The 56294-nt window shown below is 58.9% G+C and carries 56 protein-coding genes and 1 tRNA gene (2 of these 57 only partly in view); 32 read left to right on the top strand and 25 right to left on the bottom strand.

Going from position 1 to position 56294, the window contains the following annotated elements; genetic code table 11:
- From HNQ99_RS05400 to HNQ99_RS05360, 9 genes are all read left to right on the top strand, one after another.
- Positions 1-353, top strand: partial view of a Maf family protein gene (locus tag HNQ99_RS05400; protein WP_184474608.1) — the 3' portion only. Its footprint begins 241 nt before the window's first position; 353 of the gene's 594 nt are visible here — the last part of the coding sequence; its start codon lies off the left edge, out of view; its stop codon occupies positions 351-353.
- Positions 350-1171 (top strand): shikimate dehydrogenase, encoded by an 822-nt coding sequence (gene aroE / locus HNQ99_RS05395; protein ID WP_184474607.1) that lies wholly within the window; start codon positions 350-352, stop codon positions 1169-1171. The genes HNQ99_RS05400 and aroE overlap by 4 nt, the downstream gene beginning before the upstream one ends.
- Positions 1168-1761, top strand: a complete 594-nt coding sequence (gene coaE / locus HNQ99_RS05390) for a dephospho-CoA kinase (RefSeq protein WP_184474606.1) — start codon at positions 1168-1170, stop codon at positions 1759-1761. The genes aroE and coaE overlap by 4 nt, the downstream gene beginning before the upstream one ends.
- A gap of 23 nt (positions 1762-1784) precedes the next feature.
- Entirely contained in the window at positions 1785-2483 is a 699-nt protein-coding gene (dnaQ, locus tag HNQ99_RS05385) for a DNA polymerase III subunit epsilon (RefSeq protein WP_184474605.1), read from the top strand.
- 52 nt (positions 2484-2535) lie between these two features.
- Positions 2536-3114, top strand: a complete 579-nt coding sequence (hpf, locus tag HNQ99_RS05380; RefSeq protein WP_184474604.1) for a ribosome hibernation-promoting factor, HPF/YfiA family — start codon at positions 2536-2538, stop codon at positions 3112-3114.
- A gap of 103 nt (positions 3115-3217) precedes the next feature.
- Positions 3218-3685: a PTS sugar transporter subunit IIA gene (locus tag HNQ99_RS05375; RefSeq protein ID WP_184474603.1), complete on the top strand. Its 468-nt coding sequence runs from the start codon at positions 3218-3220 to the stop codon at positions 3683-3685.
- Positions 3663-4178: a PaaI family thioesterase gene (locus HNQ99_RS05370; RefSeq protein WP_184474602.1), complete on the top strand. Its 516-nt coding sequence runs from the start codon at positions 3663-3665 to the stop codon at positions 4176-4178. The genes HNQ99_RS05375 and HNQ99_RS05370 overlap by 23 nt, the downstream gene beginning before the upstream one ends.
- On the top strand, positions 4171-4506 hold the full coding sequence (locus HNQ99_RS05365) for a DUF1491 family protein (RefSeq protein WP_246414541.1): 336 nt from the start codon (positions 4171-4173) through the stop codon (positions 4504-4506). The genes HNQ99_RS05370 and HNQ99_RS05365 overlap by 8 nt, the downstream gene beginning before the upstream one ends.
- A gap of 182 nt (positions 4507-4688) precedes the next feature.
- Positions 4689-5366: a cell wall hydrolase gene (locus HNQ99_RS05360; RefSeq protein ID WP_184474601.1), complete on the top strand. Its 678-nt coding sequence runs from the start codon at positions 4689-4691 to the stop codon at positions 5364-5366.
- A 68-nt stretch (positions 5367-5434) separates the two neighbouring features.
- On the opposite strand, the gene HNQ99_RS05355 is transcribed toward HNQ99_RS05360, so the two are convergent.
- The 3 genes from HNQ99_RS05355 to HNQ99_RS05345 all read right to left on the bottom strand — a co-directional run bounded on the left by HNQ99_RS05355 (position 5435) and on the right by HNQ99_RS05345 (position 6945).
- Positions 5435-5926, bottom strand: a complete 492-nt coding sequence (locus HNQ99_RS05355; protein WP_184474600.1) for a Dps family protein — start codon at positions 5924-5926, stop codon at positions 5435-5437.
- Positions 5927-6045: 119 nt separating this feature from the next.
- Positions 6046-6612 (bottom strand): TMEM165/GDT1 family protein, encoded by a 567-nt coding sequence (locus HNQ99_RS05350; RefSeq protein WP_184474599.1) that lies wholly within the window; start codon positions 6610-6612, stop codon positions 6046-6048.
- 15 nt (positions 6613-6627) lie between these two features.
- Positions 6628-6945 (bottom strand): hypothetical protein, encoded by a 318-nt coding sequence (locus HNQ99_RS05345; RefSeq protein ID WP_184474598.1) that lies wholly within the window; start codon positions 6943-6945, stop codon positions 6628-6630.
- Between the two features lie 216 nt (positions 6946-7161).
- Here HNQ99_RS05345 and rpmG point away from each other — a divergent pair, with 216 nt between their 5' ends.
- Positions 7162-7329 (top strand): 50S ribosomal protein L33, encoded by a 168-nt coding sequence (gene rpmG, locus HNQ99_RS05340; RefSeq protein ID WP_184474597.1) that lies wholly within the window; start codon positions 7162-7164, stop codon positions 7327-7329.
- A 237-nt stretch (positions 7330-7566) separates the two neighbouring features.
- On the opposite strand, the gene HNQ99_RS05335 is transcribed toward rpmG, so the two are convergent.
- The 10 genes from HNQ99_RS05335 to HNQ99_RS05290 form a co-directional block, all read right to left on the bottom strand.
- A complete protein-coding gene (locus HNQ99_RS05335; RefSeq protein ID WP_184474596.1) occupies positions 7567-9144 on the bottom strand; it encodes a hypothetical protein in 1578 nt (525 codons plus the stop codon).
- A 201-nt stretch (positions 9145-9345) separates the two neighbouring features.
- Positions 9346-11451 carry a transglycosylase domain-containing protein gene (locus HNQ99_RS05330; RefSeq protein ID WP_184474595.1) on the bottom strand — a complete coding sequence of 702 codons (2106 nt, stop codon included), beginning with the start codon at positions 11449-11451 and terminating at the stop codon, positions 9346-9348.
- 85 nt (positions 11452-11536) lie between these two features.
- Entirely contained in the window at positions 11537-11941 is a 405-nt protein-coding gene (msrB, locus tag HNQ99_RS05325; protein ID WP_184474725.1) for a peptide-methionine (R)-S-oxide reductase MsrB, read from the bottom strand.
- A 32-nt stretch (positions 11942-11973) separates the two neighbouring features.
- The gene (locus HNQ99_RS05320) at positions 11974-13086 is read right to left on the bottom strand and encodes an NAD(P)/FAD-dependent oxidoreductase (protein ID WP_184474594.1); all 1113 of its coding nucleotides are present in this window, start codon (positions 13084-13086) and stop codon (positions 11974-11976) included.
- A complete protein-coding gene (locus HNQ99_RS05315) occupies positions 13065-13748 on the bottom strand; it encodes a methyltransferase domain-containing protein (RefSeq protein WP_184474593.1) in 684 nt (227 codons plus the stop codon). Before HNQ99_RS05315 ends, HNQ99_RS05320 begins: the two co-directional genes overlap by 22 nt.
- Positions 13745-14806 (bottom strand): type III polyketide synthase, encoded by a 1062-nt coding sequence (locus HNQ99_RS05310; protein WP_184474724.1) that lies wholly within the window; start codon positions 14804-14806, stop codon positions 13745-13747. The genes HNQ99_RS05315 and HNQ99_RS05310 overlap by 4 nt, the downstream gene beginning before the upstream one ends.
- A gap of 144 nt (positions 14807-14950) precedes the next feature.
- Entirely contained in the window at positions 14951-15976 is a 1026-nt protein-coding gene (gene holA, locus HNQ99_RS05305) for a DNA polymerase III subunit delta (RefSeq protein ID WP_184474592.1), read from the bottom strand.
- Positions 15973-16473: an LPS assembly lipoprotein LptE gene (gene lptE, locus HNQ99_RS05300; RefSeq protein WP_184474591.1), complete on the bottom strand. Its 501-nt coding sequence runs from the start codon at positions 16471-16473 to the stop codon at positions 15973-15975. The genes holA and lptE overlap by 4 nt, the downstream gene beginning before the upstream one ends.
- Positions 16470-19049, bottom strand: coding sequence for a leucine--tRNA ligase (leuS, locus tag HNQ99_RS05295; protein ID WP_184474590.1), 2580 nt, complete (start codon positions 19047-19049; stop codon positions 16470-16472). Before leuS ends, lptE begins: the two co-directional genes overlap by 4 nt.
- 38 nt (positions 19050-19087) lie before the next feature.
- Complete coding sequence (locus HNQ99_RS05290) at positions 19088-19537, bottom strand: DUF3576 domain-containing protein (RefSeq protein ID WP_184474589.1); 450 nt, start codon at positions 19535-19537, stop codon at positions 19088-19090.
- A 216-nt stretch (positions 19538-19753) separates the two neighbouring features.
- Between HNQ99_RS05290 and HNQ99_RS05285 the strand changes: the two genes are divergently transcribed.
- The 3 genes from HNQ99_RS05285 (at position 19754) to ung (ending at position 21807) form a co-directional block, all read left to right on the top strand.
- Positions 19754-20479 (top strand): hypothetical protein, encoded by a 726-nt coding sequence (locus tag HNQ99_RS05285; RefSeq protein WP_184474588.1) that lies wholly within the window; start codon positions 19754-19756, stop codon positions 20477-20479.
- A gap of 135 nt (positions 20480-20614) precedes the next feature.
- Positions 20615-21043 (top strand): DUF1810 domain-containing protein, encoded by a 429-nt coding sequence (locus tag HNQ99_RS05280; protein WP_184474587.1) that lies wholly within the window; start codon positions 20615-20617, stop codon positions 21041-21043.
- Positions 21044-21093: 50 nt separating this feature from the next.
- On the top strand, positions 21094-21807 hold the full coding sequence (ung, locus tag HNQ99_RS05275; protein ID WP_184474586.1) for a uracil-DNA glycosylase: 714 nt from the start codon (positions 21094-21096) through the stop codon (positions 21805-21807).
- On the opposite strand, the gene HNQ99_RS05270 is transcribed toward ung, so the two are convergent.
- Together HNQ99_RS05270 and HNQ99_RS05265 are read right to left on the bottom strand one after the other, a co-directional pair.
- Positions 21796-26445 (bottom strand): NAD-glutamate dehydrogenase, encoded by a 4650-nt coding sequence (locus HNQ99_RS05270; protein WP_184474585.1) that lies wholly within the window; start codon positions 26443-26445, stop codon positions 21796-21798. The genes ung and HNQ99_RS05270 overlap by 12 nt on opposite strands.
- Before the next feature lie 165 nt (positions 26446-26610).
- Positions 26611-27903 (bottom strand): PAS domain-containing protein, encoded by a 1293-nt coding sequence (locus HNQ99_RS05265; RefSeq protein WP_184474584.1) that lies wholly within the window; start codon positions 27901-27903, stop codon positions 26611-26613.
- Positions 27904-28064: 161 nt separating this feature from the next.
- On the opposite strand from HNQ99_RS05265, the gene HNQ99_RS05260 reads away from it, so the two are divergent.
- Both HNQ99_RS05260 and HNQ99_RS05255 read left to right on the top strand, forming a co-directional pair.
- Positions 28065-28140: transfer RNA gene (locus HNQ99_RS05260), tRNA-Thr, on the top strand.
- Positions 28141-28685: 545 nt separating this feature from the next.
- The gene (locus HNQ99_RS05255) at positions 28686-29570 is read left to right on the top strand and encodes an MlaA family lipoprotein (protein WP_184474723.1); all 885 of its coding nucleotides are present in this window, start codon (positions 28686-28688) and stop codon (positions 29568-29570) included.
- Between the two features lie 93 nt (positions 29571-29663).
- Here the strand turns inward: HNQ99_RS05255 and HNQ99_RS05250 are convergent, their stop codons facing one another.
- The 4 genes from HNQ99_RS05250 to pgsA form a co-directional block, all read right to left on the bottom strand.
- Positions 29664-30392: an SIMPL domain-containing protein gene (locus HNQ99_RS05250; protein WP_184474583.1), complete on the bottom strand. Its 729-nt coding sequence runs from the start codon at positions 30390-30392 to the stop codon at positions 29664-29666.
- A 217-nt stretch (positions 30393-30609) separates the two neighbouring features.
- On the bottom strand, positions 30610-31056 hold the full coding sequence (locus HNQ99_RS05245; RefSeq protein ID WP_184474582.1) for a molybdenum cofactor biosynthesis protein MoaE: 447 nt from the start codon (positions 31054-31056) through the stop codon (positions 30610-30612).
- Positions 31053-31313 (bottom strand): MoaD/ThiS family protein, encoded by a 261-nt coding sequence (locus HNQ99_RS05240; protein ID WP_184474581.1) that lies wholly within the window; start codon positions 31311-31313, stop codon positions 31053-31055. Before HNQ99_RS05240 ends, HNQ99_RS05245 begins: the two co-directional genes overlap by 4 nt.
- Before the next feature lie 4 nt (positions 31314-31317).
- Positions 31318-31869, bottom strand: coding sequence for a CDP-diacylglycerol--glycerol-3-phosphate 3-phosphatidyltransferase (gene pgsA, locus HNQ99_RS05235; protein WP_184474580.1), 552 nt, complete (start codon positions 31867-31869; stop codon positions 31318-31320).
- 149 nt (positions 31870-32018) lie between these two features.
- On the opposite strand from pgsA, the gene HNQ99_RS05230 reads away from it, so the two are divergent.
- Positions 32019-33287, top strand: coding sequence for an MFS transporter (locus tag HNQ99_RS05230; RefSeq protein ID WP_184474579.1), 1269 nt, complete (start codon positions 32019-32021; stop codon positions 33285-33287).
- A gap of 27 nt (positions 33288-33314) precedes the next feature.
- Here HNQ99_RS05230 and HNQ99_RS16590 read toward each other — a convergent pair whose 3' ends face one another.
- A complete protein-coding gene (locus HNQ99_RS16590; RefSeq protein WP_246414538.1) occupies positions 33315-33494 on the bottom strand; it encodes a hypothetical protein in 180 nt (59 codons plus the stop codon).
- A 170-nt stretch (positions 33495-33664) separates the two neighbouring features.
- Between HNQ99_RS16590 and HNQ99_RS05225 the strand changes: the two genes are divergently transcribed.
- Both HNQ99_RS05225 and HNQ99_RS05220 read left to right on the top strand, forming a co-directional pair.
- Positions 33665-34816 carry a cobalamin-independent methionine synthase II family protein gene (locus tag HNQ99_RS05225; RefSeq protein ID WP_184474578.1) on the top strand — a complete coding sequence of 384 codons (1152 nt, stop codon included), beginning with the start codon at positions 33665-33667 and terminating at the stop codon, positions 34814-34816.
- The gene (locus tag HNQ99_RS05220) at positions 34803-35552 is read left to right on the top strand and encodes an IclR family transcriptional regulator (protein WP_246414535.1); all 750 of its coding nucleotides are present in this window, start codon (positions 34803-34805) and stop codon (positions 35550-35552) included. Before HNQ99_RS05225 ends, HNQ99_RS05220 begins: the two co-directional genes overlap by 14 nt.
- Before the next feature lie 7 nt (positions 35553-35559).
- Here the strand turns inward: HNQ99_RS05220 and HNQ99_RS05215 are convergent, their stop codons facing one another.
- Both HNQ99_RS05215 and desA read right to left on the bottom strand, forming a co-directional pair.
- Positions 35560-36432 carry a methylenetetrahydrofolate reductase gene (locus HNQ99_RS05215; protein WP_184474577.1) on the bottom strand — a complete coding sequence of 291 codons (873 nt, stop codon included), beginning with the start codon at positions 36430-36432 and terminating at the stop codon, positions 35560-35562.
- Positions 36433-36451: 19 nt separating this feature from the next.
- Positions 36452-37840, bottom strand: coding sequence for a syringate O-demethylase (desA, locus tag HNQ99_RS05210; protein ID WP_322790318.1), 1389 nt, complete (start codon positions 37838-37840; stop codon positions 36452-36454).
- Positions 37841-38029: 189 nt separating this feature from the next.
- Here desA and lgt point away from each other — a divergent pair, with 189 nt between their 5' ends.
- From lgt to HNQ99_RS05185, 5 genes are read left to right on the top strand one after another with little or no spacing between them, the layout of a single operon-like run.
- A complete protein-coding gene (gene lgt, locus HNQ99_RS05205) occupies positions 38030-38896 on the top strand; it encodes a prolipoprotein diacylglyceryl transferase (RefSeq protein ID WP_184474576.1) in 867 nt (288 codons plus the stop codon).
- Positions 38886-39956, top strand: coding sequence for a class I SAM-dependent methyltransferase (locus tag HNQ99_RS05200; protein ID WP_322790317.1), 1071 nt, complete (start codon positions 38886-38888; stop codon positions 39954-39956). Before lgt ends, HNQ99_RS05200 begins: the two co-directional genes overlap by 11 nt.
- A complete protein-coding gene (pgeF, locus tag HNQ99_RS05195; protein ID WP_184474575.1) occupies positions 39953-40717 on the top strand; it encodes a peptidoglycan editing factor PgeF in 765 nt (254 codons plus the stop codon). Before HNQ99_RS05200 ends, pgeF begins: the two co-directional genes overlap by 4 nt.
- The gene (locus tag HNQ99_RS05190) at positions 40714-42117 is read left to right on the top strand and encodes an SLC13 family permease (protein ID WP_184474574.1); all 1404 of its coding nucleotides are present in this window, start codon (positions 40714-40716) and stop codon (positions 42115-42117) included. Before pgeF ends, HNQ99_RS05190 begins: the two co-directional genes overlap by 4 nt.
- A gap of 56 nt (positions 42118-42173) precedes the next feature.
- Positions 42174-43490, top strand: a complete 1317-nt coding sequence (locus HNQ99_RS05185; protein WP_184474573.1) for a cystathionine gamma-synthase family protein — start codon at positions 42174-42176, stop codon at positions 43488-43490.
- A gap of 109 nt (positions 43491-43599) precedes the next feature.
- Here the strand turns inward: HNQ99_RS05185 and HNQ99_RS05180 are convergent, their stop codons facing one another.
- The 3 genes from HNQ99_RS05180 to HNQ99_RS05170 form a co-directional block, all read right to left on the bottom strand.
- Entirely contained in the window at positions 43600-44322 is a 723-nt protein-coding gene (locus HNQ99_RS05180; protein WP_184474572.1) for a helix-turn-helix transcriptional regulator, read from the bottom strand.
- 95 nt (positions 44323-44417) lie between these two features.
- Complete coding sequence (locus tag HNQ99_RS05175) at positions 44418-44837, bottom strand: GNAT family N-acetyltransferase (RefSeq protein WP_184474571.1); 420 nt, start codon at positions 44835-44837, stop codon at positions 44418-44420.
- A gap of 62 nt (positions 44838-44899) precedes the next feature.
- Positions 44900-45340: a carboxymuconolactone decarboxylase family protein gene (locus HNQ99_RS05170; RefSeq protein WP_184474570.1), complete on the bottom strand. Its 441-nt coding sequence runs from the start codon at positions 45338-45340 to the stop codon at positions 44900-44902.
- A gap of 108 nt (positions 45341-45448) precedes the next feature.
- Here HNQ99_RS05170 and pdxR point away from each other — a divergent pair, with 108 nt between their 5' ends.
- From pdxR to HNQ99_RS05125, 9 genes are all read left to right on the top strand, one after another.
- A complete protein-coding gene (gene pdxR, locus HNQ99_RS05165; protein WP_184474569.1) occupies positions 45449-46888 on the top strand; it encodes a MocR-like pyridoxine biosynthesis transcription factor PdxR in 1440 nt (479 codons plus the stop codon).
- Between the two features lie 473 nt (positions 46889-47361).
- The gene (locus HNQ99_RS05160; protein ID WP_184474568.1) at positions 47362-48924 is read left to right on the top strand and encodes an AMP-binding protein; all 1563 of its coding nucleotides are present in this window, start codon (positions 47362-47364) and stop codon (positions 48922-48924) included.
- Positions 48925-48948: 24 nt separating this feature from the next.
- Positions 48949-50487, top strand: coding sequence for an anthranilate synthase component I family protein (locus tag HNQ99_RS05155; protein WP_184474567.1), 1539 nt, complete (start codon positions 48949-48951; stop codon positions 50485-50487).
- On the top strand, positions 50468-51073 hold the full coding sequence (locus tag HNQ99_RS05150) for an anthranilate synthase component II (protein WP_184474566.1): 606 nt from the start codon (positions 50468-50470) through the stop codon (positions 51071-51073). The genes HNQ99_RS05155 and HNQ99_RS05150 overlap by 20 nt, the downstream gene beginning before the upstream one ends.
- A 60-nt stretch (positions 51074-51133) precedes the next feature.
- The gene (locus HNQ99_RS05145; protein ID WP_184474565.1) at positions 51134-52747 is read left to right on the top strand and encodes a class I adenylate-forming enzyme family protein; all 1614 of its coding nucleotides are present in this window, start codon (positions 51134-51136) and stop codon (positions 52745-52747) included.
- 61 nt (positions 52748-52808) lie between these two features.
- On the top strand, positions 52809-53543 hold the full coding sequence (locus HNQ99_RS05140) for an SDR family oxidoreductase (RefSeq protein WP_184474564.1): 735 nt from the start codon (positions 52809-52811) through the stop codon (positions 53541-53543).
- A 62-nt stretch (positions 53544-53605) separates the two neighbouring features.
- Positions 53606-55003: an aldehyde dehydrogenase family protein gene (locus HNQ99_RS05135; protein ID WP_184474563.1), complete on the top strand. Its 1398-nt coding sequence runs from the start codon at positions 53606-53608 to the stop codon at positions 55001-55003.
- Positions 55004-55088: 85 nt separating this feature from the next.
- Entirely contained in the window at positions 55089-56258 is a 1170-nt protein-coding gene (locus tag HNQ99_RS05130; protein ID WP_184474562.1) for an FAD-dependent monooxygenase, read from the top strand.
- 27 nt (positions 56259-56285) lie between these two features.
- A protein-coding gene (locus HNQ99_RS05125) for a MauE/DoxX family redox-associated membrane protein (protein WP_184474561.1) crosses the window boundary here: on the top strand, positions 56286-56294 show its beginning. It continues 450 nt past the right edge of the window; 9 of the gene's 459 nt are visible here — the first part of the coding sequence; it begins with the start codon at positions 56286-56288; its stop codon lies off the right edge, out of view.

Genomic DNA, 56294 nt, shown 5'->3' with positions numbered 1-56294 from the left:
GTGAAATGATCGACAAGGCACAGAACCCGGATGAGGCGGCCGCTATCCTGCGGCAACTGTCCGGCAAAGTGCATTATCTTCATAGCGCAGCGGTGATTTCGCTAGGTGGTGAGCCGATCTGGCGGCAGTTGGAGCGGGTCAAAATGACTGTCCGTCCGCTTTCCGATGCCTTCATCGAGCAATATCTGGCCGCCGAGTGGGACCATGTCTGCTGGTGCGTTGGCTGCTATCGGATCGAGGGGCCGGGCGTGCAGCTGTTTTCGCGGGTCGAGGGCAGTCAATTTGCAATTCAGGGATTGCCGTTGATCCCCCTGCTGGATTATCTTCGCACACGCGGAGTATTGGCGTCATGACGGAAGCGACGCTGCCCTATGCCGAAGTGATCGGCGACCCTATTGCTCACAGCAAATCGCCGTTGATTCATCAATTCTGGCTCAAAAAGCTTGGTATTCACGCCGAATATCGCAGGAGCCGGATATCACCGGAGGATCTGTCGCAATGGCTTCAGCAACGCCGCTCGGATCCCCTTTGGCGGGGCGCGAACCTTACGATACCGCATAAGGAAAAGATATTGCCGCTGGTGGAAGATCCGGAAGGTCTTGCCGCCAGCGTGGGCGCCATGAACATTGTCGTGCCGGGGGTGCAGGGCTCGCCTTGCGGCTTTAACAGCGATGTCGATGGATTTGCCGAACCCCTCGACAATGTCGACCTGAAAGGGAAATGTGCTGCCCTGTATGGCGCGGGCGGGGCTGCGCGCGCAGTGCTTTTTGCCCTGAAGCAAATGGGAATTGCCCACGTCACCATTTTGAATCGCAGCGAGGATCGCGCGCAGGCATTGCTGGACCAGTTCGATATGGCGGGACAGGTTTTGCCCTTGCTGGCTCCGCTGCCCTCGGTCCAACTGGTGGTGAACAGCACTGCGCTGGGCATGACGGGCTATGACAGCCTGCGTCCGGATCTTTCCACCCTGCCGAGCGAAGCGATCATCTACGATATCGTCTATTCACCATTGGAAACCGAACTGCTGTCGGAAGCGAACGGCCGGGGCCTAAGGACACTGGATGGCCTCAATATGCTGATCGGCCAGGCTGCAAAGGCTTTTCAGCTTTTCTTTGGAGCCGACGCGCCGCGAGATCATGATTTTGAACTAAGAGTGTTGCTCGCCGCATGAGTGTCTATGGTTTGACTGGTTCTATCGGCATGGGAAAGTCGGCCGTCGCCGCCATGCTGCGCAAGGAGGGCGTGCCGGTGTTCGACGCGGACGCCGAGGTGCACCGGTTGCAAGGGTCCGGCGGCGCGCTGGTAGCCGCCATTGAGGCGCGCTTCCCCGGCACTACCGACGCACGGGGGGTCGATCGGCAAAAGCTGGGAGCGGCGGTCCTGACCCACCCTGAAGAGTTGCGCGCGCTCGAACACATCGTGCATCCCATGATTGCCAAATCGCGAGAGGCGTTTCTGCGCCGCCACCGTTCGCGACCGATGGTGGTGTTGGATATCCCGCTTCTTTTTGAAAAGGGTCCGCCAAGGACTTTGGCGGGCGTCATTGTGGTCACCGCGCCCGCATGGAAACAACGTAAACGTGTGCTTGCCAGACCCGGAATGACGGTAGCAAAATTCAACAGAATCAAGAAATTGCAGTTGCCGGACACTGCAAAACGCAAGCGGGCGAATTATATTATCGACACCGGCACGACTTTTGAGCGAACAAGGACGGCCGTTCGGCGTCTGACCGCTTGTCTAAGTCGCCGCACGGGCCGATAAGGGACGGGAGAGACTCAGAATCGATGCGCGAAATCATCTTCGACACCGAGACTACGGGATTCGATCCTTTGAGTGGGGACAGGCTCGTCGAAATCGGCTGTATAGAACTCGTCAACCGGGTTCCAACCGGACAAAGCTTTCACGCCTATTATAATCCACAACGATCCATGCCCTCGGCGGCCGAGGCGGTTCACGGACTGTCCGACATATTCCTGTCGGACAAGCCGCTCTTCCCCCATGGCGTGGACGAGTTGCTGGATTTCCTGGGCGACAGTCCATTGGTCGCGCATAATGCAAAGTTCGACTTCGGCTTCCTCAACCATGAATTGACCCTGTGCGGACGCTCGCCCATTTCGATGGAACGAATGATCGATACAGTGGCCATGGCGCGGCAGTTGCATCCCGGTGCAAAGCATAGCCTTGATGCGCTCTGCACTCGCTACGGGATCGACCGTAGCCACCGCATCAAGCACGGAGCGTTGCTCGACGCAGAACTGCTGGCGCAGCTTTACATAGAGATGACCGGCGGACGGCAAATCGGCTTGGTCCTGGGTGTCGAAATCGAAGCGCGGATCGAAGTGCAAAGCATCATTCCACGCCACAGCCGACCCATTCGGCCCGCAAGGCCGCATCGGGCTTCGCCTGAAGAATTGGAGCGGCATGCCGCTTTCATCATGGCCTTGGAAAAACCCCTGTGGCTGGAGATCCGGCATTCGGGTTGATTGATTACGTGGCCATCTTCGCGTGGGATGGCCGGCTGAAGGAGAAGAAACGATGGATATTCGTGTTTCCGGGCATCAGGTCGACACGGGTGAGGCTCTCAGGATCCACGTGATCGATCGATTGCAAACCATGGCCGAGAAATTCTTTTCGCGTACAATATCGGCACAGGTGACGTTCGGATTAGCGCCCCACAAGGGCTTTTGCTGCGACATCATTTGCCACGTGATGCAGGGCCTTGTGCTGAAAGGGGCCGGTGAAGCACAAGATGCACATCTCGCCTTTGAACAGGCGGCGGATCGGATCGAAAAGCAACTGCGGCGCTACATGCGGCGGCTGAAGGACAAGCATGGTAAGGCCGAAGTCGCGCGGGTCAACGGTGAGGTCGTGGACGGAGCAGCCTACACGATCTTCCATGGAGGGCATGAGGATGAGGAAGCGCCCGATGCTCCGCTGATCGTTGCTGAAACGCGCGTGGACATTCCCGAAACCAGTGTATCGGATGCGGTCATGATGCTCGACCTGCGTAATACCAATGCGCTGTTGTTCCTCAACAGCGGAACAAGCAATTACAATATGGTGTACCGTCGTCACGACGGGACCATTGGGTGGGTGGAACCCAGAAACGGTTGACCTTCCACCGCCCAGCCGATAAGTGGCCGGGCCTTGGATTTAAGGCGAAACATTTATCCCAGCTCGGCCGTTTTCGGTTCGCCGGCCGGGTCCAGAGTTCTTTATGTCCCATTTTGATGATATTCTTGAGCCGCAAGCGCTGAACAGTGGCTTGACAGTAAGTAACAAGAAACAGCTTTTTCAGCGTCTGTCGGAAATCGCGGCCGTGGCCTATGATCTTGACGAACAGGCCGTCTATGAACGGCTGATGGAACGCGAACGGTTGGGATCGACGGGTTTCGGCGGCGGTGTCGCCATTCCGCATGCCAAGTTGGACCAGCTCACGCAAATGTGTGGCGTTGTGGTGCTGTTGGAAGAACCGATTGCGTTCGATGCGGTCGATGGGGTGCCGGTAGACGTGATTTTTGCCCTTCTTTCTCCCGTGGACAGCGGGGCCGAGCATTTGAAGGCTTTGGCTCGCGTTTCGCGTTACCTGCGCGATGAACGGCATTTGGCCAGGCTACGGGGTGTTGGATCGGACGAGGCGTTGTTTGCCTTGCTTGGCGGCAATGAGGCGCGTGACGCGGCCTGACCTCAAAACCGCCGCGGGGGCCGCTGCCAGTGTGCCCGACAGCGGCCAGACGGCCCACTTTCGCGCACTTGAGCGCCTGTATTCGTCCGCGCCGATCAATCAGCTTTTTCAGTCGCAACTGACAATTGTCGAATCCGGGGTCAGCCGGATCGATTTCATGCTGGACGAGCAATTCTATCACGCCGCCGGGGCCGTACATGGCACCAGCTATTTCAAGATGCTGGACGATGCGGCCTTTTACGCGGCGAACAGCCTTGTCAGTGACCGTTTCCTGCTTACCACTGCTTTCAACCTATTGTTCACCAAGCCGCTGTTGCGAGGACCGGTCGTGGCGGAGGGTCGGTGGATCAGCGGCAAGAGGCGGGTCTATGTCGCTGATGCGCGGTTGGTTGATTCCGACGGCGAAGAAGTAGCCCGCGGAACCGGAACCTTCATGCGGTCCCACATTCCGCTTTCCTCCCTACCGGGCTATATCCAGCCGCCGCATGCGTGAACGGCTGACCAGCCGGATGCTCGCCAGCGCGCTTGTCCGCCGCGCCGGGCAGGACGGAGGTTTCGCTACAATCATGCGCAAAGGCGACGAAGTGGCGGGCACTATCCTGCTTCTCTGCATGGAAAAAGGTGAGGCTCTGGGGCTGTTCGAACGCATGCCCGATTATGAGGGCGGGTATCGGCTGGTGCGCTGTGGGCCGAACGTGGAGGCTTTTTCCGCCGAATCCCCCCCATATTTAGAGCGGCGGGTCAAAACGGACCCCGATATCTGGATTATAGAGCTTGATATCCCGCAACCGGAACGGTTCGCCGCTGAAATAATCTGCTAAGCATTGACTCCATAGGTCAGCCGAAGGAAGAGCCCTTCAGCTCAACGCGCAGGTTGCCGTACATGGTCCAGGGGGACAGGGATCGGCAAACACGCAGACGGGGGGCGACCGAACGCCAGCGGGTCGCATAGTTTTTATTCTTGGCGTTCAATGGTCGACCAACCGCATGAACAAGTGGACCTATGAGTTTCCGTCTGAAGGCCGCCTATACGGTGGCGGTCGCCCTATCCGCTGTTGCCACATTTACCGCAACAGATCCCTCACTCGCATCCGGTACTAACGATACTGCAAGTGCTATAGCTGTTTCGAGCCGCGCCCTTTCGGTCGCCGAGGTCAATCCGGCCGCATCGTCCGCGACCGAAAATTCCGTTTCTATCGTTCACAATGCCGACGGCTCCGTTACCGTGACGCCGCGCAGCGCGAACGAAGCTGCCGTTCCATCATCCGCCTCCACTTTGGCGGAACTGGTCGAAGAGCAGGTCATTCCCGAAAATCTAAGTTCGGACATGCAGTGCCTGGCAGGCGCCGTCTATTTCGAATCCAAGGGCGAATCGCTCGCAGGCCAGCTTGCCGTGGCACGCGTGGTCATAAACCGTGCCAAGTCCGGTCACTTTCCCTCCGATCTTTGCGGAGTCGTCCAGCAGCCGAGCCAGTTTTCCTTCGTGAAAGACGGCCGTATGCCGCAAGCGAAAACCACCAGCCAGTCCTGGCGCGAAGCTGTCGCAATCGCACAGATAGCGCTTAACAATAGCTGGGACAGCGAAGTCGAAGGCGCGCTCTATTTCCACGCTCGGCGCGTGTCGCCCGGCTGGAATCGCACCCGCATGGCGGCCATCGATAATCACATTTTCTATCGCTGAGCTCTTTAGAAGAGTTTGAGCTGCCTAAACCCGGCGAGGCGCTTGTGACCTCGCCCTATTGGGGCTGCTTATCCTTTGCGGCTTGCCTCAAACAGGAACCAGGCGCGTTCTTCGGCCTGATCGGTCCAGTCATCGATCAGGCTGTCGGTAGCGTTATCGCGGGCTTCCGAAGCGGCGTCCTTGGCCGCACGCAGGGATTCCACCAGCTTCAAATTATCTTCGCGCAATTCCGCCAGCATGTCGTCCGGCGACACATATTCAGCGTCATTGTCCTTGGTCGTCTGCCGGCGTGCGATGTCGCCAATCGATCGTAAGGTCATATTGCCCGTCTTGCGGACGCGTTCGGCAATGAGATCGGTGGTGGCGAGAATTTGGGTCGCCTGATCATCCAACATGAGGTGATAGTCGCGAAAATGCGGGCCCGATACATGCCAGTGGAAGTTCTTGGTCTTCAGGTACAGCGCATAGCTGTCGGCAAGAATGCCGTTCAGCGCCTCGGCCACGGTCCTCGTAGCATTGCTCCTGAGATCGGTTGGCGTCTGGAGTTCTTCTATGGACATGATTCCTCCTGCGTTGTGCCCGCGATTACGCGCCTTCAACGGATTTGATGCTTAAAAGTGCCGCATGCAGGAAGATTTTGCAAAACGACTAATTTGGCGAGACTGATCGACAAGAGCGATTACAGGAGCTCGAACGCCTTCAGAGCTAGAATTACTCCGATGAGCAGAAACAAGACGGCCGCCACGCGACGGATGAGTCCCAAAGGCACGTCGAGGAAGAATTGCTTCCGCATCAGCACCACAGGCGACAAGGCTAGGAAAATCCCCGTACTGGCGCCTGCGGCCGCCATCAGCGGATCGGCCGTGTGCACTGCCACACCAGCGGTGATGAATTGCGACTTGTCGCCGAATTCGAGGATGAACATTGTCAGGAATGCAGTGAAAAATGGCCCAATTCGCCATCCCTTCGCGTCCTCGGGTGGTTTTAGGGGGAGGAGCATGCCTACGCCGGCGAACAGGAAGGGCAAGCCGAAGAACAAGGTGCGCGCATTGCTGCCGATCAAACCGGAGATCAGCCAGCCGCCAGCCGCAGAAAGTGCACAATTGAGGATGGTTGCGAGGGCGATCCCCGCCAGCACAGCGCCATCGCTCCTGAACCGGACCGCCAGCAGCAGCGCCAGCAACTGCGTCTTGTCGCCCATTTCAGCGAACGCGCTGGCCAGCAAAGCGATAAGCAGCGCGTCCATGAACAGATTGGCTCCTTAGACGCCCATGCGCAAAGACATGGCGCCCATATATGCAGCGTTGACGTGTGGCCCGACAGCCTCACATCCCACTGCGTCGCGCATCAGATCGAGGTAGGACAGGATCATGGCGCCGTGCCCGTCAAAGGCGAGAGCGGATTCAAGCGTACTCGCCATCTGTTCGACCGGTCCCAATCCATAAACTCGGGCGATGTGGCGGATGGCGTCTACCTGCTCACATAGCTGGGCTAATTTCAAATGGCTTGATTGCGATGCCAACGCATCAATGCGGTCAAGCAGATCGGAACGTACCAGCACCATGGCATTCCTGTTCATGCCCATGCTCCTTTCAAAGGTCCCCGTGCGTGAATAATGCACCCTTAATGGTTAACGACCTCTTATCCGCGGCCATCGGTTCAGGATGGTCCGGGGAGCGTCCTCCCTTGACAATCCTGCCCGATTCCCCCATTGGCGCAGCCTGAATGGAGCGGCACCGTGGCCGCTTTTATTTTTTTGTGTCTTTCGACCGTTTGTTTTTAAAGGGAATGGGCCATGGCCAAGCCAGCCACCGTCAAGATCCGCCTTGTGAGCACCGCCGACACCGGCTTCTTCTATGTTACAAAGAAGAATCCGCGCAATTTGACGGAAAAGCTGACCTTCCGTAAATATGATCCCGTCGTGCGGAAGCATGTCGAGTTCAAGGAAGCCAAGATCAAGTAATCGCGCCGACCAGCTTTCACCGACTGCGGTTGCATTGCAAAACGGCCCGCACCGAATCGGTAGCGGGCCGTTTGGCTTGTTCGGGCGATTCGGGTGAGCGTTCTCCGTGGAACTGGCGCAGCGACCGTAGCAGTTTCTTCGGGATGATGTTTTTTGCGAGCGGCAGCCGGTGTCCCCCACAGGCCACAAGCGCGATGAGGCGTATGGATAGGCTCAATGCCATGCTCAACCGCCTCGCTACTCAATCTTGAGCCTGAAAAACCCCATTGCTCCCTTGGGAGCACCGTCATAGGCCTCTTCAAGGGCAGAGGGCACGAGATTAAAGGCGTATAGGCCGCCGACGCCAAATTTCACATGGTCCGCGACCTGGAAGTCGCGCACGGCTCCCAAGGAGAGCTTGCCGACGTCATAAGTGGGGCCGTGGTGGCCACCCGCTGACACCAGCTCATTATTTTGCGTTCGCTCGGCCCGTCCGAAAACCGTCCAGTGCTTCAGCTTTACCGCGCTCTCAAGCACCCAGGCATCCAGATTCTCATGGCCGCTGGTTCGCCTTCCCCAAGCGAGCGTCGTCGACCACAGCCCCTCGGCCGCAATGCGCATCGTGTAGATGGCGCTCGCCGACCAGCGCGTCTGATTCTCATCGGGTTCGAGCTGTTCCGGGCTTTTTAGATGTGCCCAGCTTGCCTGCAGCGAGAGTTCTGACGCGGGGTTCCATGACAACCGCACTGCCGTCGAATCCAGCGGCCCCGTCTCGATGTCGTAGCGGTGCTGGTCAGGCTCGCGGCCATGGAAACGCGAAGCCTCGATCTTCATAGCATTGTGAATGAATCCGACAGTGACCACGCCGAAAGTGATATGCGTTGAATCCAGCCAGTGATGACTGATGGGCGCCTCGGGACTGTCCATGATCGACATGCGGTGCATGAAGGCCGGAGGACCGAAGGCTGGCTCGCCCGGCAGGCCTGCGTAAAGGAACATACTGTCTTGACCGGAGAGGCGCTGACTGTAGCTCGCCGAAAGCTCCATGAAGAGATCGTGGGGATGCTGACGGTCGACAAGTGGCGTTTCCCCGTCTGCCGTCTCGCCCGAGGCGAGGTGGAGTGGATAGCCGCTTTTGCCCATCAGCGGATCCGGGCTGAGCATTGCGCGCAGCTGGAGAGCGTTGCCATTGGCGAAGTCGCGTTTCGCCATGCCCATTACCATGCCCGAGGCAAATGTCTTGTGGCCGCCACGCGGCCCCCCTTGCCATGAATATACGCCGTTCAGCACGGCATGCCCCATCACCATCCAGTTACCCGCCATGACTTGAACCCCGGAATGTTCGGACGTGTCGGGTTGCCATGCCGTTCCTGAAGCCTCGCGGTTCATCGGATAGGGACCGAGGGCACCGGTCATCACGTGGGCCATCTCATCGCCCATGGCCTTGTGCTCCATTGACGGGGCATCTGGTACAGGCATCACATGATTCATCGCGGGCGTGGCGGGCATCTCGTGGCCAGTGACCGCATCGCCAGCGGGCCGCGCGGAAGGACTGGCCGACTCTGCAGGCGGCCCATGCTGTTCGTGACCCGGCGGCGAATGATCCGTCGACCGCATGACTTGCAGGGGCGGGGTTGGTTTGGCCGCGGTCGCCGATTTTCGTGTCCGCGCCGCCTTCTTAACCGGCGAAGCAGTTTTCTTGGACTGGGACGCAGCTTTTTCCGGCTTCGGCGCGGGCATAGGATGGTGCATCGGCATATCCATGCCTTGTCCAACAACCGGCGGGGCGGGGATCAGCGCGACCGTTGCTGCGGACAGAGACAAAATCGATCGCATTTCAGACGAACTCCTTCTGCGGAATTAATGGTCATCTAGCCCGTGCTTCATCCTACCGTTCCCTTGGCAACGCCGCCGCGTGTAGGACCTGACACCATGTTAAGGTCAAGAGACATTTAGACTGGCCCGGCGATCACGGTCTGGCACCGCCTTCGTAGAGCTCCGGATTTCTTATAAAGGGACCCTTGGGAAGCCCGGGGCTTATTGAGGCGGCGTTGCGGTTCCTGTCGAACCTTGCCGTTGCGCATTCGCTCGGGGCGGCGGCGTGCTGTTGCCGGGCCTGCGGTTCTCCCGGCCCAATACTTCGTCAATCCATCCCTGGTCCAGGCGCTGAGGAGCCGATGTGGGTGGCGCGGGGTCTTCGGGGACAGCCTCTTCGCTTCCCGCACCCGGTTCGGTTTCCAGGGGCATGCCGTTCTCATCGACGTACATGCCATTGTCCGGAGCACCAAAATAAGCCTCGTCATCCGGCTCAAGCTGCCATTCTGGCAGCGTCAGTTGCGTATCGAATTCCTCAACCGGACGGCGAGCCACGGCTATCTTCATATATTGGGCAAAGGCCTGAGCCGGCGCGCGGCCACCCTGAAGGCCGCCGACCGCATGGGCATTATCCTTGCCCATCCAAACCCCGGTCGTGATTCCACTTGAAAACCCCAGGAACCAGCCATCCTTGTTGCTGCTGGTCGTTCCCGTCTTGCCTGCGACAGGGCGGCCGATCTGGGCCGAACGGCCCGTGCCGGTGTTGACCGCCGTCTGCAGCAGGTCGGTCATTCCCGCCGCTACCCAGGGAGCAACCAGCACGCGGCTGGTATCGTCCTGGTGCTCATACAGCACGTCGCCCTCGGCCGTCGTCACCTTGGTGATGCCATAGGGGACGACGGCCACACCCTTGCGGCCGACGGAGGCGAAGGCGCGGGTCATGTCGATCAGGCGCACGTCTGAGGTGCCCAGCACCATGGAAGGATGGGTGTTGATCGGCGTCGTTATGCCGAACCGCCGCGCCATGTCGGCAATGGCGGGAAAGCCGACGTCGACGCCCATCTTGGCGGCGATCGTGTTTATCGAATAGGCAAAGGCGGTACGCACGTCGATCTGGCCGTTGTAATTGCGCGAGCTGTTCCGTGGTTGCCAGCCGTTGATGTCCACCGGTTCATCCACCACCGCTGTATCGGGAGTGAAGCCTGCCTCCAGCGCGGCCAGATAAACGAACAGCTTGAATGCGGATCCCGGCTGTCGCACTGCCTGGGTCGCGCGATTATAGTTGGAGCTGACATAGTCGAGGCCGCCCACCATAGCGCGGACTGCGCCATCGCGGTCGAGCGATACCAGCGCGCCCTGCGCACCTGAAGGGACGTTCGCCTTCAGCGCATTGGCGGCGGCACGCTGCATACGAAGATCGATGGTGGTCCACACCTCCAGCGGTTCTGTCTGTTCGTCCACCAGCATGTCCAATTGTGGCAATGCCCAGTCGGTAAAGTAACGTACGCTGTTCTGCGGCGCTTCCGGCGCCATGGTCACGTCTTCGGGCCTGGCTTCCGCGGCCTGGGTCGCTGTGATGGCGCCATTCTCCTCCATGACGTCAAGCACTACGCCAGCTCTTCCAACGGCGGCCTCAGCGTCTGCCGTGGGGGAATAGCGCGACGGGGCCTTTACCAGACCGGCAATGATGGCGGCTTCTCCCAGGCTCAGCTCGGTGCCCGGATGGCCGAAAAACTTGCGGCTGGCCGCATCGATCCCATAAGCGCCACCGCCGAAATAGACCTTGTTGAGATACAGCTCCAGGATCTGCTGCTTGGAAAATTTCCATTCCAGCGCCAGCGCCAGCACCATTTCCCTCAATTTGCGGCCGAAGCTGTAGCTGTTGTTGAGGAAGATGTTGCGAGCGACCTGCTGCGTAATGGTGGAGGCACCCTGCATGCGGCGGCCGGTACCGCGATTTTCAAGCGCCAGCCAGGTTGCGCGGGTCAGGCCGATGGGATCGACACCGGGATGCATGTAATAGCGCTTGTCCTCGACCGAGACCATGGCGTCGACCATGATCTTGGGGATATGGTCATAGGGCAGCCATTTTCCGAAACTGGGTCCAAGGGACACGATCACGGAGCCATCGGACGCATGTACGCGGATCATCTGCCCATTGGGAGATGATTTCATCGCCTCATAGCTGGGTAGTGAGGACATGGCGACGGCCACCGCCACCACCAGCGCGACTATGCCCGCGATGCCGCCGAACAATGCTATGTGGAAAATGCGCTTGGAAAAGTGGCGCACCCGTCCCCGTGATCCTGTCTCGTTGGATTTAGCCATTGCTGCCCGACTACGCGCTATCCATTTAGCCTACAAGCGCTTTGCGGCTGTACCAGGCATGAATGGAGGGGATTTTCGACGAACTCTATGCGTTATCGTCGCGAGGTTTGAAGTCCAGCGAGGCGCTGTTCATGCAATAACGCATGCCTGTTTCGCCAGGTCCGTCAGGAAAAACATGACCCAGATGCCCTTCGCAAGAGGCACAGCGGACCTCCACCCGGCGCATTCCATGGCTGACATCCACATGCTCGCTTACCGCTTCCTGATCGACCGGGGCGGTGAAGCTTGGCCAACCGGAACCGCTGTCATATTTTTCATGACTGTCGAACAACTCTGCACCGCACCCGGCGCAGAAATAGCGCCCATCCGCCTTGTTGCTGTTGTACTCGCCGGTAAACGGCCGCTCAGTCCCTGCCTCCCGCAGGACATGATATTGTTCGGGGGTAAGGCGGGCCTTCCATTCGGCTTCGGAGAGGATCTTTTTTTCCATGCGGCGGAATATGGGCCCCGTCGGCCGGCGGATCAATATGTTTGTGGAGCGGACCATACCCTGCTCGCTTGGGAAATGAGGTCGCTCAGTGCCGGTACGCGGCTTAGTATTTCGGCAGCGATCCGTCCCAAAGGCGGCTTGTCTGCCAGATCAGAAATCAACCCGGCAATGGCCAATGGCCGGCGCAACTTTTGGGAAAAGGCGCGCTGATAGATGGGAGCCGCAGCCCCTCCTCCATTCCCCCAACAGCGCACCGAAGACTCGGCGCTCGCCAGTGCCAGTCCGATACCCTCTCCAGCAAGCGACGCAATGACGCCAGCTTGGTCGCCCAGTCGGAACAATCCTGACATCCCATTGCGCGCGCGCCATCCATAGGGGATGTGCGCTACGGAATCGACGGGCGTAGTGGCGATAAGTCCGGCGAGGCGGTCGGCGAGGGCCGGACGGCTATCAGCCAAGTTCATGAAGAGCGTTGCCGGTTGTCCTTGCGTCTTCGCAACTACGCTCTTTCGGACGGCCATGCAGGCGTTGGCCGATCCATCCTCCTGAAGCACCAGACCCAAATAGCCGCCTTCGAACAGATGGATTTCGATGTGGCCGCCGATCAGCCTGGTTCGCTCCTCCAATGGCGGCAGCCTGACACGCAAACCAAGCATGGGATCTTCGCCTGCCGCCAGGCGCGGACGTTGAAGCCCGCGCAAATCATACTTTCCGGTAGCAAGGAACAGGCTATCGCTCGCCAGCTGTCCGCCATTGTCGAGCCGGACGCCATCGGGACCGAAGCTTTGCACGGCTATGCCGCGCCAGACGACAGCACCCATTTGCTCTGCCGTTGCCAGCAACAGGCGGTCCAGCCGCCGACGAGACAGGCCCATTGCGCGGGCTGGCAGTGGAATTTCATACGGTCTCTTGCCCACGAACAAGCGAAGCGTGGTGACGGCATGGCCGCCGAGCTCGTCTTGTCCGATTCCCAGCGCCGCCAGCTGTTCCAGGGTCCGCCAGCTCAGGAACCCGCCGCAAAGCGCGTCGCCAGTGTCTACCTGCCGCTCAATGATGGTTGGTTCCGCCCCGAAACGCAGCAGGTGGAGCGCGGCGGCGGCTCCCGCCGGCCCGCCGCCGATGATCAGCGGATTCGTTCGACGCATAGGCGGAACGGGAAGTAGCGGCGGATTTTGGTCACCTCGCCGAGACCCGCCTTGTCCAGGATTAACGCCCATTCGCCTGGCTCGAAGGACCGGGCGATGCTAAGCTGCCCATCTTGCCGTACGATGCGGTGCACCGCTAGCAGCCGGGCGAGCAGCGGGAATCCATAATAAGAAAAGGCGTGCCGATGAAGGTCGTTCACAAACCATCCTCGGGCGGCGTGGCCTTCCATGAACAGCAAAAAGGCGTGCCGCTGCTCATCGTCCATATGGTGAGTGACAAGGCTGCTGATGATGAAATCCCAATGTTCATTTGCAAGATCGGCATAGTCTCCGGTTCGGTAGGAAATCGGTGCGTCTTTCGGATGCCGCGCCCGCGCCACCGCCTCGCTGCGTAAGTTGAGGTCGATCCCGACCAATTCATGATCGTAACCCCGCCTTCTGCTCCAGCGATGGATGCTGCGCAACATGCCGCCATCGCCGAAACCGACGTCAAGAAGCCGGAAAGGTTCGCCCTTCCGAACGGTGCGCTTCAGAAAATTCAACGTGGGCCGGGCGGCCAAGGTGGCGGCATTGACCCGCCCCAGTCCCGCCAGTACCTTGGCATAGACGCTTTCCGGCAGGTCCGGCGCGTCCATCTGTTCCTCTGCCTGAATTTGCCTCATGGCCGGGAAAATCGAAAGCCCTCAGCCGCGAGGCCGGGACCGAAGGCGAGGGCGACGCCCGATTCCGGCGGCTCGCCCTCCAACATTCGGGCAAGGACGAACATCAGCGTTGCCGAGGACATATTCCCGAACGCGTCGAGCACCGCCCGGCTGTCGTCCAATGCATGATCGTTCAATTCTAGGCCATGGGCGACTGCGTCCAGGATGGATCGCCCTCCCGCATGCACGGCCCAACCTTCCTCTTCGGCAGCGCCAAAGGGGCATATCACACTGCGAATCTCCGGTGTCGCCAGAGACGCCGCAATCCGGCCCGGCACTTCCCCGGAAAGATACATGGAAAATCCTTGATCGCCGATATGCCATTGAATGAGTTCGCCGCTGTCAGGCAGGGTCAGCGCGAAGGGCGCGTCGATCCGGAAGCCCCGTGGCTCCGATGTCACCAGTGCCGCGGCTGCCCCATCGCCGAACTGCAATGCCGCCAGAAGCGTTTCCAGGCTTTCATAAGGCTGCAGGTGCAGGCTGGACAGTTCGACGCAGATAACCAGCACCTGCGCTTCCGGATCGGAGCGAACGATGTGCCGGGCGGAACGCAATGCTGCGACGGCGGCATAGCAGCCCATATAGCCGACCAGTAACCGTTCGACCGAAGCCGAAAGCCCCAGTTGACGCGCGATAATCTGGTCCACGCCGGGCGCAACAAAGCCGGTACAGCTTGCCACCACCAAATGGGTGATGCCGCCGACAGGCTCCGGAAGGTTTTGGACGGCCTGTATCGCCAATTCCGGCGCGGCACGGCCGTAAAGATTCATTCGTGCCGAAGTGGGTGGAAAGGGATCGCCAGCATAGAATCCGCCGGGATCGATCGGCGATCCGGTTCCGCCGGGCTTTGGCAATATCGACCAGCGGTGCGAAATCCCCGAGCGCCGCGCCATGCGCCGGAACAGCATACGTTCGGTATCGCTCGCCAACCGCGCTTCTGCCCAGGCGAGAAATGGCTGGTGAATGTCATGACCCGGAACGGCCGTACCGATGGCGTTGATAAAGGCAGCTGTGGCGATGGGTCGAACCCTCCATGTCGAGCCGCCGGGTGATGGCGGCGCCTGCCCTGTCCTGACGGATGATATACGGGTGCAGGGCCAAGGACAAACGGGATTTTACGCCCGGACAAGCGTCACCTGTAACTTGGTGCCCCAGCAGATCGCTTACCGCCCTTTTGCCGCCTGCCTGGCTATGACCAGAAGTTCATGTTCCACCAATATTGGTCCTGCATTGAGGCTGGAACGTGAAAGCCGTTCGGCCTCCGCCAGGCGATGAATGACCCGGGCAATGCCTTGCGCGGTCCATAGCCGCACCTGGCTTTGCACCGCCGCCTTGTCCTTCCAGAAAACGGCTTTGCCCGCTGACGCCATGGCCCCATCCAGATTGCCGTTCTGGTCGAACTCGGCCCGTATTGCGGCGAGCAAATGGGCCCGGCGCAGCAGGGGCCAAAGCATGCTGCCTTCGCTGGTTCCCAGCTGCACAAGGAGGCGCAATTCGCGCAGAAGGGTAGGGACATCCCCTCCCATCACCGCATTGACGAGTGCGGCGATATCCTCTTCAGGAGCCTGGGCCGCGAGTGCATCCACAGCCTCGTGCGTGGCATCAACCGGCCGTTCCGGGTCGGCATCCAGGTACAGGCAGAGCTTTTCGATCTCTATCGCCATCAGCGTGCGATCGCCGCCGGTCAATTCTGCGATGCGCCTTGCAAGATCGGAGGCGAGCCGAAGTCCCTTTTCGCGCGCAATGGCGGCCGCGAGATTTTCCGCGTCCCGTCCCTCCGGCACATAGCTTGCGCAGGCCATCGCGGCCTTGTGATCGAGCGCCAGCTTCAGGATTTTTGACGTGTTCTTGAGCGCGCCGCCCAAAGCAACGACAGGGTTGCCTGCCTGCTCAGCCTCCAGCAGACCCTGTATAGCAGGAAGCGTGTCATCGTTAGTGAGGGTCAGGCGAATCCATCGTGCCTCGCCGAACAGGGAGAGGGAGGCAGCCTCGTCGGCCAATCGGGCGGGGTCAGATTTCAGCGTTGCCGCATCCAGGTCAATGCGCTCGGCTTCTGAACCCATGGCCCCTTCCAGGCGGCGTACGAGCGCTTGACCGCCGGAATCGTCCGGCCCGTATAACAGGAACAGGCGAATGTCGGGCGGCGGCGCGTCGAGCGCGCGTTCGATCTGCCCCTTATTGGCCTTCACTGGCCGTCGGCGCTGCGCGTCGCATAGAGCGCTAGCCGGGATATGATCTGATCGGCCACGGTTTGAGCCAGCCGCTCAAGCGCGGTGTTTTCCGCTGCGATCGTTGCATATTCAGAACTGGTCACGTCGATGCCGGCATCCGATCCGGCCGTGGCGTCGAGCACAACGGCATCGCGGCCGATCTCGACCAATTGATAGCGGGCGCGGAGGGTTCGCCGCTCACGAGTCACGGTATCGTCGGCGCGGACGCCGAAACCTTCAATATCGTCGTCCAGCTTGATCACGAGCCGATAGCGCGGGGCGGAGCCGTCGGCTGCCGCCAAACGGTCGTTAATCGCATTGCGCACCAGCCAACCCGCCTTGCCCTCGACCGGTGCTACCTCAATATCACGAAGGGTTTGGGCCACCGCTCCTTGACTGCCGCCGGAATAAAGGGGGCGCAAACCGCAGCCCGAAAGGGCGGCCGTCATGAGCAGGAGAGGCGCTAGGAGCTTCATATCACTAGATTGACCAAACGGTCGGGCACGACAATCACTTTCTTGGGCGTCGCCCCGTCCAGTGTGCGGACAATCTTGACGGAAGCGAGCGCTAGACGCTCCAGTTCATCCTTGGGCGTGCCTTTGGCGACGGTCAGAATGTCGCGAAGCTTGCCCTGAACCTGAACGGCAACGGTGACTTCATCGTCGACGAGCAAGGCGGGATTGACGGCAGGCCAGGCAGCGTCGGCAATCAGGCCTTGCCCCCCCATGTCGGCCCATGCCTCTTCGGCCAGGTGCGGAATCATGGGCGCGACCAGCAGAGCGAGCGTGCGGATGGCGCAAGTACGCGATACCGATGGCGCCGCCTTTTCCACCGCGTTGGCAAGCTCGTAGATTTTTGCCACCGCCTTGTTGAACGAAAGCGCCTCTATGTCTTTGGCCACGCCATCAATGGTCTGATGCAGCTTGCGGTCGAGCGCCTTGTCTTCGCCGGTGGCGGTTTTATCTATCTGACCGAACAGCCGCCAAAGGCGATTGACGAAGCGCCATGCGCCGTCAATGCCTGACTCCGTCCAGGGCAGGTCGCGTTCAGGCGGACTGTCGCTGAGCATGAACCAGCGCACCGCATCCGCGCCATATTGCTGGATGATCTCGTCCGGGTCGACGACGTTCTTCTTCGACTTGGACATCTTCTCGACGCGTCCCAGAGTCGCCGCTTCGCCGGTTTCAATGATAATCACCTGATCGTCGCGCTTCTCCACTTCGTTGGGAGCGAGCCAGCGGCCGTCAGGAGCCTTATAGGTTTCGTGTGTCACCATGCCCTGGGTGAACAGGCCGGTGAAAGGCTCCGCTACATCCAGCTTACCAATGCGCTTCAGGGCGCGGGTCCAGAAGCGGGCATAGAGTAAGTGAAGGATCGCGTGCTCCACGCCGCCGATATATTGACCGACCGGCATCCATTTCTCGACGGTTTCGCGATCGAAAGCCTTGTCGCCGGGCTGGCTGGCAAAGCGGATGAAATACCAGCTTGAATCGACGAACGTGTCGAGCGTGTCGGTTTCCCGCCGCGCTTCCTTACCGCATGTGGGGCAAGCGACATGCTTCCACATGGCGTGGCGGTCAAGCGGATTGCCGGGAATGTCGAAACTGACATCTTCGGGCAGTTTGACGGGTAGCTGGTCCTTTGGCACCGCCACCGGGCCGCAATCCTCGCAATGGATGATTGGAATGGGTGTGCCCCAATAGCGCTGGCGCGAAACGCCCCAGTCGCGCAGCCGCCACACGGTGGTCCCCTGCCCCCAGCCCTCTGCTTCGGCGCGGGCAATCACCGCTTGCTTGGCGGCCTCGACATCCATGTCGTTGATGAAGTCGGAGTTCACCAGCTTGCCGGGACCGGTATAGGCCTCGTCGTGGATAGGCTTGGCTTCGTCGCCGCTTGCCGCAACGACGCGCTCCACCGGCAACATATATTTGCGGGCGAAGTCGAGGTCGCGCTGGTCGTGTGCAGGCACGCCCATAACTGCGCCCGTGCCATAGTCCATCAGGACGAAATTGGCGACAAAGAGCGGCAGCTTCCATTCGGGATTGAAGGGATGGACTACGGAAAGACCGGTGTCATAGCCCTTCTTCTCCTGAGTTTCCACCTCGGCCGCAGCGGTGCCCGACCGGCGGCACTCCAGGGCAAAAGCGGCAAGCTGCGGGTCGCCTTCCGCCAGCGCGAGCGCGATCGGATGGTCGGCGGCTATGGCGGCGAAGCTTGCCCCGAATATGGTGTCGGGACGAGTGGAGAAGACTTCGAGACCTTCCGCCAATAGTGTCTCAACTTCGCTCGACACGAACCGATCCTTTGAAACGCCGTTTGTCCCAAGGGCAGCCGAGGGGCGTTCTATTTCAAATTTAAACTGCAGTCCGACGCTCTTGCCGATCCAGTTTTCCTGCATCAGCTTGACCTTTTCAGGCCAATGATCGAGCGTTTTCAAGCCATCGAGCAACTCATCGGCGAAGTCAGTGATCTTCAGGAACCATTGGGACAGCTTGCGCTTTTCGACCAGCGCACCCGACCGCCAACCCCGGCCATCGATCACCTGTTCGTTGGCGAGCACGGTCATGTCGACCGGGTCCCAATTTACCGCCGATTCCTTTCGATAGACGAGCCCATGTTCGTAAAGATCGAGGAATAGCGCCTGTTCATGGCCGTAATAATCGGGCTCGCAAGTGGCGAGTTCACGCGACCAATCAAGCGCGAAGCCGAGTTTCTTGAGCTGCGCCCGCATCGACGCGATATTGTCGCGCGTCCAATTGCCGGGGTGCACGCCCTTTTCCATCGCCGCATTTTCGGCGGGCATGCCAAAAGCATCCCAGCCCATGGGATGCAGCACTTCATGTCCCGTCATCCGCCGGAAACGCGCAAGCACGTCGCCCATGGAATAGTTGCGCACATGGCCGATATGGATCCGGCCGGATGGATAGGGAAACATCTCCAGCACATAGCTGCGCGGCTTGTCGGTATCGTCAGACGCACGGAAGGTCTGCCGTTCATCCCAGATATTCTGCCAGCGGGCATCGGCCTCAAGCGGGTTGAAGCGCCTTTGCATAGTCACTCCCAAAAACAGGGTCCGTCCAGGCGCGTGCCTTAGCCGCCAATCGCGCTGCGGCGAAGGTCGCGGGCCTTGGACAAAATGATTTCCTCAATCTTCTGAACGGTCGAGGCTTGCACCGGGGCGTCCACCCATGTCCCCGTCTGGTTGAGCTGCCGGCTGGCCGCGACTCGAAGTGCATCGGCACGCAAATCCTGATCAAGGATCGACACGGTGAGCTTCATCCGTTCATTGGGCGCGGTCGGATTGGCGTACCAGTCAGTAACGATAACGCCGCCATTGGAATCGGTTTGAAGCAACGGCATGAAAGACAGGGTTTCAAGGCTTGCCCGCCATAAATAGCTGTTAACGCCGATGGTCGTCACGCGAGAGGCAGCAAGGTCCGCCGCTGGACGTTCATTCTTGGACCCGCATGCCGAAAGGGCGGCCAGCCCGGCAAGAATGAGAACGGTACGAACGGCCGGCGCGGTGAACTGGCGAAGCATGCGCTTTTCCTTGAAGATCTGAAGCTGTTCCGGCTTCTATAGTTGGTCTTGGCGCTTGAGCAAGCCCGTCAGGCGCGCCCATGCGGAAACGGCTGTCCTTAGCCTGTGTGTTTATTGCAACAAAGCCGCGGAAAACGGACTCATGGACTAGCTAAACGGCGGAGAAAGATGATATAGATCAACTCAAGAAACAAAATCAGCGGAGGAATGGCGCTCATGCGCGTGCGTCGGGGACATATGCTTTGGAGCGGAGCGGCTTTTGCCGTGGCCGCCCTTGCGCTGTCGCCAGCTTTCGGCGCAGTGGCCGGCTTGATGCGCGCTTCGAAAGAGGCTCCCAATGTATCGTTGAGCAAGTTGGGAGGCATTGGGTCCTTCACGCCAACGAATGGCGACCCGCGGCTGGTCTCCAACTACGCCAAAGCCGCTCTCAACTCCAGCCGGGGTTTCCGCTTTACACCGACCAGCGGCTCAATGAGCGGCACGCGGTCGATCACTATTGCCGTCCGGGCCAATGGCTCCCTTCAGGATCGCGGAATTCCGTCCATTCTTTCAATTACGCCGGTCGCCTATAATCTTGGGGTATCGCGCGGCTGGAAGAAGTTTGCGACGCCCGAATTTGTCGGCAAGCTTGATCTGCCTCCCGTTGCCGTGGAAACCGGGTCTGGCAAGATTGATGGTGCGGATGGCTTCAGCTTGAGCGGTAAGCGGAAATTCAGCACCAGTGTCCAATTGGACAGCGAACGGCCCATCGCGACATCGCCCCAGACGCTGGCAGGCGAAGAGGCCATATCGGTGGACTTGGCCGGATCCTATTCCCTGACCCGCAATCTCGACCTCAAGGCGGGTGTCCGCTACCGTGGGCCCATGAACCGCCTGGCGCCGCTGACGGATGATCGGCAGGATAGTCAAGCCGTATATATCGGAACTGCCTTCAAGTTCTGATTATCGGCCCTTCCGCACCAGCCCGGAAGATTATCCACCAATGCGGGTTCGCGCGCGTTGTAAGCCTTCCTTTCGACCTGTCATTTTGGCAAGGGGCATTATGGGAGAGTGTCGATCCCTTTATCGGATATCGCGATGAGCACTTCGGGCCCCTGGACGTTCCAACATTTTATTGAGGCCCAGGCGAACAGTTACCATAATGCTCTGGCTGAGATCAGGGCCGGCCGGAAGAGAAGTCACTGGATGTGGTTTATTTTCCCGCAGATCGAGGGGCTGGGGCACAGTCCGATGGCGCAACTATATGCGATCAGCGGTCGGGAGGAAGCCAAAGCCTATCTGGCTCACTCATTGCTGGGTCCGCGATTAAGGGAATGTACGCTGGCCGTGAATAGACGCCCTGAAAGCGACCCTGTCGCCATTTTCGGGGAAATCGACGCCATGAAGCTCAAATCCAGTCTGACGCTGTTCGATGCGGTGGCAGAACCTGCCAATCCGTTTGCTGCTTGCCTCGCCAGATTTTTCGGCGGTGAAAAGGACGCCGCAACCATGCGCTTGCTGGGGTGAAGCGCAAAAGCTGTTCCCACATTTGCGTTCGATGCTTTAGATGATCCCCCATGAGCACGCAGGTTAAACTCCACAATAGCTGGCTTGAGCCCCTCGCCGCTGAGTTCGAACAACCCTATATGCGGTCGCTGCGCGCTTTTCTGACAGAGGAAAAGACCAAGGGAAAGCGCATCTTTCCCAAAGGCAGCGAGTATTTTCGCGCACTGGATCTGACGCCGCTGGATGAAGTGCGGGTCGTGATCCTTGGCCAGGATCCTTATCATGGGCCGGGCCAGGCGCATGGATTATGCTTCTCGGTTCAACATGGCGTCCGACCGCCGCCCTCGCTGGTCAATATCTACAAGGAACTGCAAAGCGACCTTCGCATCGCGCGTCCTGCTCACGGGCATCTGGAGCATTGGGCGCGCCAAGGCGTATTGCTGCTCAACAGCGTGCTGACCGTGGAAATGGGACAAGCGGCTTCGCATCAGGGCAAGGGCTGGGAGCGCTTCACCGATGCCGTCATCGCCCAGATAAACCGGCGCACCGAGCCGGTGGTCTTCATGCTGTGGGGCAGCTATGCGCAGCGCAAGGCGGGTTTCGTCGATGCCGGCCGGCATTTGGTTCTGAAGGCGCCGCACCCCTCCCCCCTATCGGCACATAACGGGTTTTTCGGCTGCCGGCATTTTTCAAAGGCCAACGCCTTTCTGGAAAGCAGAAACATGCGGCCTATCGAGTGGGCGTTGCCGGAGGAGCAGACACCTGATCCGCCGCTATTTGCCTAACAGACCGCGGGCCTGCCCGGTGAGTTCGGCCAGCATGGCGGTATTAGGCGTAGGGGCGGCACGGGCGCGTTTCACCAAGGCTTGGTATTGCTCCACCCGCTTCTCCTGAGCGCGTAGCCAGGCATCCACATGGGCCGCCACGTCCTTGCCCTTGGCTTCGCTCAGGAATTCGAGCCTGATTTGCTGTAAATCACGCGCAATCCCGGCCACCAGCAGCCGTTCCCACGGGTCGGTTGGTTGCATTCGCGCGGCGGTGGATTGCACCCAATCGATGCCCAGTGTTTCGCCGATGCGGGTGAAGGCGCGGGTAACCTCCGCTTCTTCAACCTGCAGCTTGCTTGCGAGCAGCGCCAGCCCGACCGCGCCGTCCAGCTTGAAGAGGCCGACGGATCGGCTAATGAGTTCCGCCGGCGCTCCCAGGGTGAGCAGATGGGCGGCAATCGCTTCTGCCCTGCGTGCGCTTTCAGGGCGCAGCAGTTTGTCGACCAGGTCGGAAAGTCGTGCAACGCCTGATTTCAACATCGCAACGCCCTCGCCTGGCATTGTTCCTGACGGGAGGCTGCGGATCAAGTCCGCAATTTGGCCGCGCATCGCCCCCGCGATTTCTGCGAACAGCGCCAGTCTGGCCACTTCGGGCATGGCGCAATCATCAATGTCTTTCCAAAGCGACGGCACATGGAACAGGCGCTCTGCAATGACGAAGGCGGATGAGAGGTCGGAGAGTGAGCAACCCTCCTCTTCGGCCAATTCGAATGGATGAATGATGCCCAGCCGATTGACGATGCGGTTGGCGAGCTCCGTTGCGACAATCTCGCGGCGCAGTTGATGCGTCTGTATCGCCTCGGCATGTGTGGCCTGCATTGCCGGCGGGAAAGATGCCGTCAATTCGCTTCCCATTGTGGGATCGCCGGAAAGATCGCGCCGCTCTATGGCGTCCTGCAGGGCCAGCTTTGCCGTTGAAAGCAGGATCGCCAGTTCGGGACGGGTCAGGCCTTGTCCCTCCTGAACCCTGCGAAGCAGTTCTTCATTGCTCGCAAGTCCTTCGACCTTTCGATCCAGCCGCCCATTGCTTTCAAATATTTCGATGAGTCGGACATAGGATGGCAGGTTTGCCGCCCCGCCCGCTTCGGCAATCGAAAGACCGAGTGCCTGGAGGCGATTGTCCTCCAGCACAATTTCAGCCACGGACGCCGTCATGGAGACCAGCAATGCGTTTCGATCCTCGAAACTCAGCTTGCCTTCGCGCATCTCCTTATTGAGCGCGATCTTGATATTGACCTCATTGTCGGAACAATCGACGCCCGCGCTATTGTCGATGAAATCGGCGTTGATGCGCCCGCCGCGCAGGCCATAGGCGATCCGCGCTGCTTGAGTGACGCCCAGATTGGCGCCCTCTCCCACGACTTTTGCGCGAAGCTGTTCGGCATCCACGCGAACGCGATCGTTGGCCGGGTCGCGAACGTCCACATGGTTTTGCGCGGCCGCCTTGACGTAAGTGCCGATCCCGCCGAACCAGAGCAGGTCCACAGGCGCCTTCAACAGGGCCGAAATCAGCTGCGTGGGCTCCATTTGTTCATCGGCTACATCCAGAAGCGTTCTGACCTGCGGCGACAAGGGGATGATCTTCTGGCTACGCGGAAAAACGCCGCCGCCCGCCGATATCAAGGATCGGTCATAATCGTCCCAGCTTGACCTTGGCAGATCGAACAGTCGCTTGCGTTCCTGCCAGCTCATGGCCGGATTGGGATCGGGATCTAGGAAGATGTGGCGGTGGTCGAACGCCGCCACCAGCTTAATGGCTTTGCTGAGCAACATGCCATTGCCGAACACGTCTCCCGACATATCCCCACAACCTGAAACCCGTATCCGATCCTTCTGAACGTCGACTCCCATTTCCAGAAAGTGGCGCTGTACGCTGACCCAGGCGCCCTTTGCTGTGATGCCCATTGCCTTATGGTCATATCCCTGGCTGCCGCCACTGGCGAAGGCATCGCCAAGCCAGAAGTCCCGCTCCAGCGCAATGGCGTTGGCCACGTCGGAAAAAGAAGCCGTGCCCTTGTCCGCAGCGACCACGAAATAGGGATCCTCCCCGTCATGAACCATTACAGCCTCTGGGTGGACTACCTTGCCTCCAACGATATTGTCGGTGACCGACAGCAGCGTCCGAATGAAAATGCGATAGCTTTCGGTACCTTCGGCCAGCCAACCGTCACGATCCTTGGCCAGATCGGGCAGCATCTTGGGAAAGAAGCCCCCCTTCGCGCCGGTCGGCACGATGATGGCATTCTTCACACGCTGCGCCTTCATCAGGCCGAGTATCTCGGTACGGAAATCGTCGCGCCGGTCTGACCACCGCAGTCCGCCGCGCGCAATAGGCCCCGCGCGTAAATGGATGCCTTCCACGCGCGGGCTGTAAACCCAGATTTCGCGCCATGGCAGAGGCGCTGGAAGGCCGGGCACCATCGCGCTGTCCATCTTGAAAGCGATGGCTTCGGCAGCAGCCGGGGCAAAGAAATTGGTGCGAAGCGTGGCGATGATCACCGCGCGCGTCAGACGCAGGATACGGTCTTCGTCGATTGCGGTGACGCGCTCCAGCGCCAGATCGATCGCCCGGCCGACTTCTGCCTCTGCTTCCTGTCCGGCTTGAGCAGGGTCATGCCGGGTCTCGAACAGCCGGACCAAGTCCCGTGCGATGCCCTGTTCCCGTTGCAGCGCGTCGACAAAAGTGGACAGGCCATAAGCAACGCCCGTCTGCCGCAGATAGCGGAAAATCGCGCGGAACAGAATAACGGACCGAGGCTCAAGCGCCGCGGAAATCAGCAGTTCGTTGAAGCGGTCATTCTCCGCAGTGCCCTCCAACACCCCGATAATGGCCCGTTGCAGCGTCTCGCTTCGAGCAATGAGATCGGGCGCTTCACGGCCCAAGGGAAGATCGAGGACGAACTTCTGCACATGGCCCAGCTCTCCCCCGCTTAACGGCGTCGACATTTCCTCGACCACACGAAAGCCGAAATTCTCAAGAGCCGGAACGGCATCCGACAGTGTAATTGGATCCAGGCTGTACAGTTTCAGGCGCAAGCGGGAGGGGGCATCATCGGGGTTCCGATAAAGCCGGGCTCCCCGGCTGCCCTGACCGGCCAGCGCCTGCATCTGCAATATGTCAATCGCGGCCTCATCCGGACCCGCGCCCGCGCGATAAGCGTCCGGAAATGCAGAAGCATAGCGCGCCGCCAACGCGGCCGCACGGCTTTGTTCGCCTATTTCCGCCAACCCACTTTCAACGGCGGGCACCCAACCGCGCACCATTTCTTCGAGCAGACGGTTCAGTCGCGCCGCGTCGGGCATCTGACCGCCTTCGCGAAGATCCAGCGCATAGCGAATGAGCGCCACTCCGCCTTCCTCCAGCGCGATGGACCAGCTCAGCAAACGGGCCTTAGCGGCCCGCTCCAGCATTTCGGCTATGGCGGAGCGCCGCCCGGTGGATACATCGTCCCGTGGCAGCCAAACGAAAGCGAACAGGTGTCGGCCGAGCGGGCTTTGTACCAACGCCATTTTCGGCCGCGGACGGTCGGAAAGCGACATGGAGGTCAGCACGACCTCCTCAAGCGACTGTTGATCGAAACTGATCAGCAGGTCGTGTGGCAATGCTGTCATCGCATGCGCCAGCGCTTTTCCCGCATGACCCATCGGATCGAAGCCGAATTTCTCCACCAAGCCGAACAGGGCAGAGCGAAGCAGCGGGATTTTTTCCGGCGATGCGCTCAGCGCCGCACTGGTCCACAGGCCGGCGTGAATGGAAAGTCCGGTAATCTCTCGCCCGTCGCGTACTGGAAGGATGATGAGATCGATCAGAACGCGCCGATGGACGGGCGACAGGCGATTGGACTTTATGATCAGCGGACTGGGCTTACCCTCCTCGAACCAGTGAAAAGCAGCCTCCACCGAAGCAGAAGAAAGCAGCGGTTCATCCGACACCGCGCAAATACCAAGCTGCCCCTCCGCTTCGCCGGAACGAGCGCGGACCTCATGGCCGAGCTGGGTAAAATTGCGATCAAGAAACCAGCGCAGCAGCGCCGCGCCCTCTACGTCATGAAGCCGTTCAGCATCGGCGCTCATCGCTTGTTGCATGCGCAGCCAGTCGGCAACAGCTGCCCGGACATGGGCGAGCGTGTTGCGGACATGCTCTACCAGGGCTCGCCGTTGCTTTGCGTCGGCGCGATCCGTCTCGAAATAGATGATGGATTCGCGGCGCGCTCCGCTGCTGTCCGGGGGAAGGATTTGGGTCAGCGTACCTTGCGCATCGCGGACGACCGACACCACCGGATGTATCAACCGATGGATCGCAATCCCCTCGGATGAAAGCGTCGCCGCAACCGAATCGACCAGGAAGGGCATGTCATCATTGATGACGGCCAAACGCATCAGCCGCCGGCCGTCGCGTCTGGCCAGGGTATCGAGCGCTATAATCGGCTCCGATGCAGGACGAATATGACTGGCATCGGCAAGGAACCTTGCTGCTTCTGAAAGCGCCTCTTGGTCAAAGCCCTCGTCTTCGCCTGGAAGAGCGCCGCTGTGCAAAGCAGCCTGAAGGGCCCGCGCGATCAGATGCGACTTGGACTCGGCGACTGTAGTGGCCATTGAAAAGGTCATCCTGTCTGGAGCGTCGAGGCTGCTCCATTCATCATTATGGCCCTACTATAACCGGTGCTTGCGCAGCCCCCAACCCTAATATGGCAACATAGTTTCGATCAGAAGAAACTATATTATCAAGAATTCCTTAGTTACTCGTCACCGAAACTCGCTCTACGCCGCAGCCTTGCGGACGACTCGCTCCGCAAGCACCGAATTTCCATCGATGGCTGCGACTATGGAAAGGCTCCCGTCGGCCTCGCGGCGGCCCACCATAACGGCAAGTCCTTCTTCGTCTGTAGCGATTTCCTCGAACGGTATGGCAAGCGCGCTGCAGAGTTTCCGACGCGCTTCATGTACAGGATTGGACTGGCTGGTACGCTGCTGCTTGCGGGCAAGGCGCTCATTTCGCACCAGCGCCTTCAGACCGCCCGGATAGGCTTCCAGATAGGCCGCCAAAGTGCTTTTTTCTATTTGTCCGGCCATTCCGTGATCAAGGGCGGTGGCATATTCGGCAAGACGCGTCTTGTCGTAATTTGCCCCGAAGATCAGCTTGACGATCGGCGTCATCGGCGCGCGCGCCTGCACCTTTATCCCGGCATCCTGCAGCAGTTCAGCATATTCCTGCGCGTTGTTCCGAGCCAAGAGGGCGAAATCATAGGCAAGGCCAATAGCGCGATAGAGCGCGGAATGGCTACGATCCTCCACGGCCTGGGCTTCGCCCGCAAAATCGCGGGCAAGCGCCAGCCAATCGGCAAGCGGGGCGTCGGCGTCAGGCTCGGCAAGGACAAGCGTTCCGTCCTGTTCGGCCGGAAGCAGCGGTTCGGGAAAAACAGCCGAGGGCCCATCCGCCCATATCGGCGTATTAATGGCGGCAGAGGGCGCGCTGCGCAGGGCCTGACCTACTTCCAAAATCAGCTCGTCGGTCAGATTGCGGTCGGCCATTTCCTTCCAGTTGATGACGCCGTAGATGAAATCGATCGTGTCATCGTCGGATGAAAAGGGCATCAATATGCCGCGATACAATATTTCGGTGCCGCGCTGGTTCAGGAACTCGGCCTCGAAACCGATCGGCGCTCCATTGGCGATGATCTGAAGATAATGGTCCGTTAGCCGTGACAGCAAGGAACGGCTGGGCACATCGGCGATATGCTCTATTTCCCCATGAATGTCGCATTCCTGCCGTAGGGCCGATCCGAGATAGGGCACGGCCGGATTTTCCAGGCTGGCGGTGAAGTCCAGCAATACGCTGTAGGGCGCAAAATCCTCTATGCTTGCAGGTTCCAGATCTTCGATGGAAGGAAAGCGGCGGTCCTGCAGCAGCGATGCCCAATGATTATAAGCGCGCACATGCATCCGGCGCTCGTCGGTGCTGATCTCGGGCGGTGGCTCTATGGCCGAATCCTCCGCCGCATAATCCAGATCCTCCAGATGATGGGCCATGTCGTGCCCAAGCGGATTGTCCATTGCCCGTCCCGTCGCAAACTGTTCCAACCCTGAGTCTCGCATGGCGAGGGTAAAGATCGGGTGAATCATATTGCGAAGACGTTAACCGTAAACCGATGGAATAGCTGCAATGGCGGCTTGTCAGACGCCCCGGACCTTGGTAAGCGCCGCCAAAGGATAGGGCCGCTTTAGCTCAGCCGGTAGAGCACATCATTCGTAATGATGGGGTCAGGTGTTCGAGTCACCTAAGCGGCACCACTATCCTCTTAAATTCCCCCATGTCCCGGCCCGGCCAAGTGGCCAGTATATTCTCCCGCGATGTCCGAGGGTTAGGCGGGCATGGTTGATCCCAGAAACTGCCGTTCCCTTGGCGGCTCATGCATTGAGATGCAGCGCGAGAAGTCGTCGAGCACGGTCGACAGGTACATCCAGCCCCATCCGATGATCTGTGCGCCGCGCAGGCCAGGAGAAACGCGCTGGTCGATAGAAGACTACGGGCGGCGGAATGCATGAATGGGTCCCCCTTTTTGGGCTGCTCGTACCCGAGGGAAAAATACTAATGCACGTCATCGCAACGACCCATCATCTAAAGTCGAGGATCCAAAAGCTTCCATATCGGGAGCATTCCAGGCCGATTGAAATGCCTCCGTAGCCCTTTCCGGCAGGCCCGCTCTATTGACTGAGCGCCGCATCCTCTTTAGCCGCGCTGTGCTGGATGGTCCATGGAACATATCCGTGGATCCGTCATGAATTTCGAAGGGCCCAGCCGCACGTGGCGATCGGCCGCTGCAAAGGACTGGACTATGCTGCTGCCGGGCATCGCTGCGGGAATGTTGATGATGGGCGCGCAGATGGCAACGGTCGATGCGCCGCCGCCAGAAAAGCCGCCGGTGGTCGATGATGCGGGGGCCGGGGCCACGCTGGACGCTCCTGCGGCTCCCCCATCGACGAACGACACGGACCCACAGCACGACATCGTGGTGACCGGCGCGGAGCGGGCGCCGCCTGGGGACCCGTTGGAAAATCTCAACGCGAAAAGCTTCGAGGCGGTGCAGTCGGTCGACAAGGCAGTGGTCGAGCCGGTGGCAAAGGCCTATAACAAGGGCCTGCCTAAACCCGTGCGCAAGGGCTTCCGCAACTTCTTCGCCAATCTGCAAGAGCCGGTGGTGTTCGCCGCTTATATGCTCCAGCTGAAGCCAGGCAAGGCGTTTGAGACGGCGGGGCGCTTCACCCTCAACACTACGCTGGGCGTCGCCGGGCTGTTCGACGTCGCCAAGCGCAAGCCCTTTTACCTGCCCTACCGTCCCAACGGCCTTGCCAATGTGCTCGGCTATTATGGCGTAGGACCCGGGCCATACATGTATCTGCCGATCGTCGGGCCGACGACGCTGCGCGATATTATTGGCGATACGGTGGACAAGATGGCAGTGCCCTTCCTGGTCGGGAAGCCCTTCACCGAGCCAGCCTATGTCATCCCAGCGACGATCCTCAACCAACTCGGCGAGCGTGCCGCCTTTGACGATACCGTCCAGCAGATCCGCAAGGAGGATGACCCTTATGCGGCCTATCGCGAGCTGTACCTGAAGCAGCGCAAGGCGGAGATCGAAGCGTTGCACGGACGGACGAGCGATGACGTGGTGCCGGTTTATGGACGGCGGATGGGAGAAGGTGGGGCGGTGCCGCAGTAAGCTGAAGCTGCCTGCTTCCCAGTCCATGCCTGCCAGCGCCCCCGCAAGATCGACCTGGGGCAGACCGCAATGGCTACCTGATACGGAGCGGCTCTATTGCCGGGTAAGGGCGAAATCCACCTGAATGGCAACAGCGCTGGTCGTCTGACCAGCCATGATGCCCGCTGATGCATTCGCGGCCTGCTCAGCCATGACCACAGGAGGCGGAGCAGCCGGAATGGCGCCGGGCAGATAGCGGCTCCCCTGCATCCCTCCAGAATCCCGGATCGTCAGTACACGGCTGATCTTCATTCCCGCTGCCTTGGCATAGGCTTCGGCTCGTGCATACGCGGCCTTATATGCATTGGTATAGGCGCTTGTTGCGGCCCTTTCGGGGTTTGCCATCCGCAAATCCGGTCCGCTGACGATATTTGCGCCGGCGGTCGTGGTAGCGGTGACCGCAGCACCGGCCTTGTCAACATTCCTCACAGTAACATTCACGATGTTGCTTGCCTGATATTGACCTTTCCGTTCCCCCCAATCGATCCGCTGGACATTCATAGCACGCGTCTGAATGTCCTTTTGGGCAATTCCCACCCTCCTCAAAGCACTCAAGATTTCCTGAATCTTCCTTAGATTGGCCTCGCTAGCCGCTTTGGCCGTTTTATCCCAGGTGTTTATGCCTGCTTGAAATTGCGCCTGGTCGGGTTGGGTTTCTGACTGACCGATAGCACTGACCGAAAGGAGAGTTTCTTCATGCTCTACACCGCGAGAATCATATGACGCGTCACCGCAACTGGCGAGCGCAGTGGCCAAACCTACAATGAACGGGATCCTCAACATCTGCACTCTCCTGACTTCTTGCCGAAAGTACGGGACAGTCTGCATGAACGAAGATGAAGGGCGGCTGACAAAGGTTAGCCGTTCCTGCTTCGATCACGGAAAGCGCTGAAGCAGTTGGTCGTTGAGCCCTGGGCCTCGCTGGTGATCGATCATGGCCAATGTGTCCGAGGTACATATCCAGCAAGTCGCCGATGCTTCCATCTGGCTCGACATCAATCTAAGTTTGGCGCCATTGAGCGGCGCGTTCCTCGTCCGCTTGGCGTGATTCCACCCAGCTGGTGCGACCGTCAGCAAAGCGTTCCCGTTTCCAGAAAGGGGCGCTGGTCTTCAACCAATCGATCAGGAAAGCGCAGCTTTCAAGAGCCGCTTGCCGGTGTCGCGCGGCCGTCGCGACGAATACGATGCGGTCGCCCGGCGCCAGCGCACCGACGCGATGGATGAGCCGAACCCCAAGCAAGGACCAGCGTTCGGCGGCTTCCCTCGCCAGCGCCTCAAGCTGCGACTGCGTCATCGCCGGGTAATGGTCCAGGTGCAGTTCAACCAAGCCACCGTCGCCGCGCACAAGCCCTGTAAAGCTTGCGACCGCGCCGCCGCCGCTCGCCTCCAGCGCCGCCTGTTCGGTGCCGGGGTCGAATGTGTCGGTCTGGACAGAAACCGAAATCATCCCCCGGTAACTGGCGGGAAGATCGCCAGTTCCCTCCCCGAACCCAAAGACGTCTCAAGAGACACGAACTTCTGGTCCAATGCTGCACGCAGCCGAGCCGGCTCGGCAAAAGCCTGGGCGTAGCCTCCGCCCCGCCGCGCGAGCATTGCGATAAGATCGATGACCTGCATCTCTCCGCCGGGATGGTCGATGGTTTCCCCATCCAGGCCGATGCGTTCACGCACCCATGAAAAATATAGAATTTCGAGCTTTGCCACCGTATCAATCCATATGCTTCACGCCGACGCGAAGATAATCCCACCCCGTGACCAGCGTCAGAATCGCCGCTGCCCAAAGCGTCGTCAGCCCGATTTGCTTCACCATGGCAAACTGGGGCAAAGCGCCGGCCAGGATAAGCGCTCCAAGCGCAATCAGCTGAAAAGCCGTTTTCCACTTTGCCAGTTTCGACACGGGAACCGAAACCCGTAGATCGGCCAGAAATTCGCGGAGCCCGGATACGGCGATTTCGCGAAGCAGGATGATGATGCCCGCAATGATATGAATGCCTGCAATATCGCGCGTCGCCGCCAACATCAGGATCACCGCCGCGATCATGATCTTATCCGCAATGGGATCAAGGAAGATACCCAGCTTCGACACCGTGCCCTTGGCGCGTGCCAGATAGCCATCGAAATAATCGGTGACGCCCATCAGGCAATATAATGCAAAGCCGAAGGCATAGCCCGTCTCCCATTGTGGAAACCACAATAGGCCAACGAGCAAAGGCACCGCGAAAATCCGGGAGAGCGTTAATATGTTCGGCAGCGTCAGCATTGTCGCCCACCGCCATAATGCTTTTCTCAAACAATGGAAATCCGTCGGGTGAATGTTGGTGGATGAGCATAAACCCTATTGGCCGCGCCGCTCGCACAGGCTACATGGCACCTCACCTTACCTTCCGGCAACAACGAGAACATCCCCACATGCAGGCATCCCTTAGGCTTCTTGGCAAGCGAAGGTTCCTGCCCATCTTCGTCACTCAGTTCCTGGGGGCCTTCAACGACAATCTGTTCAAGACCGCCATGGTGCTGTTCGCAACCTATGCGATCTATGATGACCCGCGCATGGAATCCAATTTCAATGCGTTGGCGACGGGGCTCTTCATTCTGCCCTTCTTCCTGCTTTCGGCCCTTTCCGGCCAGCTGGCGGACGCCACCGACAAGGCGCGGATCGTCAGGATAGTGAAAGCGGCGGAAGTGATCATCATGGCGGTGGGCGCGACGGGACTGCTGCTGGAGAACATCCCGCTAATGCTGGTAGCCGTATTGGCGATGGGCGTACATTCGACGTTTTTCGGGCCTATAAAATACGCCATCCTGCCTCAGCATCTCAATGATGACGAGGTGCTCGGCGGCACCGGGCTGGTCGAGGCGGGGACCTACCTCGCCATTCTTGCCGGCACCATAGCGGCTGGCTGGATCAATGCGGAAGCGACCGCCATCGGCGTCGTCCTTGTGGCGTTGCTCGGTTATTATAGCGGGCGGCAGATTCCGCCTGCGCCGCCCGTGGGCGATCCTATCAAGATCGACCATCATGTGTTCCGGTCATCATGGCGGCTGATCAGCGTAACTATGCACATTCCCAGGCTCTTCCTGGCAATCTGCGCCATCAGCTTCTTCTGGATGATCGGTTCCATCCTCATCATAATCTTCCCGCCGCTCGTGAAGAATGTCTTCACAGCTAGCAAGGAAGTGGCCAGCCTCTTCCTCGCTATCTTTTCAATCGGCGTGGCCCTGGGTTCAGTGCTGATCAACCGGCTGCTGCAGGGCAAGGTATCGGCGAAATTTGGTCCCCTGTCGGTGGTGCTGATGGCTGGTTTCATCCTCTTTCTGTATGTCGTCGCCAGAAGCTGGATCGGCGCGCCGGAGGGTGAGCTGTACGACGTCTGGACCTTCATCGACCATAGCGGGGCCTGGCAAGTGCTTATCGCGCTTCTCGGCATCGCGATCAGCGGCGGGATGTTTGTCGTGCCGCTCTATGCCTTTCTCACCACAACCGTCAGCAAGAGCGAGACTGCCCGTACGGTGGCGGCCAACAATGTTGTGAATTCAGGCGCAATGACGATCGGCGCCCTGGCAATATTAGGCGCCACCGGGCTAGGACTTTCGATCACCGGTGCGCTGCTGCTGGTGGCGGCCATGTGCTTGCTGTCGGCTTGGCTCGCATGGAAACTGCATCAGGCGTGCGTTTGAAAAGGTTGCCCCCCTCGCGTGAACGGCTCAGGCAATAAAGGTGTAAAATGCCGTGAAGAAGGCAGAGAAACTGAGGGCGAAGAGCTTCCAGTCTTGATCGTCTGAGGCCCGCAAATCCTTCTTGTTCACACTCAGCGAGGTAGGAGGCAGTGTTCGGCGGAAAGGATGCCGCGCTGTTTCCATGCCAAGGACAAGTCGCCGTTTCATAGGACGGATGTTAACGGACTTTTAACTCTGTTGCCTAGCCGGAAAGGTAGTTAACCCCAGAATGTGCCGGTGCGGGACAGGCAGTGGATCGCTACTCAGTGCTGGCGTCGTTCGCGTAGTTGAATTATTCGAATGAGTGAATACGCAGGACGACTCAAGGAGAGACCCAAATGTCCATTCGGACCACCCATGTCGGCAGTCTCCCAAGAGGTGATCAACTGGCAACCCTGTTGCTTGCCCGAGATCATGGCGAGGAGGTCGACTCCACTGAATTCGAGCGGGTGGTACAAGCTGCAATCGACGATGCCGTTGCCCGTCAAGCAGCGGCAGGAGTTGGCATCATGAGCGATGGCGAACTCGGCAAGGTCGGTTACGCCACCTACATTACCGAGCGGCTGGAAGGATTTGGCGGTCATGTGGACCGCACCCCGGCGCGGGACCTTGCCGACCTTCCTGACTTGCGAAAGAAGCTCACCGCCATCATGGGTGCGCAGGAGTTCGTTCGGGCGGCTTGCGTAGGCCCTGTAAAATTGCGCACATTGGAGCCTTGCCGCGATGACATCCGCCGCTTCCGGGCGGCGATGGACCGTCATGGCGGCGGCGCGCGCGGCTTCCTCAACGCCGCATCCCCAGGGCTGGTGACCGCGTTTCAGCCCAATCAATATTATGGCACCCATGAAGCCTATCTTGCGGACTTGGTCGGGGCGATGCGTCCGGAATATGAAGCTATTGTCGATGCCGGCTTCGATTTGCAATTGGACTGCCCCGACCTGGCGATGGCGGCGCATACGGGTTTTCAAGGCTTGAGCGAGTCTGATTTCCTCAAGCGCGCCGCCCAGAATGTTGAAGCGTTGAATGCCGCCACGCGCAACATATCGCCCGACAGAATGCGGATGCACATTTGCTGGGGCAATTATGAAGGGCCGCATCATCACGACATCCCGCTGGAGAAGGTGATCGGCATCGTACTTGCCGCCCGCCCCTCGACCATCCTGTTTGAAGCGGCCAATCCGCGCCACGAACATGAATGGGAAGTGTGGCGGGATGCGCGACTGCCTTCGGACAAGATCCTTGCTCCGGGATTGATCGACAGCTGCTCCAACTATGTCGAGCACCCCGCCCTCATTCGCCAGCGGCTGGAGCGTTTCATCTCATTCATGGGGCCGGAAAGGGTTCTGGCAAGCACTGACTGTGGTTTCGGAACCTTTGCCAATTACGGCAAGATCGACCCGGCGGTGACCTGGATGAAGCTACGGGCGCTTCGCGACGGCGCCGACCAGATGGACGCTTTGCTGCTGACTGGCGCCGATGGCGGGCGTTGAACCAGGCGGCAGCGTCAAATCCGCCATGCGGACGCTCGACGTGCTTGAACTGCTGGTCGGTCAGGCACGGCCAATGGCCGCTCACGAAATCGCGGCAGCGCTGGCTATTCCCATGAGCAGTCTTTCCTATTTGCTCTCCACGCTTGCAGAGCGCGGCTATCTTGAACGATCAGGGCGCTTCTATGGCATCGGAGATGCGATCCGGCGGTTGCAGCCCCGCAGGGCCGCTCCGACAGTGGCAGAGCGTGCGGTTCCGCTGGTGGCGTCGCTCCGGCATCAACTGAACGAAACCGCCAGCTTTTTCGTGCGCCGGGGTTTTGAGATTGAGGCTGTCGCAAGCGAGGTCGGCCAACATGCATTGCGCTATACCCTGGAGGTGGGACAACGTGCCCCCTTGCACAGCTTTGCTGCGGGCAAGGCGCTGCTGGCAAGGCTGGATGAGGACGAACTCAGCCGCTATTTCAACTCCATCGAACGAATGGCATTCACCCCCAAAACACTCGTCAGCGAGCAGGCCCTCCGCGCAGACATAGAAGAAGCGCGGCGCGCCGGCATCGCGCGTACGTGCGAGGAGCACACGCCGGGGATCATCGGCATCGGATGCGCGGCTCTGGTCGATGGTGTCGCGGTAGGGGCCTTCAGCGTCGCCATCCCGGTCGCGCGCTTTGATCCGGGCGTCGAGGAACGCTGCATCCGCCTCCTGACCCGCGCGGCCGAGGCTTTGGCCACACACTGAATAGGTGTTAGCAGCCCTGCCGGCGCCGAAATTCGCGTATCCATTCAGCGGTCGTCCTTAACCCGCCGAACGGATAGAAATGCAGCAATACGTCGCCATGTTTTGACGGATCAAGGCCATCGGCAAGGTCCTTGATCAGCGCATCCGGTCCTGCGGTGGAGAGCAATTTGGTAATGGAAAGACCATATTTGCGCATCACCTTAGCTGATGCGCCTACACCGCAACGAGCGGCAAAGCTCAACAGCCGCTTCACGCTCGCAGGGCCCGGAACCCCGATCCGCACCAGAGCATCCACGCCCTCGGCTCGCACCTGCTCAAGCCAGCTTAGCACCGGTTCAGCATCGAAGGCGAATTGCGTTACGACCGCAAAGTCATGGCCCCGATCGTGCAGTGCGGCCTGTTTGTCCCGCTTGGCACGCCAAAGCTTGTCATTGCCTATGTCCGGATGACCCTCTGGATAGCCTGAAATGCCGACGCGGCGAATGCCATATTGGGCGAGGAGGCCGGTGCGGATGATGCTGAGTGCATCCTCATAGGGTCCCATTGGTTGGGGTGGATCGCCGGCCACCACAAATGCGTGATCGACGGCGGCCTCCCGTTGCAGGCCAGACAGGAAGCTTTCCAACTCTTCCTGCGACTCCAAACTGCGGGCTGAAATGTGCGGAATGGGGATGAAGCCCAACTCCCGCACATGTTTTGCAGCGGCAATGCGGTCATCGAAGGTTTCGCCCGGCAGGAAGGTGACTGGAATCTTCGTGCCGGGTGGAATGCTGTCTGCTGCCGCTTCAAGCTCAGGCACATCCTTGGCGGTCATTTCAACCGAATAATTGTTGAGCAGTGCGCACAGCGCCTGTGATCCGCCATAAGGATGCCTGGGCATGTTCGCCTATCCCTTCCTCTCAGGCGGGCTGACGCCGCCGCCAGCCTTCGGCATAGGAATCCCGGGCCACTTCCGCATAGGGGACGGGGCTGACCACCGCCTTGATCTCGGTCTGGACATGGCGCTCGACCGTTGGCTTTGCCGAACCGCCATCTGGCTCACCCCAGAGTAGAGTCACTTGGGTGCCGGGCGTCGCGCGTTCTGCATCAACCATGGCCAAGGCCAACATCCGGCCTTCGTTTGCACTATATCCGATCCAGGTTGAAAGGCCCACCGTCTCGCCGCCTGCCAATATCCTGTCGAAGGGGTGCATGGCATAGACGGCCGAAGGAAATTCGAACGCCTTCGCGCGCTCGCCCTTGGTCAGCATCGAACTCATCACCCGCATGACGTCTTCATTGTCGAGAGCCAGCGTCACCTTTTGGCGATGCGGTCCCTGAGCAATCTTCTCAAGAGCTTCGCGGCCGATGAAGTCATGGTCGAACTTGACGAATGGGCCGTAACCCAGATCCCATGGTGTCAGATAATAGTCTTCGATATTGCCGGAGACGAAACTGCCGCCGATCGACGCCTTGGCCTCATAGCAATCGGCGGGCAGCCATTCGCGATAAGCCTTCATGCTGTCGCCGGTATAAACGGCAGGCAAGGGGGAGGGGATCCAGCCGGACTCGAGCGTGTTGGAGGAATAGGCGCGACCGCCAACCAGCCTCAGGTCAAACGCCTTCCCTGCGGTGATCAGGGCTTGGCGTACTTCCTCGCCCTCATCCCAGGGGCCAAACAGCTCAAATCCCGGTTGCCCTGCCATGCCATGGCGTAGCGCGCGCACCTGCTTTCCCGCGATGGTGAGCGTGGTCATGTTGAAGAATTTGAGGTCGGGCGGAGTTGCGCCAATGGCTTGTCCGATCACCTTCATCGCGTTGGGGCCCTGCACCTGAAAACGATAGGATTTTCGTTTTCCGTCGGAGCGCATCGCCCAGCGTTCATCGCGCGTGACACTCACATTCCATTGGCCGGTCGCGGCGTGATATTCCACCCATTCGATCGCAGGCGCGCGGCCCACCAGATTGAACGAATTCTCCGCGAGATAGAATAGAATGACGTCGCCTATCACATATCCTTCAGGGGTCACCGGCACCCATTGCTTGGCTTTGTCGACCCTAAAGCCCTTGAAGCTGTTGATGCCGAGATAGTTCAGCATGGCGAAGGCGTCCGGACCCTCAACCGCCAAGTCCACCATATGATAGGACTGATTGAACAGCACTGCGCTGTGCTGCCATCCCCACTGCTCGTCGCGCCAATTGCTATATTCTGCGGGAACCCCAGGGTAGACATTGGGACCGGTCTGCTGATTGCGAAGCAATTCCACTATGTTGCCGGCGCCGGTCAGCACCTCGTCCAGATTTTTCACTTCAACTCTCCTCGTGATAGGGGCGCAAAGCCAGGCAGTTAATTCATGTACCAGAATATTTCATATCTATGAAGTTATGTCCAGTTCGATCCCCTTGCCGATCGTGGTGCGAGGGCCATTTTCATCCCGCTCCCCCTTGGTCTTACCAGCGCCATCCTCTATGCAGGCCGAAATTGCTGGGGAAGTGCCTTGATCGAAACCATTTTCGCCGCTGCCACGGCTCATGTCCGTTTTGAAAATCTGGGACTGGATCCTGTCGCGCTGGATCTCGGATTCTTCACTATCAAATGGTACAGCCTCGCCTATCTGTCGGGAATACTGATCGGCTATTGGTATTTGCTGAAGCTGATCGCCCAGCCCGGTGCCCCTTTGGCCCGGCGTCATGCTGACGACATGATCTTCTATGCGACGCTCGGCATCATTCTGGGCGGAAGACTGGCCTACGTCTTTTTCTATCAGCCTGCGATTCTCGAACGGCCGCTCGACATATTCAAATTGTGGGAAGGCGGCATGTCTTTCCACGGCGGCGTTTTGGGCGTATCGCTCGGCATATTATATCTGGCGCGCAAGAACGGGCTGAGTTGGCTGCGCGTACATGATTATGTGGCGTGCTGCGTACCCTTCGGGCTGTTCTTCGGCCGCCTTGCCAACTTCGTGAATGGTGAACTCTGGGGTAAGGCAAGCGAGGTGCCATGGGCGATTGTCTTTCCCACAGGTGGCGAAGTGCCTCGTCATCCCAGCCAACTCTACGAAGCGGCGCTTGAAGGCGTCGTGCTCGGCGTCATCCTGTGGTTTGCCTTCTGGAAGACGCGGGCACGCTACCAGCCGGGCATGCTGGTCGGCATTTTCCTGCTGGGTTATGGCGTTGCGCGTTTTACCGTGGAATTCTTTCGAGAGGCAGATGCGCAGTTGATGGAATTTGCCGCGCGCACCGGCCTGCATATGGGTCAATGGCTCACCTTGCCCATGATAATGGGCGGCCTGTATCTCATCGCCACCGCTCGCAGCCGGGCCGTGCGGGGCGCATTTCCGGACGGGAGTGCGCGTGCAGGCTGACGAGCTGCCACTTCCCGATCGCCTCGCGCGACAGATCGATGCCGGTGGGCCAATATCGGTCGCCCATTATATGGCCGAGGCAAACGCGCATTATTATAATAGTCGCGATCCGCTGGGCGCGGGGGGCGATTTCATCACTGCGCCAGAAATCAGCCAGATGTTTGGCGAACTGATCGGGCTCTGGCTTGCAGACCTCTGGATGCGCAGCGGCCGCAAAGCCGATCCCCTTTATGTGGAACTGGGACCGGGTCGCGGCACGCTCGCTGTAGATGCGTTGCGTGCGATGGAGATGGCGGCGCTTGCGCCAAAGGTGCATCTGGTCGAAACCAGCGAGGCTCTCCGGGCCAAGCAGAAGGCCAATATTTCTCATGCAGACTGGCACGATGATCTGGACAGCCTGCCAACCAGCGGACCCATCCTCGCTGTAGCCAATGAGTTTTTCGACGCGCTTCCCGTGCGTCAGATGGTTGCGACTCCCAAGGGCTGGCGGGAGCGGGTAGTGATCCGCGCGTTGAATGGCGAGCCGGGCTTGTTCGAGCCCATGGCGGGATTTCGCCCGATGGACAGCGCGGTTCCGGACGCCCTGCGCTACGTCCCTGAAGGCGCGATACTGGAAAGCTCGCCGGCAAGCGCCACAGTCGCTTACGCGCTGGCGCTACGAATCGCCAGGCAGGGCGGGGCCGCCATCATAATCGACTATGGCTATGAAGGTCCGGCGTTGGGAGATACGCTGCAGGCTGTGCGCGGACACATGGCCTCCAACCCCTTTGCCGATCCAGGTGCAAGCGACCTTACCGCACATGTGGATTTCACTTGCCTTGGCAATATGGCGCGGCAGGCGGGATTGAAGGTATTCGGTCCGGTAGGACAAGGTGCCTGGCTCAAAGCTGTCGGCATCGATGCTCGCGCCGCAATGCTGGCCCAAAAATCACCGGAACGGGCGGAAGAAATTGAAAACGCACGATCCCGGTTGACCGCGGACGATCAGATGGGCACCCTTTTCAAGGCGATGGCCTTCGTCCACCCGGACTGGGCATCGGCTGAGGGGTTTAACGGGTGATCGAAATCTTGCGTAGCGGCGCATTGGGTGGCGTGCCGCATGGCTTTCTGGGGCGGCGAGGCGGCGTGTCCATTGGCCTATATGGCGGTCTGAATGTCGGTTTGGGCTCTGCGGATGATCGTACGGCGATAAACCAGAACCGTATATTGGCGCGTGAAGCGGTGTTGCCTGGGTCGATCCTGGTGACAGTTCATCAAGTGCATTCTCCTGATGTCGTGACCGTGACCGAGCCCATATCGGAGGATGCCCGACCCAGCGCCGACGCAATGGTGACCAACCAGCCAGGGCTGTTGCTAGGCATTTTGACGGCCGATTGCGTGCCGGTGCTTTTCGCAGACCAGCAGGCGGGCGTCGTCGGTGCGGCTCACGCTGGTTGGAAGGGCGCTTTGGGCGGGGTGACTGACGCCGTGTTGCAGGCGATGGAAAAGCAGGGCGCGCGAAGAGATCGGATCGGATGCGCGGTCGGTCCCTGCATCGCACGGTCATCATATGAGGTGGCCGACGATTTCGCATCGACTTTCCTGCGCGCCGATCCCGACAATGAGCGCTTCTTCACCGCGGGCAGACCCTTTCATCAGCAGTTCGATATCGAAGCCTATGTCGTGGCCCGCCTGGCGCAAGCGGGGGTGACCCGCATAGAGGCGTTGGGCGAGGACACTTATTCGCAGCCCAGCCGCTTCTACAGCTATCGCCGCTCCTGCCATCAGGGTGAGCCGGGATATGGACGTCAGATCTCGCTCATCGGCCTTGCCCCCGAATGACGAAAACAATGGGCCTGTGGGGCGGCATCCTGGCCTTTTTCGTCCTGCTCGCACTGCCTGCCCCTGCGGGCATGACTGCCAACGCCTGGCATATGGTCGCGCTTCTTGTGCTGATGGCGGCTTGGTGGATGACAGAGGCGCTGCCGCTTACCGCCACGGCTTTACTGCCCTTCCTGGTCATTCCACTGACGGGAATGATGTCGCCCAAGGAAATCGCCGCCGCTTATTATTCGCCGATCCTGTTCCTGGTGTTGGGGGGAGCCTTCCTGGCGCTGGCGATCGAGCGCACGGGCCTGCACCGGCGGCTTGCGCTGGCTGTTGTCGCGCGCGGCGGGCGAACGCCCGGCGGCCTGTTGCTCGCCTTTATGACGGCCACAGCAATACTCAGCCTGATCGTCTCCAACACTGCTACAACCCTGATCATGATGCCGATCGGGCTGGCCGTTATCGCGGCTGCTGGCGTTGAGAAGGAAGAAACGGAAGGGTTTGCAGGCGCTCTGGCCATGGGGATTGCTTTTGCCGCCAGCATAGGCGGCCTGGGCACACTGGTGGGATCGCCGACCAACGCCATTGCCGCGGGCCTGATCGAGCGGCTCCTCGGCTATCGCATCGATTTCCTGACCTGGGCAATCTTCGGCATGCCCTTGGTGCTCATTGGCGTCCCGCTCTGCTGGTGCATTTTGATGAGGGTCCAGCGCGTTGATGCGAAGAGCTTCGATGGGCACAGCCTGCATGGCGCCATCGGTACGCCGGGCCCCTGGTCTGTGGCCGAAAAGCGGCTGGTTCCCTTGCTTATGGCCGTAGTGGCAATGTGGGTGCTGTTGCCGCTTTTCCCGTCCGCCTTGTCGGGAGGCCGCATTGAGGACGGTAGCATAGCCATTGCTGGCGCGCTGCTGCTATTCATTATCCCGGACGGCACGGGACGCCCGCTACTCAACTGGCAAGAGGCAAATCGCGCGCCTTGGGGCGTGATCATGATGTTCGGCGGCGGACTGGCGCTGGCCGAAGGCGTTACGGCTTCAGGCCTCGACAGCTGGCTTGGCTCGGCGCTTGAGCCGTTGGGAAGCGTGCCGCCGCTCTTCATTGCACTGGCTCTGGTGGCGCTGGTTGTCGTGGTGACGGAATTTGCGTCCAACGTCGCCAGCGCCAGCGGCATGATGCCAGTGGTTGCCGGACTGATTGCGGCGACGGGCGCCGATCCGCTCACGTTGGCCCTGCCGGCTGCCTTTGCGGCCAGTTGGGGCTTCATGCTGCCATCGGGTACGGGCCCCAATGCCATAGCCTGGGCCACCGGGCATATTGCGCTGCCCCGAATGCTGAAGGCCGGATTGCTGCTTGATACCGCAGGGGTCGCGCTCATTGTTTTAACCGTCTTTGTTTTGGCACCCATAGCCGGTTAGATTGTTCCCCATGCGGATGACTGCGCCACGCAGCGGTATTGAAGAGGAACGGAAATATGACCGGTGAGAAAAAAGGCGCTGCCCCCTCAACAACGCCCCGCAGACGGCCCAAGCCGGACATATTGGAAATTGACGGAAGGCGGCTAAGGCCCTCCACGTTGATGATGGGACACGGCTTCGACCCGGGTCTGTCGGAAGGCGCATTAAAGCCGCCTATCTTCCTGACCTCCACCTTCGTCTTCGAAAGCGCGGAGGCGGGGAAGCGCCATTTTGAAGGAGTGACCGGCATAAGGCCAGGCGGCGCGGAGGGCCTGGTTTATTCACGCTTCAACGGTCCCAACCAGGAAATTGCCGAAGATCGGCTGGGCGTTTGGGAGGATGCCGAGGACGCGCTGACCTTCTCCAGCGGAATGTCGGCCATCGCTACCACGCTTCTCACCTTCGTTCATCCGGGAGACGTGATCCTGCACAGCGCCCCGCTCTATGCCGCCGCCGAAGCGTTGATCGGTCGGATTTTGGGCAAGTTCGGCGTTCACTGGCTGGATTTTCCTGCAGGCGCGAGCCGTGAGGAAATCGATGCCGTGCTGAAGAAGGCAAAGGGCATGGGCCGTCTGGCGATGATCTATCTGGAAAGCCCCGCCAACCCGACCAATGTGCTGGTGGACGTCGAGGCCGTAGTCGAGGCTCGCAACAGCCTGTTCGCCAATGAGGCTGAAAAGCCGCCGATCGTCATCGACAACACCTTTCTTGGACCGCTGTGGCACCAGCCGCTGAAGTTCGGTGTGGACCTGGTGGTCTACTCGCTCACAAAATATGCCGGGGGCCACAGCGATCTGGTGGCTGGCTGTGTACTCGGCGCGAAAAGCATGATTGATCAGGTCCGTGCCATGCGGAACACTATCGGCACCATATTGGATCCCCATAGTGCGTGGATGCTGCTGCGGAGTTTGGAGACACTGGAGTTGCGTATGACGCGCGCGGGGGAAAACGCTGCCCGCATCTGCGCCTGGCTGCGCGAACAGCCGCAAGTGCAGCGTGTCGTCTATCTGGGCTTCCCCAGCAGCGAACGGCAGCGCCATATTTATGACCGTCATTGCTCAGGGGCAGGCTCTACCTTCTCGCTTTACCTGAAGGGTGGTGAAAAGGAGGCCTTCGCCTTCCTCGATTCCCTCAAAATCGCCAAGCTTGCGGTCAGTCTGGGCGGAACGGAGACATTGGCCAGCCATCCGGCGGCGATGACCCACTTGTCAGTCGCGCCAGAGCGGCGGAAAGCGCTCGACATCACCGACAATATGGTCCGCATATCGATTGGTGTGGAGGATGCGGACGATCTGATTGCCGACTTCGCCCAGGCATTGAAAATGGTGGGGTAGGAGCATGCCGCGAGGATTGCGAGGTCGGCTGCTGCACAGTTGAAGCTAGATTATCGGAAATTGGCCCTGAGGCGAGGGTAAATCCGTGGCGGGGACGAGTGGCGCCAACTCATGCGTAAGACTTGAAGACTGCATGTGCAATTGTATCGGCGTCGAGGCGGCGCTTGGCGTTCGAGATATGAAAGAGAACTGTGCGCTCGGTAATGCCCATTATAGCCGAGATTCCGGCAATGTTCTTGCCCTGCGCGGCCCATGCGATGCACTCTTTCTCGCGGCATGAGAGCCGGGCCGTCGACTGCGCAAAACGGAATTCTGGAAGCGATTGAATCTTGGTGTGAATCGCAAAGCCAATCAACGGCATAGCCGTGCGCGCGCTGGCGAGATCGGGATTGTCTGTGGATCGGGCATATAGCGTCAGTAAGCCACCTTCCTCGTCGGACAGGTCAATTAAGAGGCTCAGGCCGTAATCTACCCCAATGTCGCTGAGCCGCCGCGCGGTCGAAGGCAGCACAATACCGCAATCGATCGCGTCGCAATCCTGTGACAGCTCCCACTCAATGGGCGCCCCCGCTTTTCCCATCGCTGCCATGAATGGTTGCGTCGCTATCGTCAGGCTTTGCTCAAGCTCAACGCTGGTGAGTTCAGGTAGCGTGGAGAGGTTCATCGCCGAGCCACCTTTGATCAGGAGATAGGACGTTCCGAGGAAACCGTAGGTTTTCGCCAACTCGATAAGCGTATGACGCACAGCTTCCTTTCGGTCCGCGCGAAACAGTGAAACGAGAAGATTTGGCGATGTGGTCGCAGAAGGGTAGTCAGCGATGTGGCCAACCATGACGATCCTCCGTCAATTGCACTGTAGCAACGCTCCGGAATGTTGCGATATCGCGCCGAGAAAGCATGGCGAAGCCGTCGTCATGAATCGCTCGACTATTGTTCCGAAAGTGAACCAATGTAATGAACCGCCGACGCCACAAGACCGAAACTGTTGTAAAAGGTTTGCGCTGCCCGATTGTCGGCACCGGTGTCCAGGACAAGGTTGTCGTATTTCTTGGCTTTCCCGTTGACGCATAGAGCTGAGAGCAATCGACGACCGATCCCACGGCCGCGCCAGGCTTCATCGACGACGAGATCGTCAACGTAAAAAAAGCGGCCGTGTACGAAATTTTCAACGCGGCGATAGCCCGCGAGTCCGACAAGGCTGGCACGGTCATTAACTGCGCCAATCAACCGATATCCTTGGCGGTCTAATCGCCAAAGCGCCTCTTTGAATTGCGACATGGAACGAAGATGCGGACGCAACTGCCTTATCAGCCCAAAACCGTCCATGCCGATCGCTTCTATCAGCATTGGCTCTATAATTATATTGTCAGCCGTGCAGGAGCCGCCTTTTTTTGGCAGATGTGTCATGATCAAGCGACCACGTAGCGCATCGAAACGGCAAGGCGGTTGAAAAGGTTTATCAGGCCGATGAGGATCGTCAGGTCGACAATGTCCTTGTCGCTAAAGTGCGCCTTGAGCGGCTCATAATCTTGGTCCTTTGCTCCGGTCTGGCTGATATTCGTCAAGCTCTCGGTCCAGGCAAGCGCGGCTCTTTCGGCAGGGCTGTAAATATCAGCCTCGCGCCATCCGCTCAGAACGTCGAGCCGTCTCTGGGTCTCGTCGGCCTTACGGGCAGCTTGGCTATGCAAGTCCAGGCAGAAGGCACAGCCATTGATCTGGGAAGCGCGGATTTTTACCAACTCCATAAGCTGCGGAGGGAGGTCTGATTTCTGGATAAGGGCATCGACTTGCAATACGGCCTGATAGAGATCCGGGGAGGCCTTGCTCGGGACCAAACGATTAGCTGTCATGTACGGAATATTCCCTTTCTAAGTGGGAGAGGTTTCTCCAATTTATATTTTACATTCGATTTGTCGTGGCCCAAATCCCGCCTAGCGACATGATCCAAGGTGAAGCCGATGGGCGCCGTTTGTTTCGATTTCGTCATCGACGTCACGCATCAGGGCACCGCCTATGAAGAGATCGCCAGGCGAATTGAGAGCGCGATCCTCAACGGCGGTCTTTCAACCGGGGATCGCTTACCTTCGACGCGGGCGCTCGCGAGCCAGCTCAAACTTGCTCGCGGTACAGTGAAGGCGGCCTATGCGCTTCTGGCCGGCAAGGGCTTTGTGGAATCGCGTGCCGGTGCTGGGACAATCATCACAGCGCATGCCAAGGAGTGGCTGGAGCGGATAGTTGGAGACCCGAAAAGCAGGATAGCAGCTCTTGCGGACGCCGATGTGCGGGATGAGCCCAGTCCGCCTCTTCCCTTCCAATTAGGCTTGCCGGCATTCGACGAGTTTCCGCGCAAGATTTGGTCGCGGCTATTGGTCAAGCGGGCTCGAATGATTGGCGCGGAGTCTATGCATTACCCGCCCCCGACGGGACTTCCAAGGTTGCGCCAGGAAATCGTTAACTATCTAGCCTTGGCTCGCGGGGTCGTATGTAACAGCGAACAGGTGCTCATTACCGGGGGTTATCAAGATTCCTTGTCGATGATCTGCGACGCCATGATCGGAAATGGCGACCGGGTCGCCCTGGAAGATCCGGGATATATGCGGGCGCGTCGCATTTTAGAAGCGGTCGGAGCCGAAGTGGTGCCGATATCCGTCGATCAGGAGGGAATGGAAGTCGAGGAACTGGCGAAACTGACTGATCCTTGTCGCCTTGCCTTCGTTACGCCATCCCATCAATTTCCAATGACAGTCTCGCTGTCTCGTTCGCGTTGTGATGCGCTGCTTCGCTGGGCGGAAGCGAATGGGGCCTATGTCGTGGAAGACGATTATGATGGGGAATTTCATTATGTCGGCCGGCCGCCACGCGCCCTGAAGAGCGCCGATCGAAACGAGCGCGTCATCTATCTCGGAACGTTTTCAAAGAGCCTGTTTCCTGCGCTCCGGTTGGGTTATCTCGTAACTCCGCCCACCCTGGCCAAAGCATTCGCCGACGTTGCACGCCGGCGCGGAACGGCGCGTCCGCCTTTGGAGCAGTTTGTTGTCGCGGATTTCATGAAGGAAGGACATTTCTACCGGCATCTGCAGGCGATGCGTCAGGTCTACCGCCGTAGGCGGGACCGACTGGTGAAAGCGCTTTATTCGAGTTTCGGCAATCAGGTTTCCATCGCGGAAAAAGGAGGCGGCATCCATCTCGTCGTAAGGTTCCGGGGGCTGACCGATGGTGCGGCCGCCGCCAGGGCGGCGCTCGAAAATGGGCTGTTTCTGTTGCCGCTTGGAGCATGTGCCGTACGTCTGCCCGCCGATCCCGAAACGGTGCTTCTTTCCTTCACAAACGTTGCCGAAACTCGGGCAGAAGCACTGGCGCAACAGCTTGAGCGGGTGCTAGCCCCCTTCATTGCCTGAGACGCCTCATGGGGGGGCAGCGAAGTCTGAGTCGCACTCGAACCGAAGATAAATCCATTCTCGATCTGACTTCATGCAGTCGTGAAGAAATATTGACGCCTCATGCGCTTAACCTGTCGAAATAGACAGTTGATATTCGGTTGTAGCGAATTATATTTCGAATCATGGAATATGTGCAAGGCAAACATAAGTAATTTAATAAAGTTACGAACTAAATTCCTCTATTACGCAATATTGCGTTGAGCATTATGTAAAGTTTTTTCAATTAAAATCAGAAGAATTATTCGTGATTATCGAGCGCGCATATGCTTGATAAATATATTTTATCGTACATCTCCACAATTAATCAAATGGAGAAAACACGATGCAAAAAACTCAATCAGACATCTACGATCTTCGCCTCGACGTCGAAATTCGGGCATTGCCACGTCGTTTGCCTCCCAGCCCAGTTCGAATTCCTGAAGGGAGCGACCATGACAACGCTTGAACGATCATCGACAGATGTAGGGATTGGTCGCTGGAACATTGCCGCACGATTACTTGCCGACAAGTCGCCCACCGCAATCGCATTTCTGACGCCAGACCGATGCATAACCTATGGAGATCTTGATAAGTCCGTGCGCCAGACAGCCTCAGCGCTTGTTGCTGTTGGCATTGCCGCTGGAGACCGTGTGCTGCTCTTGCTGGACGATGACCTGGAACTCGTCGTGCTATTTCTGGCAAGCCTCGCTATAGGCGCGATTCCTGCAATCCTTAGCCCCCGCCAGGACGAAAAGAACCTGGTGTCCATCATGGATGGCAGCCGTCCCCGTGCCATTTTCATCGGGACCGGAGATGAAACGCGTATGCATGTGGCCACCAAGGCCGCCGGTCTCGCGTCTGCAATCATTGTGATTGAACGCTTTGTCGGGATGACGAATCCGATCGGATTTCCAGGCGCCGGGGCTGATCCCACTTGGTCGGATTTTGTTGAAAAAGACCCCGAAGCATTGTCCTTCCTGCAATATACCTCGGGATCGAGCGGTGAGCCAAAGGGCGTGATGCATGCCAGCCGAGCGGCACTTGAAGGGTGCCGCATGATCGGCGAAGCCTTGTTTGGCATGGATTCGAACGATATCATCTATGCCACATCAAAAACCTTTTTCGGCTTCGGTCAGGGTGCGAGCATTCTTTTTCCGCTTTATGCCGGAGCCTCCGCCATTCTCGATCCGCGTTGGGCCCAACCCCATTTGGTTGTCGAAAACATCAAGCGTTTCCGTCCGACTATGGTCTTTGCGGTGCCAAGCCTTTATCGTCGGCTGCTGACGGAAGAGCGAAGCCTCTTTGAAAGCGCGCGCGCTGTTGTGGCGTCCGGCGCCAGCCTTCCGCACCATCTTAAGGCCGCTTTTGAGCAACGCTTTGGCAGCCGGCTTTATGAAGGCTACGGATCGACAGAGCTCTTTCATCTATCGGCGGCGGACTATCCCGAGTCCACCCCCGAAGGTAGCCTTGGACGCGTGCTGCCGGATATTCAGGTCGAAATTCGCGACGCCGCCGGCAATCCGGTCGAAGCGGGGGAGATTGGCGAACTTCATGTTCATTCTCCCGCCAGATCGATCGGTTATCTCGGCCGCGACGATCTAACCGCTGAGCGGTTCGATCATGGCTGGTTCGCCACTGGCGACCTCTTCTCTCGCGACGAATGTGGCTTTCTCTATTTCAAAGGCCGTTCCGACGACCGGTTCAAGGTTTACGGCCGTTGGGTATCACCCTTCGAGATCGAGAGCCTCGTCAAGCATAGCTGTCCCAATCTTGTCGAGGCAATTGTCGTTCCAGCAAGCGAAGCAGACGGCGAAATTCGGCCTGTACTTTTCACCGTGGAAGGTAAGACCGACGGAATTGCGATTGATACGCCTTACAATATAATCGCCAAGCGACTTGAGCGCTATAAACGGCCGATCCTGCATCTCCAGATCGCCGAACTTCCAACCAACAATAATGGCAAGCTTTGCCGACAAACACTTATGGCAGTTGCGCGTGAGGCGCTCGCCAATTGATGTTCCAGTCCTTGGAGATTCAGCATGAATTTTCTTAATCCAACCAAGTTCGAGGCTTCTGAAACATCGACTGAATTGTGTCTTCATTTGCGCCGTCTACCGAATGAGGTTTCCCCGCTCGATGTCTATGCATCGCTCAAGGGAGACGGGGACAGTTTCCTTTTTGAAACGACATCCAAAAATGGTGAAACATTTACGCCATCCTATTCCTATATTGGCTTTGATCTAACCGAGAAGGTGGCGATCACCGGGCACGAGGTGATCGAGATGATTGGGAATGGAACGGTTCGTCGAAGCTACGGCGACCCGCTCGACGCGTTGCGGCGGAGGATGACGCCGACAGTCCGCTCGTCCTGCTCGCCTCCGCTACCTCCTTTCACCGGCGGTCTCTTCGGATATTTCGGCTTCGAGGCCGTATCCGTTTTTGAGCCCGGCGTCCGATGGCAAGCGCGCAAGTCCAGTATTGTCGATTTGCCCGATATTTTGCAATGGGTCTGCAGGGACCTTGTAGTTTTTGATCACAAGGCGGGCATCATCAACTTGATCGCCCACAGCGACGGTACGTCCGCTTCAATGCACCAAGCGGAAGCATTTCTTGACCGGACCGCGCGGGCCATAGATTTGCTGCGCTCCAAAGCCCGTGATCAGCCCGGTGAACCCATCGCTGCGGTGCGGACTGTCGCCAAACCTCCCGCGGTTTTAGACGACGGCGATATCGCCAAGGCCGACTATGAGAAGAATGTTGACGTCATTCGGGATTACATCATCGCCGGCGACACGATGCAGGTTGTGCTTGCGCGTTTGGCAACCCGTCATTCGGACATAACTTCCCTCGAACTTTATCGTGTGCTTACGACGATAAATCCCTCGCCGTATAGTTTTCATCTTCAAACCGAAAACAAGACGGTTGTTGGCGCTTCGCCAGAAATGCTGGTTCGGTCAATTGAGGGGAATCTTCGATCCCGCCCGCTGGCCGGTACGCGCCGCCGCGGCACATGCCCCGACGAAGACGCTCGCCTCGCTGCGGAACTGGTAGCCGATGAAAAGGAAACGGCCGAGCATGTGATGCTCATCGACTTGGCTCGCAACGATCTTGGCCGGATAGCAGAAGCTGGATCAGTGCGCGTCGATGAGAAGATGATCGTCGAACGCTTCTCTCATGTCATGCATCTCGCTTCAACTGTATCCGCCCGCAAACGCCCCGAAATAGATCCCATAGACGTTATCGCTTCGACTTTTCCGGCGGGAACTTTAAGCGGTGCGCCGAAGATCCGCGCTATTGAGATTATTCGCGAACTCGAGCCGGTATCGCGCGGGATCTACGGCGGTTCAATCGGATTCATCGACGACAGCGGCGATCTCGATCAGGCGATCGCGATCCGCACGGCAGTGCTCGACCAAGGCCAACTCCATTTCCAGGCCGGCGCGGGCGTCGTTTTCGACTCTCATCCCGAACGGGAATGGCAGGAGACCGTCGAAAAGATGGGCGGCGTGTCCGCCGCTGCCGCACTGGTTGAAACGACTAAAAGCGGAGTGCAGGGCGATGCATCTTTTGATCGATAACTATGACTCCTTCACCTATAATGTCGCGCAATCTCTCGAAATGCTCGGTGAGCATGTCGTCGTTCGCCGCAATGACGAGTTAGACATATCAACGATCGATGCGCTTAATCCGGATGCAATCACTATCTCGCCCGGTCCCTGTTCCCCCGTTCAGGCCGGCATATCCGTCGATGTGATCCGCGCCTTTGCAGGTCGCAAACCTATTCTGGGCATATGCCTCGGTCATCAGTGCATTGCGGCAGCGTTCGGAGGTCGGGTGGTGAAGGCGGATCTGCCGTATCACGGCAAATCCTCACCGATCCGCCATTCCGGCGCCGGCATCTTTGAGAATATTCCTCAAGATACCATTGTCGGCCGCTATCACTCGCTCATCGTCGAGGCCATACCGGATCGTTTTGATGTAATCGCGACCGTTTCGGACGGTTCCAGTGGGGCGCAGGCGGCTGCAGCCGGTCCTACCGGATCGCAGATCATGGGCCTTGCCCATCGTGATTGGCCGATCTGCGGACTGCAATTTCACCCTGAATCCATCCTCACCGAACACGGCATGGCAATGATGGAAAACTTCGTGCGCAGCACACACTGAGACCCACCGCAGATCGTCCTTCGCCCCCAACCCAATGGGAACGGCTAACGGGAGCTCAACATGTTGAAACTGAATAGTCTTCGTGAACGCTGCCTTGATGCGGTCCTTTCCGATGAAACGGCAGGTGCCGGCAACTTCGTCTACAAACTGAATGCTGCAATCGCCCCCGAGGAACAAGAGACCGCTGTCGTTCTTCTCGGTGAAACCAGCACTGAAGATGAACCTTTGACCCTGTGCGACATCGTCGCGAGGACCGACCTACTTGCCAGCGCCTATCTTGCTGAAGGCGTCGAGGCGCGCGACGTAGTTTCTGTCTACCTTGGCGATGATTTCGACTATTTCTTGCATTTCGTTGCGCTCAACTCGATCGGCGCTATTCCCAACCCGATCAATGGCGTACTGGGGCCTGAAATTCTCGTCGAATTTGTCACCATCGTACGCTCCAAATTCTTGATCGTTGATAAGGTCCGTGCCGCAATGATGGCAGACCTTTTCGCCGGTTTGCCGACGACGGTCATTCCGATTGATCGCATCAAGAATCGTCGAGATTTTCCGCCTCGTCCGGAACCGTTCCGCCACCAGCCCGACGACATCATGATGATCGGCCATACCTCTGGAACCACAGGCCTGCCTAAGCCTGCAATCTTCACCCACGAGAGCATGTTCCACGGTGTGCGCGAGCAGATTGTCCGTCAAAAGGGGGAGCATGTTCTGTCCGCCCTGCCGCATTCACATGGTGCGGCTATGACCCTCCTGATGCTTAGCCTCAGCCGGGGGGCGAGGGTTTCCATCGCTTCCCGCAAAGAACCGGCGGCGCTACTCAATGCAATCGATCGCGTCGGTCCGGATTTGGTAATAGCCTTCCCAAAAGTGTTCGTCGATCTCTGCCGGATGGACTTGTCGCAATGGGATCTGGGCTCCGTGATGCATTGGATCGCGACCGGCGATGCCAATCACGAGTCCCACATCAAGGCGTTGATTGCTAAAGGCCATCACATAAAGGATGGCATCCGTTATCCCGGCTCGCGCTTCGTCGATAATCTGGGTTCTTCCGAAATCGCCTTTGCAGCGTTCAGGAACGTCCACTCGTCAGAAACCAACCGATATGACCGCTGCATCGGCAAGCCGTTCCCCTGGATCAGGCCGGCGGTATTCGACGACAATGGCAAACGGGTCAGAATAGGCGAAGTAGGCAGACTCGGTATTATCTCGAAATCGCTCACCAAGGGCTATTGGAACAACCATTCCCTTAGCGAGAAAAACAAGATCGATGGGTACTGGCTCACCGGTGACCTTGTCTACTTTAATGAAAACGGCCTATTTTATTTCGTAGATCGTACGTCAGACGTGATCCACACGGAGGGCGGCACGCTTTATAGTTGCCAGGTTGAAGAGTGGCTCATGAAGCGATTGCCTGAGGTGTTCGAGATCAGCATAGTTGGTCGTTTGGACGCGAGCGGTTCCAACAAGATAATCGCCTTGATTGAGCTTCGCGAGAATGTTGTAAGCCTGTCATCAACCGAACTTCTGCATCGGATCAACGATCTGATGGCCGAACGCGGCTTTATCGCGATCGACGCCATCGAAATGCAGTCAGCCCACCTAAATGTCGGCGCGACCGGCAAGAAACTTAAACGTACCTTGCGGATCGCATCCCAAAGCCTTTCGGCTTGAGGCGTGAAGGCGGTTGAAAAGTCGACGCTGTCGCCGCGCCAATCATGAATGGAGAAACCAAATGAGGAAAGTCTGTCTCATTACAGGCGCCAATCGTGGTATTGGCTTCGAGATTGCTTGCAAGATTGCCGAACAGGGCCATGACGTCATTGTCGGCGCGCGCAGCATGGAAAATGCGACAGCTGCAACCGACCAATTGAAAGACGCGGGATTACACGCCCAGGCTCTCCTGATCGATGTGACCGACGATCATTCGGTCCGGGCTGCGGCTGAGGATTTGGAACAGCGGGTCGATCGCCTGGACGTCCTCATCAACAATGCCGGCATCATGCGAGAGTCGCTGCGGCAGCCTTCGGAAGCCACGGTCGCCGCATTCGAGGCGCAGCTTGCGACTAATGTCGTTGGCCCAATGAGGACTATTCAGGCATTTTTGCCCCTGTTGAGGCGTTCCCAAGATGCGCGGATCGTCAATGTCTCCAGCGATCTGGGTGCAATGGCTCAGGCGTCGGACCCTGAAAGCCGCTACGCTGCCGTTCTTGCGCCGACGTATCGCGCCTCAAAGGCCGCGCTGAACATGCTTTCTCTCGCATTCGCCAAGGAGCTTCAGGAGGAGGGGATTGCTGTCAGTGTCTGCAGTCCCGGCTGGTGCCGCACCGATCTTGACGATGAGATCAATTCCACCAGCGCTCCATTTAGTCCTGCTGAGGGCGCCGATACCGCGGTTTGGCTCGCCGTCCAGGCCGACCGTAGCCAGAATGGAAAGTTCTTCGCCATGCGCAAAAGTATCGCGTGGTGAAAACGTCTGCCGGGAGCATCCGGTCAAGAGCATCCCCAATCTGATATAATCGGGAGTTTGGCATGGCATTAACAGCAAATTCTGACCGCGCCGGAGCATTTGAGCAGCCTCAGTCCAAAACGAATCCCGCCGCCGACGCTTCGGAGGCAATGCAGGAGATTGATCGGCTGGTCTGCCTGGCCACGAACGCACAGCGGAGCATCGTCGAACTCGACGATAGGCGCTTGGACGCGGTCGCGGTCGCTCTGGTCGAGACATTCCGCCGGGACCAGCAACGTTGGGCCGAGCGAGAGCTAGCCGCCACCAGGATCGGTAATCTCACCGACAAAACCCACAAGCTTGGTCTGGTGCTGAACGAAGTCATGCAAGGGCTCTACGGCGCGCGGACCATTGGCCGCATCGGCGAAGGTCAATCGAGCATCGAATATGCGGCCCCAATAGGGGTTGTCTTCGCCGTTTCCCCATTGACTAATCCGGTCCCTAATTCCTTGTTCAAAGCGCTCCTATGCCTAAAGACCCGCAATGCGCTGATCGTCAGCTATCCACGGGGCGCCGCCATGCTCGGTGATGAAGTCGTTGCCACGATCCAGGGCGTTCTTGCCAAAGAAGGGCTGCCCGGCGGGCTTGTGCAGAGCTGCACCGCACCAAGCCGCGAAAAGACTCATCATCTGATGCGTCATGAAGGGGTTCAGATGATCCTGGCGACCGGAGGCTCTCAGCTCGTTCGTGAAGCCTATAGCTCGGGCAAACCCGCGTTTGGCGTCGGACCGGGGAACGTCCCAGCCTATATCGCAAAAAGCGCCGATCTTGACCGAGCGGCGCGCGATATCGTGCGCGGCAAGTCTTATGACAATGGCATTGTCTGCGGGTCGGAGAGCAATATCGTCGTCCATCCCGCAGTGCGCGAGGCTTTCGTCGAGGCGCTGGGTAAGGCCGGCGCTCGTGTCATCACACCGAGCGAGGTCGAAACGGTGGTCCCAGCCTTGTTTGACGTTGAAAAAGGTAGCCTGAAACGCGAATTGATCGGCGTCGACGGCCCAACGCTTGCGGCGCAGGCGGGCATCTCCGGCGAAGGCGTCAAGGTCCTGGTGTTGCCTTTGACGCATGGTACATATCCGTTTCTTACCCGTGAAAAAATGGCCCCCCTCCTGACGCTGTCGGTCGCCGGGCCTAATGACGGGATCGATCTATCCGCCGAACTCTTGTTGAAGGAAGGCGCTGGTCATACGGCCGTCATCCACAGCACGGATCTTGCCGAAATCGATCGATACGCCAGGATCATGCCTGTTGGCCGTATTCTTACCAACACGTCTGCCACCCACGGCATGCTGGGCGAGAGTGCCGATATTCCGATCTCCTTCATGCAAGGGTCCGGAACCTGGGGCGGCAATAGTTCGACCGAACCGATTAGCTGGCGACATCTCGTCAACACCAAACGGCTGGCCTTCGGGCGCCGCTGAGCCGCGGGGGGCGGTCAACTGATCTCTCTTCCAGAAGTGGTGCATCAGCCCCCCTATCGCTCGCACTTAAATGGAGAGTCGTTCGATGAAGATCGTCTGCGTCGGTGCCGGACCAGCAGCCCTCTGCTTCGCCATTCGCGCCAAATGCGAGCGGCCCGATCTGGATATATCAATCCTGGAGCGTGCACGGGCGCGAGAATCTCAAGGCTGGGGTCTCGTGCTCAGCGAAGGCGTCCTTTCCCGCCTTGAAAGTGACGACCCGTCCTCTGGTGGGCAAATTCGCGAACGAGCAATCGCTTGGGGGGACATATCCGTCGAGGTCGACGGCGTCGTAACAGTAGTGCACGGCCATAAGTTCTTGTCGCTGGCCCGCGTCGATATGATTTCCATCCTCCAAGCTCGTGCCGAAGATTTAGGCATGAATATCAAATATCAGACAACGGTTGACCCCCAAGGAGATTGGTCCGCCGATGCAGATATTGTCATTGCCGCCGACGGCTCGCGCTCAAAGATTCGCGATGCTGACGCGGATGGTTTCGGGGTCAGCGTCAAAGAGGCGTCAAATCAATATATTTGGCTCGGGGTTCCAGGGGCGATCGCGAAAACCTTCCGTTTTATATTCGAAACTACCAGGGCAGGACCAATTTGGGCTCACAGCTATCTCTTCGGCGCTGCTTTCACCACGTTCGTGATTGAATGCCCGGAAGCAACTTATAGGGGGCTCGGCTTTGACCGGATGGACATCGCGGAGACTGTTGCGATCTGCGAGAGGATCTTCGCTCGCAGCTTGAATGGACATCCACTGCTTGCCGGCGACGCGCAGCGCTCAGCCGCTGCTTGGACCCGCTTCGCCGACATTGCTTGTGCATCCTGGGTTGCGGGTAAGACGGTCCTGTTGGGCAACGCCGCGCATGGGACGCATTTTTCCATTGGGTCAGGCACGCGGATCGCCATTGGTGATGCCCGTGAACTCGCGACCAGGGTTGCGGCAATGGATGGCTTCGATCAGCGGGCTCTTAAAGCCTATGAACACGCATGCAAGGCGGACAGCGCCAAATTGCATGCCGCGAGTGCGCGGTCGATGCGCTGGTTTGAAGAGCCGCCGCTGTCGATCGCCGCCAACGATCCGGACTTTTTCGCTTATTCCCTTGTCACACGCTCCGGCCGCCTTGGCCGAACTGAAATAAAGAAATTAGATCCAGCCTTACTGACCCGCGTCGAAGCAAGGTCTCTCGCGTCCCGCGCCCGCGGTTGAATTGCAAACAAAAAAAGGAGCAGTCCAGTGTCCCGT

Origin of the sequence: Rhizorhapis suberifaciens (genome assembly GCF_014200045.1) — a bacterium.
Lineage (GTDB): Bacteria > Pseudomonadota > Alphaproteobacteria > Sphingomonadales > Sphingomonadaceae > Rhizorhapis > Rhizorhapis suberifaciens.
The sequence above is the reverse complement of the archived record's forward strand: the minus strand, read 5'-3'. Positions and strand labels throughout refer to the sequence as shown.

Excerpts from the sequence above, each read along its gene's own strand:
- aroE (WP_184474607.1), top strand. The coding sequence starts at position 350 with ATGACGGAAGCGACGCTGCCCTATGCCGAAGTGATCGGCGACCCTATT.
- HNQ99_RS05285 (WP_184474588.1), top strand. The coding sequence starts at position 19,754 with ATGCGCGTGCGTCGGGGACATATGCTTTGGAGCGGAGCGGCTTTTGCC.
- HNQ99_RS05345 (WP_184474598.1), bottom strand. The coding sequence starts at position 6,945 with ATGAACAGGAATGCCATGGTGCTGGTACGTTCCGATCTGCTTGACCGC.
- HNQ99_RS05170 (WP_184474570.1), bottom strand. The coding sequence starts at position 45,340 with ATGACAGCTAATCGTTTGGTCCCGAGCAAGGCCTCCCCGGATCTCTAT.
- pdxR (WP_184474569.1), top strand. The coding sequence starts at position 45,449 with ATGGGCGCCGTTTGTTTCGATTTCGTCATCGACGTCACGCATCAGGGC.
- HNQ99_RS05215 (WP_184474577.1), bottom strand. The coding sequence starts at position 36,432 with ATGCCCAGGCATCCTTATGGCGGATCACAGGCGCTGTGCGCACTGCTC.
- ung (WP_184474586.1), top strand. The coding sequence starts at position 21,094 with ATGAGCACGCAGGTTAAACTCCACAATAGCTGGCTTGAGCCCCTCGCC.
- HNQ99_RS05355 (WP_184474600.1), bottom strand. The coding sequence starts at position 5,926 with ATGTCCATAGAAGAACTCCAGACGCCAACCGATCTCAGGAGCAATGCT.
- dnaQ (WP_184474605.1), top strand. The coding sequence starts at position 1,785 with ATGCGCGAAATCATCTTCGACACCGAGACTACGGGATTCGATCCTTTG.
- HNQ99_RS05140 (WP_184474564.1), top strand. The coding sequence starts at position 52,809 with ATGAGGAAAGTCTGTCTCATTACAGGCGCCAATCGTGGTATTGGCTTC.
- HNQ99_RS05370 (WP_184474602.1), top strand. The coding sequence starts at position 3,663 with ATGAGGCGCGTGACGCGGCCTGACCTCAAAACCGCCGCGGGGGCCGCT.
- HNQ99_RS05160 (WP_184474568.1), top strand. The coding sequence starts at position 47,362 with ATGACAACGCTTGAACGATCATCGACAGATGTAGGGATTGGTCGCTGG.
- rpmG (WP_184474597.1), top strand. The coding sequence starts at position 7,162 with ATGGCCAAGCCAGCCACCGTCAAGATCCGCCTTGTGAGCACCGCCGAC.
- HNQ99_RS05145 (WP_184474565.1), top strand. The coding sequence starts at position 51,134 with ATGTTGAAACTGAATAGTCTTCGTGAACGCTGCCTTGATGCGGTCCTT.
- HNQ99_RS05360 (WP_184474601.1), top strand. The coding sequence starts at position 4,689 with ATGAGTTTCCGTCTGAAGGCCGCCTATACGGTGGCGGTCGCCCTATCC.
- HNQ99_RS05365 (WP_246414541.1), top strand. The coding sequence starts at position 4,171 with ATGCGTGAACGGCTGACCAGCCGGATGCTCGCCAGCGCGCTTGTCCGC.
- HNQ99_RS05245 (WP_184474582.1), bottom strand. The coding sequence starts at position 31,056 with ATGATTTCGGTTTCTGTCCAGACCGACACATTCGACCCCGGCACCGAA.
- HNQ99_RS05185 (WP_184474573.1), top strand. The coding sequence starts at position 42,174 with ATGACCGGTGAGAAAAAAGGCGCTGCCCCCTCAACAACGCCCCGCAGA.
- HNQ99_RS05280 (WP_184474587.1), top strand. The coding sequence starts at position 20,615 with ATGAGCACTTCGGGCCCCTGGACGTTCCAACATTTTATTGAGGCCCAG.
- HNQ99_RS05220 (WP_246414535.1), top strand. The coding sequence starts at position 34,803 with ATGGCGGGCGTTGAACCAGGCGGCAGCGTCAAATCCGCCATGCGGACG.
- HNQ99_RS05250 (WP_184474583.1), bottom strand. The coding sequence starts at position 30,392 with ATGTTGAGGATCCCGTTCATTGTAGGTTTGGCCACTGCGCTCGCCAGT.
- HNQ99_RS05135 (WP_184474563.1), top strand. The coding sequence starts at position 53,606 with ATGGCATTAACAGCAAATTCTGACCGCGCCGGAGCATTTGAGCAGCCT.
- HNQ99_RS05155 (WP_184474567.1), top strand. The coding sequence starts at position 48,949 with ATGAATTTTCTTAATCCAACCAAGTTCGAGGCTTCTGAAACATCGACT.
- HNQ99_RS05180 (WP_184474572.1), bottom strand. The coding sequence starts at position 44,322 with ATGGTTGGCCACATCGCTGACTACCCTTCTGCGACCACATCGCCAAAT.
- HNQ99_RS05265 (WP_184474584.1), bottom strand. The coding sequence starts at position 27,903 with ATGGACAATCCGCTTGGGCACGACATGGCCCATCATCTGGAGGATCTG.
- HNQ99_RS05350 (WP_184474599.1), bottom strand. The coding sequence starts at position 6,612 with ATGGACGCGCTGCTTATCGCTTTGCTGGCCAGCGCGTTCGCTGAAATG.
- HNQ99_RS05375 (WP_184474603.1), top strand. The coding sequence starts at position 3,218 with ATGTCCCATTTTGATGATATTCTTGAGCCGCAAGCGCTGAACAGTGGC.
- HNQ99_RS05225 (WP_184474578.1), top strand. The coding sequence starts at position 33,665 with ATGTCCATTCGGACCACCCATGTCGGCAGTCTCCCAAGAGGTGATCAA.
- HNQ99_RS05190 (WP_184474574.1), top strand. The coding sequence starts at position 40,714 with ATGACGAAAACAATGGGCCTGTGGGGCGGCATCCTGGCCTTTTTCGTC.
- HNQ99_RS05130 (WP_184474562.1), top strand. The coding sequence starts at position 55,089 with ATGAAGATCGTCTGCGTCGGTGCCGGACCAGCAGCCCTCTGCTTCGCC.
- coaE (WP_184474606.1), top strand. The coding sequence starts at position 1,168 with ATGAGTGTCTATGGTTTGACTGGTTCTATCGGCATGGGAAAGTCGGCC.
- HNQ99_RS05330 (WP_184474595.1), bottom strand. The coding sequence starts at position 11,451 with ATGGCTAAATCCAACGAGACAGGATCACGGGGACGGGTGCGCCACTTT.
- HNQ99_RS05315 (WP_184474593.1), bottom strand. The coding sequence starts at position 13,748 with ATGAGGCAAATTCAGGCAGAGGAACAGATGGACGCGCCGGACCTGCCG.
- HNQ99_RS05290 (WP_184474589.1), bottom strand. The coding sequence starts at position 19,537 with ATGCTTCGCCAGTTCACCGCGCCGGCCGTTCGTACCGTTCTCATTCTT.
- leuS (WP_184474590.1), bottom strand. The coding sequence starts at position 19,049 with ATGCAAAGGCGCTTCAACCCGCTTGAGGCCGATGCCCGCTGGCAGAAT.
- HNQ99_RS05175 (WP_184474571.1), bottom strand. The coding sequence starts at position 44,837 with ATGCTGATAGAAGCGATCGGCATGGACGGTTTTGGGCTGATAAGGCAG.
- msrB (WP_184474725.1), bottom strand. The coding sequence starts at position 11,941 with ATGGAAAAAAAGATCCTCTCCGAAGCCGAATGGAAGGCCCGCCTTACC.
- hpf (WP_184474604.1), top strand. The coding sequence starts at position 2,536 with ATGGATATTCGTGTTTCCGGGCATCAGGTCGACACGGGTGAGGCTCTC.
- pgsA (WP_184474580.1), bottom strand. The coding sequence starts at position 31,869 with ATGCTGACGCTGCCGAACATATTAACGCTCTCCCGGATTTTCGCGGTG.
- HNQ99_RS05320 (WP_184474594.1), bottom strand. The coding sequence starts at position 13,086 with ATGCGTCGAACGAATCCGCTGATCATCGGCGGCGGGCCGGCGGGAGCC.
- HNQ99_RS05270 (WP_184474585.1), bottom strand. The coding sequence starts at position 26,445 with ATGGCCACTACAGTCGCCGAGTCCAAGTCGCATCTGATCGCGCGGGCC.
- lptE (WP_184474591.1), bottom strand. The coding sequence starts at position 16,473 with ATGAAGCTCCTAGCGCCTCTCCTGCTCATGACGGCCGCCCTTTCGGGC.
- HNQ99_RS05230 (WP_184474579.1), top strand. The coding sequence starts at position 32,019 with ATGCAGGCATCCCTTAGGCTTCTTGGCAAGCGAAGGTTCCTGCCCATC.
- HNQ99_RS05335 (WP_184474596.1), bottom strand. The coding sequence starts at position 9,144 with ATGCGATCGATTTTGTCTCTGTCCGCAGCAACGGTCGCGCTGATCCCC.
- HNQ99_RS05150 (WP_184474566.1), top strand. The coding sequence starts at position 50,468 with ATGCATCTTTTGATCGATAACTATGACTCCTTCACCTATAATGTCGCG.
- HNQ99_RS05255 (WP_184474723.1), top strand. The coding sequence starts at position 28,686 with ATGCTGCTGCCGGGCATCGCTGCGGGAATGTTGATGATGGGCGCGCAG.
- HNQ99_RS16590 (WP_246414538.1), bottom strand. The coding sequence starts at position 33,494 with ATGAAACGGCGACTTGTCCTTGGCATGGAAACAGCGCGGCATCCTTTC.